Raw genomic sequence first — 42,869 nt, forward strand, 5'->3', positions numbered from 1 at the left:
ATCCCAGGCCAAGTTGCAGCTATTATAGGACAGTGAAGTTGACAGGCATGATTATTCGCATAATATGCCACCGGCTAAAATAGCAAATTGCTGGCCGAAACCCCTGATTATTTCGATAATCAGACCTAGCGTAACTATCTGATTATAAATCATAATTTTGATATTTTTACCATTGCCATAAAAAGTTAAATTTCACTTTTTGCTGTTTAATTTCTTAATCTGAATTAAAATTAAATCTAATAGCGCCTAACACGTTCGGTGATCAAGTTTATCTGCTATCCAAAATTTTATTAGGGATTGGCGTGACGTGCCTATTCTGTTAGCTTCTTTATCAAGCGACTCAATCATCCATTCAGGGAAATCCACATTGATTCGCTTAACATCTAATCCAGATCGTTTTGCGGCCTTTAGATCTAACATGTCAGTTATATCTTCGCCAGAATCAAATTTGTCGTCAAATTCAGATGCTTTCATAAAGCTCTACCTCCTCTTTTCTAGCCCGCCTGACAGAAATAATTCTTATGTTTTTATTGCGGTACGTTACCACAGCAGACCAATGTTTCTCGCCAATTAACCCAATAATCAGAAATCTTGGCTCATCAGTATTTTTGGCCGGTATTTCTAATCGCATTGGGTCACACCATAAAAGCTTAGCCTCTTCGAAATCGATGCCGTGTTTTATCTTATTAGTGTTATTTTTGTCGGTATCATATTCAAATATCATTCCATAATTATACCTTTTATATGGTAATTTTGCAACTAAATCATATTAATTTGTTCTAGCTCAGGGAAAATAAGATTTAAGAGATTAAACTTTAAGAGTTTGGTTATAACTTTATTTTGTCGATAAGTTTACATACCTAACCCCTCAAAATTTTTAATGTTGCTGCCTGTTCAGCAGTAAATTATTTGAATTAGCCCAACTTGCCAATCCTATCACAAAGAGAGGCTCAATCTAGCGCCCAGCTAATCATTTCACCGTTGCGCCACACTATCGTCATTCTGCGAATCAACCCAGTGTGAAACTTACTTACTTGCTTGCTCTATCATGCTTCCACCCCGCGCGCTACCATCTCATCAATGTAATTAACACCTGTCATCATTGCGCAATTGAATGTTTTCTTGTGTTCCCAGCCAGCTATCAACTCACCGCATGGTTTTTTTACATCAAGAATGTAATCGCCTTGCTTCATTTCGTAAATGGTTATGTCAAATCCTTTATATTCTTTGTCACTTACGTTTGTGTATCTCATGCTGAGGACTCCACACGATAAGAATTCCCTTTGAATTTAATCGTGCTACCATCTAGAAACGCATAAATTTCTTGGTTATTCTCTTGGATGTGCGATATCGCAGCCGATTGAACCATATTGAGAAACTGCTCATTTGCTTCTGATGGACAATCAAACTCACCATCATCAACCATCAAATCAAAATCATCAGAAATTTGCCACGCTATTGTACTTGCCATTCGTATTATCTCGTCTAGTTAAGTAACACCATTAAAAAACAGTATATGTACTGTAAAGAGAGGATTAGCCCATCTCAGAACCAATCCTGTTCTATTGGGAGATTATTCCCAAATAACCGTTTTCAAAAAGTCGTAATTCTCTTTGTATGCCTGAACCACATAATCTTGCTCGGCTGAGTCATCAAGCTGGTTCTCATAATATCTTATCAACTGCTCAACATGGTCACGAAATCCCAATGTATCGCGCGGGGCTAAATCTAGTCGGCACTCATATTCATTGCCATCATCAAACAGCACATTAACTTTAGTCTTGTAATATCCGCAATACTGCTCCATAGGTTGCATCTTACGGCCTTTGTGAATCGCAACAGCCTGAGCCTTACGCTCAAAATCTGCAAAAGGAATAAGCTCGTTATCTTTAAACTTGCTCGATTCACTCCAACGTACTTGTACCCATACCGGTTTGCTCATTCTAAATTCTCCTTTCTTATTCTAATCTAACTAGAAAGCTCACCACTAAATGTGAATTAATAATTGTTTGATCTGGTTAAGCTCAGAGGATAGGCGGATGTAATCTGCTTCAAGAGTTTTAAGATAAACCTGTTTTCTTTTAGAATGATTAAGAAAGGATTTGAAAGAATATAATAATTTTGATAGGTTATGCTTAGTCATTTTCACTCTCGTAAGTGTTGGTGATTAGTGATATTAGACTGTTTCAGCAGTTTAATATCACGACTTAACTACCCCTCTATAGTATCAATAATTCGCTAAAAATTCAATAATTTCCCTATGTTTTTATTCATTTTTTGGAATTATTTTATGATTAAATTCCATTAATTTAAAATTAAAACGGATAAAATAATCTCTATTTTTTGGGGCAGGTTCGAGTTGTATTTTAACTCAATGAATGAATTATTAAGCTTCAGCCAATTCAAGAGAAATCTTTTTAAACGCATTGTCCAGAGCAGTTAAATCAAATTTGTTCAGGCCATGTTTATAAGCAAGTTCACCTATATCAATTTTTTGTTTTTCCTGAAGCTTGCTTAATTTCTTTTTTGCATCAGCTATGATATTGACTAATTCTTTTTCTTTGTCCGAAGCTGTTTTTTTTATTTTTGGCATTAGTGAATCCTAGTAATTTAAAGTTATGTTCAATCGTATAAAACTGGAATAGTATATATAAAAATTGCGCTTTTAACATCCTTCTTATAGAAGGATAATGAAGAATTTTTCTATAACTGTTATTTTTATTCAATGGAAATATCACATTATTTTAACTATTTTTTAAAAAATTAATTTAAGTGTTTTGGATTATTAGGACAAATGAAATTAATCAAAACCACGCCATTGAAAGGCGCGCTTAAAACTCGCATAGATGACTGAGCTTAAATAAAATCCATGTTCAACTCACCAAAGCAGATTTAAAATCAAAACAAGCACATGCAGCCAATTTTATGCTGCATGATCTATGAAACATTCCACCTTAAGTTGATCACGTTTTTGTTCAGCAATCCATAAATCATTGAGCTTGCTGGTTTATCCAGTTTTCAGTAGAGGTGTTGAACGCGATACTCAATTCCTTTGGCAGTTTCAAATAATTCAATCACAAACGCGCCATTGAGAGACGCTTAGAAAAACCATAAATTCAAATCAAAAAGAAAAAATGAGATCTAAATACAAAATGAAATAGGATAGAAAATCAAAAGCAGCACACCCCTCGCAATGGTCATTGCCTAAAATATTTCCTTTATTATTCATACAGTTAACCATGATTTGGCATTTTGAATTTGATTAGCACCTCAATTGCTCATGGGTGTTGATACACTCTTATATATTAATCAATAAGTTAAAATAAATCAACACCTAATCCACACCTATTTATTGATATAAAAAAGCCTTTAAATAGCCAATAGACACCTATTCCACACCCACTATTAAATGGTACAATTCTATAAAACCATTGAAAACAGACGTGCGGAATGTGCATTATCAGTTAAATAGAGGAATTTATGCCCAAGGCTTATTGTTATCTAAATCAAAAAACAATCGACCAGCTCGAATCAATAAAAAAAGATGAAGGACATGATTCATCATCTCAAACCATGAAAGAAATGATTGAATTAGGGATTAAGGTTTATCTCCATAACAAAGACAATCCAGCGGTGAGTGAGGATGAAAAAAGACGCTTGGAAAAAGAAGAGGAATTGAATCGGCAACACACAACGCATCTTTTAAGATTGCTTGCGGTCAGTGCGGATATTTTTCGTTGCGTTTACGATAAAAACAAACTGCCAGAAGGATCAATCAATGCAGATGATCATATCGCGGCACTTAAGAAGAAAGTAGATAATTTTGTGGATGGCTATATTAATAACTAAGTCATTATAATGATTCTGCGAGTTAATAAAATAGCAACTGAACTGTTTAATAAGGGTTTCCATAGTGAAACCTTTAAGTGTTTTGTCACGCATTATTTAGTTTTTTAACAGCCTCATTTTTACTTGAAAACCTAAAATAAAAACTAAATGAAGAAATAATAATAGGATTGATAGTGCATAAAAAACTTCAATTTCACCACCATTTAAAAGCCCAATTTTTCTTGGTAAAAAGCTTAGCAAACTGTAAATTAGCATAATTGCTGATGCGAAAAATAAAGTGTATTTTGTATGGTTCTCATTGAGAAAAAGTCCTGATAAAGCGTAAATTAATGAAAATATAAATCCATATATGCTGATAAAAAGATTAAAAATGGCCAAAAAGCTCTAAGATCACTATTATCCAAATCCATCATTAAAGATAAAAATCATGCTAATAAAAATGATGTGGATATCAGGAATAAATCAGTTTTAAAAGCCTCTTTTTTCGTCATTTCAGAACTGCTCAACAAGAAGACTTTATTGTTTTTATATGACCAATAAATGAATGCCATCACCAAAGGAAACGTCATAAATACCCCTTCTAAAGGCACACTAAACTTATAGGTCTGATATTCCATGGTTAAGGTTCCTAATAGGTAACAGACAATAATTAGCCATGTGTATCTGTTGATTTTCTTTAAGCCTTTTATAATTTTTTTACAAAAAATCAACATAATAAAGAGAGCAAGAATAATGATAATAGGTACATCAATGGGCACCGTCATTAAGAGCCGATTAAATACCCCATTCATCATAAAAAATGTACCGATTAAAGCGAAAATAAATGCAGTAAAAATATGAACTGTATCGCGCATAATAAACCTCATTTGATGTCAATTTGATCGATTAGTTGCATGATGAACTCCATGAGAATAGCTATTATTAATAGATCCTGAATAACATCAATCAACTCTCTTTAAGACTAATAAATTTCCATTTCCTCACGTTGTAACGTTCTTATTTTTTCAATGGATTGATTTTTGTTTTCAGGTATTTCTATTTTTAATTGTCGTGAAATGTTCTCAAGACAATTCTTGATTTGGTCTTCATTCACATCGATTTTATTAGTGACTCCAAGTATTTTATCAATACTTACCGCTTTGTTTAATGTGTCAACAACCCCTTGTATTCCACTGGATTTATTCACATCATTAAAATCTTTTTCCCGTATTGGCATGGAAATTTCTACGGTCTTTCCATGCTTCTTTAATCGTTCAATAGTTAGAATAATTGCTTTGTCATCTTTAATAGGTTTGCCATCATTATCAAGACAAAGAACCACTTTATTCGTAAGTAACGCCATATCAATGTTAGGGAAGTTTTCCTTGCCAAGGGTGGCTATAACCCGTTCATTATGCACTGCATCTCGAACACTTAATCCTGTTACAACCCCTTCTGCAAGGTAGGTAACACTTTCTTTTCCATGGCCTTCGCTTAAGATAACCCCAGAGCCTGCTTTTGAACCATAAGATTTCTTATCTTTCATTTTCATTATTGGTTTATTTGCTGTTTCTTTATCCAGGTATATTGCTTCTACAGCGACTATCTTATTGTCTTTGTCCCGGGCAATATTTAATAATGCCGGTCTGTAGGTTACTGCTTCACTTTTATGGGTATAGACATGAGGATGAAAACGAATATTCTCCCCAGAAATATTGTGAATTTTTCTTATTTCTTTCAAATATTTTTCTGCAATCGTGCCCATTATAGGCTTTGATTCACGCGCCAATTGCAAACCATAATCTTGGGTCTTACTCTTTTGATTATCTATTTTTTCTTTAAACTCACCAGGCTTTTTACTCATCACTTTAATGCTTTCTTTTAAATCATCGCCTGTTACTTTTGCCGCATATTCAAGGCTTTCTTTAAAATTCAGATTCAATGTTTTTTGAATCAAATGAAGCATATTTCCTTTATCAAGGGTTTCAAAGTTATACCATGTCCCTCGTTTTTCCCCACTTAAACAAAAGCTTAAACTACCGTTTGTTCCGTAACGATATTCATTTTTTGAAGAAAGTGCTCTATTCGGTTCCCCGAGCAAGGACTCGATGACTAGTTCAGCATGATGCGATAAATTTTGGGCAATTACCTTTGCGTCATACTGGACTGCTTTTTCCTTTATTATGGGCGTGCTAGGTACAGTCTTTGGTATAACTGAGGGGTTTGTGACTGCCTTTGTTTTGATGTCTTTATTAAGGCGATTTAAAGCTTCCAAGGCTGAGGTTTTTTCTGGGGTAACACGCAGTTGTTTTTGCAATTTCTTATAGTTATCTGTGTAAATCATGGCATGCATTGAGCCACGCGTTGCCATGATGTAGAACGAACGCAAATGATTTACTTTAGCATTTCTTGTTTCGGCAACTCCTATGACAAAAGGAGATGAGGCTCCCTGAATAGAATAACTGGTGGCCGTATAACTATAGTCCCAATGAGAATCCTTCATCTCCTTTTTGTGTAACACATGAGTTGCTCCACTGCTGTCTTTTACTGTAAAAGATTCATCCTGTACATCAGTTACTTGCGCCCGTTCATTAGCAAAACGCCCTAAAAGCTTATCAGATTTTTTAAAATGAATTTTTTCACCAACAGAGATTTTTCCTGGCTTTGATTGAAATAATTCGATTTTCCAATCCTTATTTTCTTTTTCAGGTACAAATACAGTTTTATTTCCTTTGATATCATTTAAAACCACTACTTTAGCTGATTCATCCACAGAAACCACTTTGAAATATTGATCCCCCTTTTTTAAAAAATACTCCCCATCTTTTTTTAAACAGTCACGATAAGTTTCACAATAATAAAGCTCTGCGGTGGTGTAGTTCGTACTTAATAATCGAGGGAATGACTTATTTTCAGAGCCTAGAGAGGATTCTTCCATTAGAGCATCCCGTATAAGAGTGTTTGCAATCTCTCTTTTTTTGTTTTCATGAATAATAACAATGGTATTATCACGACAAGCAGGAGTACGGGATAAATAGTCCCCTACTGCCATTTCAATGGGGCTATTTTGCTTTAACTGCTGCAAAGGAGTCTCATTAGCCTCTTGTTTTGAAGGTACGAGTTGGTGCTCATCATCCTTTTTACCTGTTTCCATAACAGAGCATTTAATCTCATAATAAGGACTGTCCTCTTTATTTCGTTCAATGGAAACTAAGGGTAGCGCTGCTAATTGAGCTAAAGCCTTGTCGGTATCCCCGCCAATTAAGGTTTCAATGGCTTTTTTATAACCTACGACTTGCTGCCTTACCAGCTCATCCATAGTGGCCACGCGAATGCTGCCCTCCTGCATCAATATCTTACTTGGTTTTCCGCTCTCAATACTCTGATGTTGACTAATATCTCCCAGAAAAGCGCAACGGGCGCCCGAATCTTTAATTTTTTGGACTAAGCTTGCGCAGTCTCGATTGGATACCATCGATGATTCATCGAGAAGTAGCAGTGAATTATTGGTTAATGTAGGCTCTTGTTCTTGTTCAATAAGAAAACTTTTTAGGGTTTGTGCCTGAATACCTAATGCTTTCATTTCCTTCACCGCCTGATGTGTTGGGGCTACTGCAACAATATCAAAGCCACCAGGTACCATTGATTTTGCATGCTCAATGGTATCAATGGCCGTACGATTCATGGTTGTTTTACCCGTTCCTGCATAGCCCTGAATCATAATGAATTGATCGGCTGTAGTTGTGATTAACTCACAAGCTTCTTTTTGTCCTTTTGTAAGATTCGCCTGTTCTAATTGACTACGTGCCTCATCATTACTCATCAACGGATTAAGCGTGTTAATACCTGCCCTAACGGTATTAATAATCGATTCTTCAAAAGCCACCGCTTCTTTGGTGGTCAATAAATTCTGCTGTCCAGAAATTAAATCACCGCTTTTTATAACCTTATCTAACATACTATCCAATTCGTTAAAGCCTGACTTCCCAATAGCCTTGTGAAGTGCAACCTTAAGTACTTCTGCCCTTTCAAATGCTGCTTCTCGCTCTGAAAGATGGGCAATAGCAAATTGCAGCGCTTTTTCTGCATCACTTTTTATTGGTTTTTCAGCGGACAAAAGGTCTAAGGCTTTCTCAAGGGTTGTTAGCAGTTCATTTGTTGTGGCGTTATCAATAATGTGCGCGCCATGATTTGTTTTAGCAGCCTCTAAAGTTAAGGAAATTGCCGAAGCTTGAGAGGTAGTTTTCAGTGCATATCGATTGGCCTTATCCACATCATCGGTAATAATCATTAACTCTTCTTTACTTGATTCCGATAACAACGACAGGGTGTTTTGACGAAGAGCATAGGCCGGTAGAGTCACGAGCGTTTTTTCAACAGACTTAAAATCATTAGCATGCATGGTTTTGGCATATGCATAATTTAAAGGAAGATATTTTTCGGTGCTCGTGATTAGGTGAATGGTGCTTTTTCCATTTTTTATCTTAATCCCATTGCGAGTGAACGCAGATACTTCATACTGCGCACCCATTTTTAGACCCTCAAAAGAAAGGCTGCCTGTGGCTACTAATTTATCACCTATCCCCACAGATAATGGGGTTTGTTCGTAAACCTGCATGGATTGTGTGATGTTTTTAGCAGGCAGTTGGGATAGGAGTCCATGGTGGTTACGCACAACCAGCAGATTATCCTTCTCATTAACACTAATCACGGTGAATTTTTTAGACTCTGTGCGTGTGTTATGGATTAATACAAAATCTTTCTTGTAACTTTTAGCCAATTTTTTCTCACTATCGGTCAGAAATAGTCGGGTCAAGGTATTGATGTTTTTTTCATCCGATGAAATCTCACCCTGCTCTTTTAACCTTGATCGAATCGCATCATTAACCTCTTTTGCTTCCAGCTTCGATGCGGTTAATACCCGGGTATTCTGTCTCTGGTTCAATGGTAGGGCGCTATACATCTGCGCTGTTTTTAAAATACGTGAATGTTTTTCTCGCGCCTCGATAAGATTAATAGTGGTGGTGTGCAATGGTCTGTCTTCAACTTTAAATGTTTTTACCTGAGCTTTATCAAGAAGACCGGGTATGTCTGATTTAAATCCAGATAAGGATTGTGATTTTTCCAGAAGAATTACTTTGGCAGCCCTCCTATCTGCAATGGATAATAAGGTGTTCATCTCATCAGGAGAAAGGCGCTGTGACTCATCCACAATGAGTAACTCGCCCTCTTTTTTACTTTTAAAAAAAGGCAGCCTATGATCAGACTCATGACGGTAATTAAATCCTGCAACTGTTTCGCACAAATCCTGCTTTCCAATAGATAAAATCCATTGCCACAAAGAAGGCGCTGATTTGGTCATGTCCTGATTAATGCTTAGTGCAGAAAGAGTTGTAGGGCTAAGTACTCTAATTTTTTTTGATGTTTCTGCATAATCGATTAAAGTGCTTAAAAGCTCTCGTGATGTAGCACTTTCCTGTTTGATTCGCACAACCCCCTCTTTATGAAATAAGGCCTGGGTAACACCCCTTTGAATGGACTCATTATTTGTTAATTCACCTACTTTATTCGTATCGCGTACTATGGCATTTTTTTGTGGCCTAAAGGTTGAGATTTTTTTAATAAGTTCACGCTCTTTATTGATTAGTTTAGGCGTCGTAAAACAAGTATCTTCCGTATCAAGAGCAATAAGCTGTTGTGTGCTAAGCGCCTGTTCAATATGAGAAATCAGCGCATCAAAACCCTGCTCACCTAATGAAAAATGGAGGCTTGTCTGCAATAGCTCCTGATAAGTAAACTTAAGTTTTTTTTCTTCTAAGTGAGCAATAGCATCAAACACACCCATGCCAAACTCTTGACTCTTGAACTTAAGATCCTTTATCGAGTGTGCGGCTTGAGTTTGTTCTTTCAAAGTAGCTAAATAAGTCGATGGATTAACGCCTAAGGCTTCGCTTTCTTTGTTCCAGCGTTCACGCAATACCTCGGGGTCTGTCACTTCTTTTGCCTTGCGGGAATCTAGAGTGGCCCTGTCATAAGCTTTTAAGGAATCAGAGTGCATGCCTTTTATTTGTTCCTCAACTTGCGCGCGGCGTTTTGAAAATTGCGATAAGAGAGCCTTATCAAAATGTTTGATTTCAAATAAACCATGCGCATCACCCGTTTGCTCTATTTCCAACCCCATGTTTTTTAAACCAAGCGCAATTTCAGAGCGGTAAACAAGGCCTAAAAAGATTTGGTTATCCATAATCCATTCCATGGTGCCGTGATTGCGACTGATATCAGAAGCTAAAGCACGCCACTTGCCATCAAGACGCTCAGTAAGATTCATCAATAACGCATGGACATGAAGCAGGGGATCTTGTTCGCGCGAGGTATCATGAAGAATGGTTGCAAAACAAAGATTCCCTGTTTTTTCATACTCCATACCTTCTTTCCCTGACTTGCGTGCTTCAGCAGCTTCCTTTTCGATTAGTTTTAATACGGTTTTTACGGCATTTAAGTGCAAATCAACAAATTCTTTATGGCCACAGACCAACGCAAGATAAGACACCGATTTAGGTGCGGAGAAGGTCAAATCATAACCGCCACGCTTGTTGATTTCGCCATTGGCTGATTTCAAACCCTTAATCACATCACCGCTTGGTAATGTACCGCTGACAACGGCTTCAAGATCGAGCACGTTGACCTCTCCTGAAAGGTTTTGACGCGCAGCACTTAATCCAACCCATTCGGTAGTTAACTGATTCGTATAATAATAATTTTCTTTATCAAAATAATAGTCAGGCTTTTTAATTGGTTTAACTCGTAGGCTTAACATGATTTATTCCTCTCTCAAAAAATGGATTCCATATCGCACTCACGTTCAACACGCTTTTTATTGGTTGGTGCTTGAACATCTACACGACGGTCTGTTGAGTTATTGTCAGCAGACTCATTTTTAAGAGCGGCATTACAGGCAGGAAGAGACGGTATGGCACGAGGTAGAAAACCAGCGGCCTTTGCACTTCTTTTTTGATAATGAAGTTCCAATTTAGTAATAGGATATTGACCAGGTAAGCGCAGGTAACAGGTCAGAGGATCAAGTCCCATAATTTCAGGGTAAGTCACTAAAGGACGCGTAATACGGTTTTTTCCTAAGGAAATACCATCACGAATAGAGTTAGCGCCGTAGGAATAATTTTCTCGCGTGTCATCAATTTCTTCATTCCCGAGTTCTTTGCTCACGAGCTGCGCCATTTCATGGCTAGGGCTTGCAAAAAAAGCACGGGTATTGAGCAAGTCAAAAATTTCAGCCGCCCCACTACGCCCATAGACTTTTTCTAACTGGCTAAAACTTTGCATTCCCAGCAAGAAACAACCGCCAAATTTCCTGACTTCGGCAATGGTTTCACCCAAAAGAGGTAATTTGTGCAAGCTCGGTAGCTCATCACAAATAAACCAAATTCGTCTATTAGCATCTTCTGGCAAACTTAAAAGTGTTAGGGATGCCATAGCAATCCACATGGAAATCAAGGGCTTTAAGGATTTATGTTGTTCTCCATTGGATGAAATAAAGAGCCAACCTGCCAAATCCTTGTTTAAAAGATAATCACGAATCGAAAAGGGGGCATGGCTTGAGGCCTCAAGACCACTTAACGATTGCATCGATTTGAGATAGGTTGTAATGACAGACCGAATGGATATAGCTGTTTTTTCTATTTTGTTACTGACTAAAGTCGCTGCAGCCGTGCCTACAAGATACGGTTCTAACTCGCTAAACTCACCCGTTACCAGCAACCGTATTAGCTTGTCTAAGGAGCGTTCGTTGTCTTCGCGCATTTTACTTGCGACTGATGCAAAGACAGTGCGCGCTGCATTAACCCAAAACGGATCGGTTTCACCATGCATTGGAATTAAGCTTTCCGCCATATTTTCGAGTAATTCATCTTTTGGTGCTTCCCGCCACAAATCCCAGTTAGCACAACGCGCATCAAAGGGATTTAGTAAGACATCATGGCTTTCCTGAAAATAGGCTTCAGTAAACGTGCACCCCTTATCATAGACAATCACCCTATCGCCACGCGCACGTAAACAATCCATCAATTTCATAATGAACTGACTTTTTCCCATCCCGACCGTGCCATGCACTAATACATGCTGTACTTCTGCCCCTTGCAAAAGGGGGAATCCATCAAGAGTTAAATCAGATGCTTTCTTTTCTTTAATAATTTGTTTTTTAAGCGTCTCAGCGGGCACTAAACTTGCCCCGCGAATAAATTGATTTTGCGTTTGCGCTTTTCCGCGATAAATAAAATAACGGCTTACTAAAAGTGCCACAATTAATGACAAAGGAAAGGCCCATAGAACTGACTGTAAAAACAAAGTCAGTAAGCGTTCGGAAGTTGCAGCAAAATAGTGATTGTGAAGTATCTGTTCAACGGTTTGTGATGCATATCCCCCTTTAACAGGGATAGAGAACACATGAGACTTCCCTGCTAAGTGATAAAAATGAGCGCCGTGATAAGCCAAAGCCTGACTTATCATTCCATGCGGTGCAGAAACCCAAGTTACTAGAACAGATAATACTGCCCAAATGAATAGATACACTTGAAAGAGTGCTTTGTTAATCTGAAACCACATGCGCAGATTATGAAATGAAATCTGGCCGCCTCGGGTATAATGTTTGTAATTCGATTCGTTGCTCATTTTTAAACCTCTTATTCTTAATTTGGGCAAAGCAGCGGCTTCCACTGCTTCTTTTTGTGGTTAAAATTTAATCTTTTTGATTGGTTTTATTTATTTTGAGAAAAGTCAGCTATAGGCTTTTTTTCCCTATCAAAATAGTTTTTTACAAGAGTAAACAGCGTGCTGATTCCAATGCGATTAAGTTCCATCTCAACAAGAATACTGGTTACTATACCGCTAATAAAAAAAGCGCCAAATGCCAGAAATAACGCAGCGCTAGGAAATAAAAAAAGTGAAGGAATAAGAATAACAGCGGCATAGATGCGATAGGCTATAGTTCCAGCCAGTCTGATTTGCTTTACTATTAAATCCCCAGTTTTAAGATGGCCTTTTAATTGATGATTGATTAAAACGTAGTGATTTAAAGAACTGTATATAAAAAGAAACGCAAAAGCACATAGACCCAGAGCCATCAGCGGCATCCAAATAAAGAGGTAAAGCAGTTCATGAGCGGAGAAACTCATCAATTCCCGCCAATAAAAAGGGCAAGGAAGTATAAATCCTAGAATAATTGTCCCGTATAATTTTAAAAAAACACGCAAAAACAAACGACTGTTCGCCTTGTAATACGCGTCAGCAGGCATGATGTCTACATCCAGTGTTTTTAGTGTCTCAATATCTTTAGTGATGGCCTCTTTTAATTCCTGTGTATTCATTTCCTTAGTCCTCATGGATAAGCTCCTTTTTTTGGGCTGATTTATCATGATGATCGACCCATTGAGTAAAATAAGCAGGAACTACCAAATTGGTTTGCCCTAGTTTTTTTCCTGCCGCCACATCATTGTTAGTTGTATTCACTGCTTGTTGGTATTGACTCTTAAGGCGCCCTCCTCCAGCCGTTGTCTCCTTCACTGTCAAATCCAGTTGATGATTGATAGCTTGCTGCATGCTTTGGGCAGAGGCTGCATTTACCCCTAAACCCATTGTTCTACCCTGATCCTGCAATCCATCACTAGTTTTGTAGAAGCTCGCACTCATTTCCGCTTCTTTAGTGCTTAATGGGGCTGCGGCCTTCTGATAAATGGTATCAATGGCGGCGTTTTTCCCTGCATTCCCGTAGCGAGCAATTAAATCATCCCGTTTTTCACTAATAAATTCACTGCCAAGGGTTTGTAATTGTTGCAACGAAGCTAAATCCCCGGGATGTGAATACAACTCATCACGCGCTGATTCGCCCACACGGCTGGCAACAAAGCCTGCGAAGGCCTGATTGAGATCGGTCGTCATTTGCTCTGAGTTTGATTCCACATAACTTTTAGCCGTGCTGATACGAGAGGCTTTCGACATGGAGGCATCGTAATTATGACTTGCGGTTTGCGCATCGCGCAAATCAGCGCCCAACTGATTTGAAAGATTCGCCCCTTCGGAGTGACTGTTATCAAAATGATGCGTTTTTGCAAAATGGCTGACGTAATTAAGCGCCTGATTAAAGTCAGCGGCTTCCTTAGCCGACGCACTACTCTCTGTTCCTTCATGGAAACGATCACTTGAGGTTGAGGAACGCTCTATTTTTGCATGACCATCAACACCACCACTTACCCCAAACGCATATTTTCCAAGGCTTCCCAGCATACTTCGATCACTTGAAACACCTGCTTGAGCATTTAATCCGGCGGAAGTCATTCGAGCGAGTGCATCTTCCTGCGTTATGCCTTCGCGTTTTGCTACTTCCGAGGCGATATGAGTCATCGTGGAGAGTGCCTGGTTGTATTGTCCTGATTCACTTTCTGACACACCATCGCCCAAACGCAAATCCTGTGCTTGCATTTTTGATAACTGCACGGCACTATGGGCAAAATTTGACAAGGAGGTTTGGTAATGTTGACTTTCGTTAGCAGCCGCCTGCTTCGATGCTTCAAACGCTTGATTTAAAGAACCACTCAGCGCTTTCGCATCGGACAGGTGCAAAGGCCCTCGTGATATCGCAGGATTACTATCAAAAACGGCATCGCCACTGCCCGTGATGGTCTTTAAAACTCCGGTTCCCATTTGTTCGGTATGCATGCCGTGGAGATCTGTCCAATTCGAATCGTGTTTGTTTGCTGATAAATTATTTGCACTGGTATTATCATAATTCATATTCCAGCCGCTGTAAGAGGCCATTGAAACATTACCTTGTGCGGCAGATTGTGCTTCACTCACGGATAGGGATTGAGCCATGCCACCAAAATGTTGGGATGACGTACTTAAAATACTGCCAAGACCCTTAGTAATATAATAGGCAAGAACGGGCACACTTGTCGCTAAGGCGCCCGCGGTATAAGCAAAATTGCTGTGTAAGGTAGCCAGCGAATCAATATTAGAAAAGGTAACCCCTCCCGTTTTTTGACCAAATAGCGTGATTGTGGCACTGGAGGCCATCGAGACAAACCAATGAAAGATGATAAACATCGGAGGCCATGACCAAAGATAGACTTGTGATTGTAAATAGAGGAAATAGACGTTGTTCATCGTCGGAAAAAAAGAAATTAAGACGACTAAGGGAAAAATACAAAGCGTTAGCATCCACATGACTGTCATGTAATAAGGCAGACGAAAGCCTGCCAGCCAAAAACTATTGGCTTCGGCTATGTGCATTTTTTGGGTACTGTTCGTGTTGGTGTAATTCATGAGGGCAGCATCTGCTCCTGCAAAAGCAAAGGCATCGTTTGCCGCATCACGGGTCGCATTGATTAAAATATTTTGAGTAAGCGTTTCGGCCGCATCGGTGGTTATATTCATGTAATAGGTATGCGCTGCTTGTAATCTATCCTTGAAAGACAGTTCAGCAACTTTTGGTTCTGCACCCGGTTTGGGACGGGTTGAAGAACTCCCTGTCGTGACTAACTGATTTAAACGCTCCAATTCACGCTTTGCGGCAATCGGAAGTCGCTTCTTCAAATTGGTTGCAGCATCTCCACAGCTTAAATTAGTTCCATCCTGCAAAATTACTCGATAAATAGGCGAGGGGTTCTCAAAGTAGGTTTTGCTCAAATTGTCGCTATTAACCAGTTTCTTAGCAGATAGTTGATGGCTTGCAAGCACTTTAGCCGCAAATACACATTGACGAATATAGGCTGACATGTCGGCAGCCAAATCAGGGGACATGGAAAGGCGAGTTTGGGTCGCAGCAAGCCAGGTTCTTGCCCCAAAAATCAGGCCGGTTTTGTTGTATTCCAGCCCGTCTGGCATGTGAAACGCATCAGAAAAGCCTGTGGTTATTCCATAGCCCATGCCGCTAATAAGCGATGCAGGCAAGGCAACACCTAAAGGAACATTATCAACCGTTAAGGCCTCCCCTGCCCCTTCTGCTGTTTGCATGTCAATAATGGCCACGGGTGCGCGAAGCCCTAGAAGACAATAGGTCACTAAAAAAGTGGTCAGAATAAACCGTGTCAACGATTCTAGCTTTTTACCTCGCACGTACTGATAGCCCACCATAGCGACTGATAGAATCATGATGATGTCACAGGCGGTGGCAAAGGTTGATGAGTCTAGTAAAAGCGCCATTCCATCAAGCAATTCCTTTAAAAAAATTCCGTTTTGTGGCGTGTATATCAATAAAGGACTCATTGCGCGCCTCCTGTATAAGCCTGCCTTAATAGGGGATTAAGTGCATTAAGGGCTTGTTTTACATTGTTTTGCACCAATTGATTGGTTGTAAGGGCTGCGTTAAAACGCGCTCGAGTGTCGCTATTAAAGTGGTCTACAAATCGTTGTGCGCTTGCTAAATTCTTAAAAAGCTTCTCTTCATTAATGCTACCTAAATCTTTACCTGCAAGGGATGCGCGAATCACTTCAAGCGAATTAGCCAAATATTGGGCAAGCAAATCAGTCGCTACACTTTGTGCCAGTTCATAGCTACTTTGAATGCCGATATTTTGTTGGGCGCTCGCTGAAATTAATTGAAAAACGGAAGGCTGAGTCAACTCAATTAATCCTTTTTGCTCAAGGCTAAGGGCTGTTCCTGACTTTATGTTGTCATAAATTCCTTGCAGTAAGGTCTTCACCTGAAACACTAAGGCATCTTTGCTATCGATTGTTTGATGGCCCGCGACATTAATCCCTACACATTTAATAGGTATGCCGCCGTCAGTGCACTTATAGCTTGGCAATTGGCCGCCATAAAGTAATGCTTTGACAAAATCTTGATTCGTAGCCAAGGAGGGATAGATTTGGACACTGCCTTTGGCATCAAAAACCAACGTGCCTGAAATTGACATGTAGACCTCAGAAAGATTGGTGTCATTCTTAATAAATTCATTCAGTTGTAATGAATCCCACACCACATTAGTGTTTAATAAAACACGGTCTTTATATTCGGGATTGGTTTTTGCCGCTTCTAAGTGTTTTTCCATCTCACCACCCGTCGAGCATTTTTGCCGTGCTTCAGCCCAATCATGGAACATCCCAGTATGACTGCCGATGTCTTCACACAACTTTTGATGCGCGGCTCGATTTTTTGGCCAAACCGCCGCGGCCAGGTTTTCACCCATTTCACAGGAGTTAAAATTGGTGCTGTTAATGTCATTCGCGAGTTTCTGCATGTATTGCATGGAATGAGCAATTTCAGGTAATTCTATCTCTAGGGCCAAATTAAGCGCATAACCTGCTCCAGAGCTTAAGACTGATTGCATGAATTTCACAATCTGGTCAGCTTTTATAAAAGAGGCGCCACCCGCAAAAATATCAATTCCCCCACAGCCTGAGCGAAACCCTGGCACATCAACGTGCGCTAGTTGAATGCTCCTAACCTGATTTCTTGCATAGACTGAGCCTAGGGAGGCAAAACCTGCTGCTTGAGATTCATAGGATGACGCACCCGTCACATTGCTTGCATAACCTAGATTATTGAAAAAATGAGTGAGATCGCTACTTGCTGTGGCATTGAGGGAGTTACATAAAACGAGAGGTAATACGACCGTTAACCATTTAATCATGAAACTTCTCCTCAATATGCCGCATTAATTCGTGAACTCGGCGTGCTAACTGATAAGGGGAAGCTTCACCAAATAAGACAGCATAGGCCTCCAAGGTATGGCGGTTTACTAAAAATAAGGCAGGCACTGACGGTTTATAACCGCCGGCAACATAAAAGGTTTGAAAAAGTTCAGGGGTTAATGGTGTGGTGTCAAAGCTGTCTAAAGACTCATTATCAAGGCTAAATGCGCGAACCTTGATATGAAAACTGTCTGAAAAGTCCTTCAGAACAGGTGAAAATTTCTGACAATGCGGGCAGGTGCTGCGATAAATATAAGCAAAATAATAGTTAGAGGATAAGTTTTTTCTTTCGCGCTCATCCTTTTTAGCAGCAGGCCTTAGCGTTTGTTTTTTCAAAATCAGCGCATTGAGCTCATCCACCGCCACATTGGCTTGTAAGGGTTGTGTCAGAAAGAAGAGCATTAAAAATAAAGTGCGTAGCATCATGCTTCAAATCCCTCATAACTGAATCGTTTATAATGAGTCGCCACATCCAATAAGCGTTCCTTTAACGCGGTTATGGAGACAAAGCCATAAGATAAGGGCGACATCGTTTGTGTTTTTAAATCAACGAGAAAAAGGGCTGGCATGTAGCGAGATTTCAAATTCATGTTCTTTTGGATAAGCTTAAGGGGCACGCTTTTTGGATTTGGTAGACCTTGGATGGGTTGACCATCGGTTGTAACCGAAATCATTGAAAAGTGGGTTTGATTAACAAAGGGCACAAGGTGTGCTACAAATTTTTGTGAAATCGAACTGTTGCCTTTGTAAAAAAGAATGAAGCCATAGCGCTTAGCTCCTTCCTGTATAACCCGCTCCATTAAAAGATTCATTGAGTCGTTTTGAATCGCCACCGCCGTGTTGTCGGTAGGAAAATTTAAGGTGTTATCAAGCTCAGGATGTGACATCAGTACCTGTTGCCAGTATTGCACAAATTTCTGGTTGTTTTTGGCATAGTACTGCTGTGCTTTCATATACTCATAGGTTGCATCCAATGAGGGTGCAATTAAGGCGCTTGCAAGCTTGTTTAAGGTTGCCTTTCGTACCGCCATGAGTTTTTCATAGGGCGTTAGCGTTGGAGTGTTATTTAGTTTTGGCAGTGGTTTAGTTAATTCTTTTGGCTCCTCGGTGTACCAATGAAAACCATGCGCCGGCACCTTCATTAAATCTGCGAAGGCCGGCATTGTCATTAAAATCAAAAGGCAGGCAACTAGTTTCATCATTGACCTGCCTTTTGTTGGATGCGTCGCGTCATCTCTGAAAGGGATGCCGCAGCATCAGGGCTATCGAGTTTAAAATCACTGACAATGCCTGCCTCTTTCATAGCGTGTCCAAAAGGATAGGGGTAGACCGGACTCACAAAATCAATGCGACCCATATCCAATTGTTCTAATTCAGCGACACTAAGACCTGCGCAGGTTGTGTGCTCTGCATCACCCAATGCTTTTGCATTAAGTTGCTTTAAGCGCCCTTCTTCCTGAATAAGTCGTGCCATTTTGCTATCAAAGACACAATAGCTGCGCTTATGTTCCGTGCAGACGCCTAAGACTTTTTCACTGCAGTATTTACCCACGTAATGCGCTAAATAATTAAGCTTCGCTTTGCCTAAGGCTTTGTCTTCTTCGCGGCATAAATCAAGATGAATTTTGTCAGCCCAGCCTTTATGCGAACAGCAATCAATGAGATTCGCAATCCAGATTTTGCATTGAACGGGATGGCCTGCAAAAAGAGACGCTTGCGTTTTAGAAAATTCTCGACCGGCTTCTGCTGCTGTTGCCAAAGGGGCTATCGCTTTGCCAAAGTCCTCATTTTGGGAAGGTGTGGTATCCACACAGTTACCATCAGCACAAAAAACATCTTTTAAGCAAACAGCAGCCTTATGACAAACGTTTTCCTCGCAACGGTAAACTTGGCTGTAGAGCGCACAGCCTATAGCATCCGTTCTTTCACAGTGAGAGCTTAGCTGAAAACACCCTTTTTCTTTTTGCAAGCGGCATTCATCCACCGCGGGACTTGAGCAAGAGTAAATATGCTCTATCTCCCAACAATCGCGCAAAAGGGGAACTCCATCAATTATTTTTGTCGAATTGGCATCAAGACATTGTTGATTTTTTAGTTGGCACAAGCTGCCTTTGTCCTCAAGGCTTACACAGCCATTGTCCCAAGTCTCAGTTCTTACGTAGGGTTTCGAGTGCGCGTCAATGGTTAAAGCTACCTGCACAGGATACGCTCTGCTAAAGTGTTTGGTGATATTGAGTATCATAAGACCATTGTTCAGACAGCTTGGAAGTTCAACCACGCTAATCCATGAGACACTGTCTTGATTATTTAAAATCGCATGAACGGTTGCAGTCATTGATTCGCAAGGCTTAGTGAAGCGAATCGGATTAGTGAGATAACCTCCCGCTGTATTCGTCATAACACCCGTTACTAAATTAACGGTCACAAAGCCTGACCACTTTTGAGGGACCACAAAATAAAAATCAGCGCGTTGGTTAATTGTTTCAGCGGCCATGGTTACTTTTCGTTTTTTAAGACAACGCTCATCAGGCAACTGCCTTGAGCGATAACAAATTTCATCATGTGCTTTGACTTCGCAAATTTCTTTCGCGTCGGTACAAAGCCCATGAGTCATGGCATAACTGTCTTTTTCAATCAGTTGGGACTGCTTGATTGCTTCACTGTTTTTATTAATTTCAAAGGTTGTTTTGCCAAAATTATCACTCACCGTTTTGCCGCCAACATCATTCTTTAAAGCTTGAGTAGCCGCTGTGCTCAAATCAATTTTTTCATGCTCTGTCCCTAAATAAAAATGGGCTTCAGGAGGCGTGCTGCTATAGTCTTTGAACGTGGTTTCGGGATGAAATTGATTAATAGCATCACGCATTTGAGAGCTTAATGATTTTGCATAGTCCTTTGATTGTTGAAAATCGTAAGGCGTGCTATTAGCAAACACAGTCAATGAAAATCCCAGGCTTAACACCAGCACCCAATTGATTCTAGTCATGTCCACGCTCCAGAATAGTTCGTGCACGATCTGCTACCACATCCCCTTTTTTAGCAATCAGTTCTAAGGCCTTTCTTAAGCTTGCATTGCCATACACCACATCAAACGGTTGATTGTCACAATCACTCGCTATCGCGCACGTTTTTGGGGGCTCTGTTACCACAAGGGCTGGCACTGATTTAATTTGAAACTGAGCAAACCAGACGGGATCAATCGACACCCCTTTAAAATTAAACTGTTGTTTTTTTGCCTCCGTATGAAGTCGCTTGAAGGTTTCAATGGTTTTTTTAAAATCCCCCTCCACAAGACCATTAATAACGACAGGAATATTAAAAAGAGCGGCTTCATCAGCCAGTGCAAATAAAAGCGAGTCCGGCATTGAAAACGATACAAACAATACAGCACCGTCTGCCGCTTGAGGTTTTTGCATGCCTTGTAAACCACTTTTAGCATTTTGCATCAAGTTATCGATAAGACTCTTGTGTTCCGATTGCGTACGGATAGAGGTCGCTTTCAAGGTTTCAATTTGAGTCGTTGACGTAAGCGCTAATGCATCAAGCCCTTCAGTTTCGTAGGTTCTAATGGTGTCATTGGTATTGGCAAGGCTAGTCACTGCCCAGCAAACCAAACTTACAAACATAATTTTATTCAGCATGTTGGCCATCCTTAAACACTCCCCTTTAAAGAAAACAACAATTTTTCTTTCGCCAGATTAAAAACCCAAAATTATCGCCCTCACCCGGTTTCATATGCCCTGTTTCCCAGGTAATAACAGAACGCCCAAAGGGCTGACATTGCTTTGCATCCGGCAGGGTATTAACCAATTGATAGCGATAACGGCTTTTAGGCAAAATAGCCGACCTATAAGTTTTACAAATCGCAGGGGAATTTTTGCCTACCGAATCGGCAATAGCACCGATGCGATGCAATTTAAAATCAGTTCGCTCTGCAAGAAGGGCTGCTGCTGAAATGGGGCTTGATTGATTCGCCACAAAGCCTGTTAAAGGATAGGTTGAGCCTTGAGCACCTTGGCACCAAAAAAGAGAATCGATAGCAGTTGCTGCCAAAGCACTCGTTGCATCCAGCGCGCAAGCCTGCCTTGCAGGGGGACTGCTAAACAGCGTGGCTTCAGGATTTAAGACAAATGCAAACTCCGAGTCATTCCAAGTGGGGTCAAGCTCTGAAGGAAAGAGGATGTCAAAGTCTTGGTCTTCCATACAACCAATGGATGTTAAAATTTGCAACCAATACATGAGTGGGTATTTATACCAATGCACGTAATAAAAAGCCCCTCGCCCGTCAGTTTCAGGCATTTGAGAACCGCCTAAACCTTGGTCTTTAATATTCAATTGCACGCCTAAATTCACCATACAATAAGGCTTTCTTGTCACATCAACTAAGGCAAAGGGTTCCCAAAAGCCAAGGGTAATGCCAAACAACTGTCCTTTCTGCGGGCATGAGCACAAGGGGCTTTTTGGGTTTTTTGTGTCGGGGTAGCGACTTTTAACCACTTTTGATGCCCCAATAGTCAGTGGAAATAGGCAATTCCAGCACACATCCTTGATAGGATTAACAAAGTGACCTTTACATGGGGAAGCATATAGAGGCAGCAGTGCTAGGCACCACAGGAGCAGAGCGACCAGACCTTTATTCATCATTCACTCCAATCTCGACAACTTTCCAATAAAGCCCATCCTGGCTGACCACCGAGGGCACGTGTTTAATATGAAGTTGACTGGTGATTCGTCCTTCTAAATCAAAATAGATTCGCCCAAAGTGCTCAGAGGCTTGTCGGATATCGCCGCTTATCAAAATAAATTTGACGTAGTGATAATCGTTATAATGTTTCTTTACCCAGGCCATCTGGTTTGCATCATCGGCATTGAAAAAAATCAGTGTTTTAGAAAATTGAAGGTGATTAAAGGGGTTAATTGCTGTCCCCTTTTTAGCAATGAGGGTTCCATCGGGCAAGGCTACATCGTGGGATACCAAAACAGTTGGATCAATACGAAATGTTTTAGGCGTTTTTGTAGGCGCAAGAGTTAAGGGCTTAGGTCTGATAATGTGTTCTGCCACTCGCTGTTCAATAAGACGTTGATGCTTTAAAAGTGCACCGCTTTCTTGCATCTCAGTTAAGCGCTTCATGATTAGCTCTCTTAAATCGGCTTCAATCACCGGAAATACTTGACCATAGTGGCCTAAATCCTTGGAATGACTTACAGGAAGAAGCAGGAACAGACCGATAAAGAAGAAGCCAAGTCCCGTTATTAGGTTAAGCTTCATGCTTCATCCTTGTAATAGTCTCAGCGACTACCTTATCAGTCACATCAAGACTGTTATTACTTGCCAAAACAGTGGCACTCATCACGGTCACTCGATGGGTCTGCCCATAGGCTTTTATTACCTGAGGTAACAGGGCAGAAAACTGCTTCATGAGCTTTGATTGCGCGTCTTTTGAAAGCTTGGAATGCGCAAGCATCAGTGAAGGCTTTTGAATGGCACGAGTCAGGTCTACCACGACAAGCGCCGTGGGTTTTTGCCCTATATTCAAACCAAGAGCGAACACCAGCACAAATCCAACCGCGCCTACTATAACCCCTTGTTTTATAGTCATCCGATTAAGCAGCATGAGCTTCTCCATAATGTTCATGAGCCACCAGGGACACCGCATCAAGAAAGTCTAAGCCCTGTGTTACATAATTAAGGACGGCTTGATAATCATCGCCATCAGAAGACAGAAGCACACGGGTAAAGGGGTCGACAAACAAACGATGAAAAGAGGAAATGCCATTGGCTCGCAGCAGCACTTGCGAGAATCCTGCTTCTTTGGCTTTAGGAAAGGATTTAAGGATGCTCATCTCATAGTCAGAAAACGTGTCGTGCTTTTTTTGATGCTCTGAAAGTGGTGATTCTTCCTGTAAAAAAATAAGCTTTAGAGCAGAGTTCTCCCACGCTGCACGGGCTTCTGAAAATTCAAAATAATCCTCAATTCCTTGCGTTACCGTTACAAACGAGGCTTTGTGCCGACGTCCTGTACGAAATCCTTTAGTGATGAAGTTGGCAGCAATCGCATCCCCTGTAAAAAAAGACCATGCCTCATCAATGATGCACATCTTTTGTTTGTCTCTATCTGAATTAAAGATCCTGCGTTGAAATTGAGACATCACTGATAAAAGAACCGGCGCACGAATGCTTTTGTTGTCTTCAATTTCCTTCAAATCCACAACAATGATGCGAGCATGTGGCGATAATTGAGACGGCTCATTAAACGCTTTGCCGTGTTCTGCATCCGACCAATAACGCTGTAAATTTTTGGATAGTATCCGTGCTGTAGGATAGGTTTCGCGATCCGCGTCATATAAGGCTAATAATTCGTGAGATACATTATCAATAAGAGTCTTGTTCTGATACTTATCAAAAGACCTCAGTATGGCCTCTCGTAACGTACCTCTATCATCATCTGTAGCACCACTAGTCGGACAGGTAAATAACTCAAACAACGCAATAAGATCATCAATCTCACGTAAAATATCGGTGACATGAGTAAACGGATTCATTGCTAAATTACGGTATTCGAGATAAGTCCCGCCAAGTGCCTCACACAATTTTTTATAGCTTCCGCCTACATCAATGATGAATATATCCCCACCATTAAAGAGCACATTAAGCATCAGCATTTGAATAAAAAAACTCTTGCCACCACCCGAAGTACCCGTCACTGCCATATTGTAATTCGTTCCAAATACCCCTGAAAAAGGATCGATGCATGCGAACTGATCGCGCATGGTAGGAAGTAAAATGCCACGGCCAACGCCCGACCAATCAGCAAGAAGCGGCATGTATTGGGTTGCGTTCCAGGAGGAGATAGGCCACATCATAGTAGGCAAAGAGAAGTCTTTAACCAGATTTCCGGTGAAAAAAAACGGCATGGACACTAAAAAATAAGGCCATTGCATACGTTTGCACTGTGCTAGTTTAATACCGTTGAATGCAAACGCTGTACGTGTTGCCTCTACATCCCGCTCTTTTTCATGCAATCTTGAAAAAAGTACCACGTTATATAGCATTTTAACGGATCGGGTCTTTTGTGCTGATAAATCATCACGGAAGGTACGCCACACACGCGCTTGAGTTTCAGTTCCTGCCACATTCACTGCATAATCACTTTTTAATTTCTTATCCAGGTCGCGGGTTTTACGATTAGCACGACCCTGCGCCTTACCCTGTTCTTCTACAAGATAAGTCACAGACACTATATGATTGCAGGGGATGCTTTTATCCGGGTGGAAAATATTGCTCGTATTATTAATGTTCTCCCACAAATGATACTCGCCTGGCAACCTGTCGATGGTCAGCACTGACACCGCAGTTTCATAAGCGCATCCCTTATCATTCACACCACGAATCAATACCCCATCGTTTTTAATCTCTGCATCAAAGTCATGGGAAAGTGCCTGTTCTTTAAGTAACTTGGTTTTGTCATAGGGAATAAGCTTGGGCACAATCGCATCTGGGCAGTTTGCCAGATAGAAATTAAGCAAATGTAAAAAATCAATGGGATCCCCTCGTTTATACCCAATTTTAGCCGCAGTTAGAGAGGCTTCAAACGACACGCGAAACTGACCAAAACAGGCTTTTAAATCACTCTCTGATTCCTCATTGACTTTATCAATCACAATAAAGCACTCAGTATTCGTCAAGCGTGGTGTACTTATCGTATTGGTTTTAAAGCCATGAATGGCAGCATGCTGATAAAATGCTTTGAGGTTATCCCCTAAAAGGCCTAAATTTTTAAACTCACGCCTTTCAAATTGACGGGTAAATGCCTCAATCTCATGCCCCACCTGGTTGTGTTTGACGCAAATCAACTGCAAGGTAAAGTCATGTGAGACCTTTGATTGAAGCAGGGTATCCAGTTGCTCTGCGATTTGTTCATTCGCACCAGTTAAAGGAATGATTCGATAGATTAATCCGGCATTGTATTCATTAAAAAACAACTTAGACTCCTCATCAAAATACTGATAAGGCAATAGATGCTCGGTAAATGAAGGGTAGTGATGCTCGTCAGGATTAAGATCTACTGATTTATGTTTATCTCCATCCTCATCATTCAAACACTCTTTAAGCAGCTCGCGGGTGCCTTGAACCCAGTCTATGACTTTCGCAAACATTTAGTTCTCCTGTGAAATCACTTCAATCAACGCCCTACTTATACCCAGAATAAAGAACACGATTATTGGCTTGCTGCACAAATTGGCCATCAGGGGTGTAGCGTTTTTCTTGCACCATGCGATTGACCGCCTCCATGCTTTGGCACCCTCCCCTATCCGCAAAAGGACAGCGGGCATCCTCATTGTCCAATAGGGATTTTGAGCAGGCGCATAATTGTGATAAGAGCAACATCAGGGTGAGTAATGCCTTAAACTTAATCATGTAGGGGCTCCTCATTTTGTACGGTTGAGAACAAAGGGGCTGTGGGCTGTCCTTGCTGACTTAAGAATGCATTCTCCTTGCGCGCTGTTTGCATTAGAGGTTCTTGTCCGTTGGTTTTGAATAAGGAGCCCGCTTCTTCTCTTGGTTCAGGGCGGGTTCCATCAGCGCGACTGATGATTGTTGTCACAGTGGCCTCGTTTTCGGCTCTTCCTTCATTAATTGATTTCCCTGATTCATAAACCTGATGTTCTTTGTCAATCCAAAATCCCTTGGTAAATAAAACAGAAACACGGCGTCCGGCTCTTGCCACCACCAAGGGGTGATAAATATCAGCAATACGCATCACGTAATCTGAAATACGGTTGGCAGGATTACTGAGCGCGCCACCGGCTGCTGATTGCGCCAATGTGGAAGCTTGCCCGTAAGTCGTGATAGTACCTGCCCCTGGATTGATTGTTTGCGCGGTATTTAAATTCTTTAAGCCATCACCAAAGCCGGCTAAAATACCTGCGGCAGCCGAATAGCCAAGCAAAGGCTTGGTTTTTAAAATGGATGTTCCACGCAAATCCTGCATAGCATCTAAATCAAAGACCGAGCCGTAGGCTTTTTGTTCAAAATTGATATCCTTTCCTGCGCATGACAGGGTTTCTACATGCAAAACAACCGAACTTCCTGATAAATCCCCATAGGTGGACACAAGGGCAAAACAGCCTTCCAGGCGCGAATGCTGATCATTAGGCATAATGCCAGCACTAGTTAATCGAATCATGGCCGTGCCCATGTTTTTTGAGCCATTAATTCCAGCATCCCCTAAAATTCCAGTCAGTAATACGCCCTCCACAAAAGTGCCTGCCCAGACGTAATTTCTAGAGGTTCGCGCTTCAATATTCTTTTTTCTGCGATTGTTAAATTGCACGGTTTCAAGTCCGGATTTCGCCAGTAGTTCACGCTCGATTTGCTGCCTTTGCTTTTGTTTCGCTTGGATTTCTTCTCGGGTTGGTGGGCTTACAGTAACAAGACTAGCTTGACGCGTAGAAAGGAGAGCGATTTGTAATTGTTCGTTGGTTTTTTTATTCGCATCTTCAAGTTGTACGAGCTTTTCTTGCATCGCGGCAACCAACGCTTTGGTGTCTGAATCAGGTTCTGGTGTAGTGGCTTGCGTTTGCTTTTTTTCATGGGTTGAGACGAGCTCTTTTAAGTCATCAATTTGATGCTGCTGTTGCTCAAGTAAGGCTTCGTCACTGGCTTGATTGAATTGACTATCAAACACGCCATCAAAGTGGGCTTCTTCTTGCACAGGACGCTTTGTATAGTCTGTTTTAGAGTAGCAATAAAATCCATAGGAAACCCCAGCGACCAGCAATAAAACTGCAGCATGCTTAAGCTGTTCTTTTTTTGCCAATTTATTGGCATTTTTGGGCTTTAAAGACCGCCATTTTTTTATTTTTTCAAACATCAGCTATTCCTTTGAGAATCAGCACTAGGCTTTGTCTTGATTGCTGTATAAGCCATATAAATAGGCGACTTTTTTGGGCAAAAGGGTTTCGTCACTGAGCGACAACCTCTTTGCAAACCGATGAGAAAATAAATCGGTTGTCAGTGCTATTTCATGCTTGGACTTATTCTCCAATCGATAGACATAACCTGTTAAACCGCCACCTTGATATTGTTTTTCAAGGGTTACTTTGATGTCTTTTTTAATGTAAAAAGGGCTTGGAATGATGTTTTTTTCATTAAAACCCTTCGGCGTTTCTCCGGCTTTTAAAGCAGCGATTGCTTCATCCACTTCGGTTAGATCAGGCGTATTTGACTTAACGTAGTTCAATTTGGTTGGCGCTTTAGCCACCAGTCGCAGTGTTTTTCCAATGGCTCCTCCCGGAGTCAAGGTCAAGGACAGGTGATGGCCTTTGTTGGTGGTAAGAAAAAGAGTGATGGGCACTTCAAAATTGGGTTTTAAATACACAGAGCTCTCCGTGCTTTCAGTCTTATCCATCTCGCTTTTATCAACGGTAAGAGAGCCTTCTGGGTAATTTAATTGAGTGATGGTTTCACCCTCAACAAACACTCGGTTAAAGTTAAGGTTCGATAAGGAGAGATTAAATTGCTCTCCTTCTTCAAACGCGATTACTGAGGGCGGGGCACCTGAAAAAACCAGGTTTGAACTTAAGATACCTAACCCAAAAAGGGCATTTTTAGCGTTAAAGAAACTTAAATTAGGCATGAGATATCTCCTGAATGGATGCTAAGTTTAAGAGCCCCTCACTATAGGAAAACTGTAGGCGATAGATTTTGTGTTGAGCCTTTAATTGAAGCCCATGGCTCGTACGATATAAAAGCCCTTCGATTTGCCCTTGATTTTTATTGACATCAACCGACACCCTTTCACTATAAAAAACCGAACTTATATTTTTTTCATGTACAGTTTTGCGTTCTGCATCTAACAGTTTGGTAAAGGATTCCTGATAATTCGCAGGAATCAGATGCGACAGCATGGTGTAACGTGTATCAATCGTTTCGGGGTTGTAGGTCAGGCGTAAATCAGCGACTTTTTGCGTCATTTCCTTTAAGTACTGAGGCGAATAGGCTTTGTCCCCGAGGCTAAATTCAGCCCCCGTACACATCGGTAGCCAATGAACTTGACGGTGTAACAGGGTATAAAAATTTAAAGCGCTGAGAACGATAACTGCCAACGTGGAAGAAAGCGCCCAAATCAGGGTCAACTTAAATAAGAGCCTATTTTTTGCAATTGCATTATCACGAAAAGACGTATTCATCATTTCACCTGATATAAATTCGGTTGGCAGAGTCGGGTAATGCACGAAATAACAGGCAAGTTAACTCATGGGGAAGCGACCAATAGATAATGGCGAATAGGCTACGCAGTGGTAAGCCACCGTACTTAACATGCATCGTGATACTTAAGGCAGCGCCTATCATAAATAACTGATAAGCAAGGCCTGTGAGAAGTCCGATTCCTGTGAGTAAAAAGATAGGTAGCCCTGTGGTAATGGGAATACCTGCTATTTTTGGCTCATCAAAGAGCATGAAGGTTTGATAGCTTCTTGCCATTATTTCAGCGCCCAGTGGGTGAACACCATTAAGACAGGAACACCTGCAAGGACTGCAATATTTTTGGTTTTGATGTAAGCGTAAGCGCCTGCTAATCCTTCGGCTAAGAGAAGAAAGTAAGGAACATCAGAATTAGCACCAAAAGTGGCTCCTACCTCAGCCTTTAATCCTGCTAAGCGATTCTCTGCTGCAAAACAATCGGGCATTAGACAAATTAGGGCTAATCCAATCATTAAAAACGGAAGTAATTGGCGGGCATAAAGATACCCTTTAACGCTTAAATCATTTAAAACTGCAGTGCTTTTCATTACATTCTCCTTTTTTGGTTAAAGAAATCCCCTGAGCCCTAATTTGTGCTCATTTTTTATTCTTTTTAATTAATTAATAACTTGTAGCGAATTACACTAAGAGCTACCCATCCATGGCTCCTCTTCCTAGTATAAAATTAAGTGCCATAATCAACTGATTCATTATTAAAAAATCCCTGTAATTCTTTTAACCAAACCTTGTTCTAGTGTAGGTCTTGCATCCCCAAACTTTAAATTTGCCTTATCTGTATTATTGAAATCTTGATCTACTCCACTCATCTTAGCTCCTCAATATTTAAAGCCTTTGTGTGTAATATCGAAAACACTAGGACGCACTACCTCTTTAACAACCTGTTGGTTTCACGTATTTCTTCAATTAACAGGTCCAATTTTTTTTCAATATTTGCCGATTGATTTAAAAGAGCTGCAAATTGCAAAGCCTTAAACTCCGTTGGTTTTTGAAAGCTTAAAGCTCTTATATAAGGCGGCATCGCCTCATCAATCTGCTGTATGAAATGCAAAGCGGGTTTTCCAATCGCATCCTGATTGAGTTTTAAGGGTGCTGCATTCGCTAGCGCTGCAGAGACTAGACCTAGTGCTAGAATGATAGTTTTCATTGCTCATCCTTTTTGTTTAACTTCAATGACATCTCAAGCTCATCAAGTTGCGTTTCTATAGTAATGAGCTTGGCTAAAAGAGGCTTCACCTGAGAGGCAAAATTGGAGCAGTAAGGCCGATACATGCTAATCGCCTTCAATTCATATTCCCCATAGTTAAGTGAGGTTGATGCCTGCTTGTATTTCCCTTTTGTAATTCGAATGCTTGCTGATTCGAGGTAAGATGCAGCAACCATCACATCACCAGCGCACGCATCCTGGGATTTACTTTCCGCTAACTGATATAGCGCTCTTGCCATGTGGTCACACTCTGAACTTAAATAATGAGAGTCCTGCGTTAAGGCGTTCGCTGAGAAAGCAAGCAATGAACCCGCTGCTAACATAAGACATTTTTTATTATTTTTGATCATGTTCTTTCCTTTAATTATCAATTAAACAATCTTTTTTCTTTAACCAATTAATGATTTTTACAGCCATAGACCGTTATCAATTTTTCATTATCGACCATTGAAATAGCTCTATTATTCTCATAAATTTGGTTGTAAATTTCTTGGCGATGTACAGGCATGTCTCGCGGGGCTTCAATGGCGAATTTGACCTGGTTTCCTTTAATGCCTTCGATTGTTAATTTGATATCATGACCAATCATAATTGACTCACCTCTACGTCTCGTTAAAATCAACATCGCTACTCTTCCTTCTCTTAAATTTTTTTTATTTACTCAATAGGATTTAAATCCAATTGAATGACGCTATTTTCACTACATTCAATACCAAACCTTACTAAGTCTTCATGCATGCCACAGAGCATGATTTCAATTTCTTGATTGATAATTAGACTTTGGCCAATGCGCCTATCAATCTCCGTAACCACCTTTGTCGGAGCGCCTTTTTTGTTTTCAATTTGCTTATCCCCTCCTTTCTTATTTGTCACGAAAAAACCACCTCTCATTGTTGTTTTTCAGTAGTATCTCAATAAAAAAACTTGCACATAATCCCCAAATTTGGGGATTGTTTTTTAATTTTATTTGTGATAATGATTTTTATTTTTTGGTGACGATATAATTAGAAGATACTCGAAAATTGATCCAAGTTTCTCGAATAGAACTGGCATTAAAGGAGATAGAAAAGAAAGCAGAAAAGAGAAAGATAAATACCCGCTATTAGTACGGTTGTTGATTTATGGAAACAGGATTTATTTTACCGATAATGCCGCGTTGAATTGACTCAAACATCGCTTGAATTAAATTGTCACAATTTAATGAAGTTCGAATGCGTTTTAAGTATTGTTCAACGGTGTGAGGGCTAATATTGAGTTCTTTCGCTATCACTTTGGTCTTTTTACCTTGGGCTGCTAAGAGTAAACATAACTGCTCTCGCTGTGAGAATGTAATCGTATCAAGATATTCCTGACGTATAACAGCATCTCTAAGCCTCTTATTACTTAAAATGAATGAAAAGCGATAGTCAGGATTATTATCAATGATCACATCCATCATCGAATCGACAAACTGAATGCAAAAGAGTTCAAATTTATCCCCATCCTTTTCTCGCCAATGAAAGAACGCACTGGTCGAGTCCACTCTAAGGCCTTCAAATACAAAAGAACATTCATTATGAAGTCTTTCTATCGCAATAACAGTTAATGGGGAGTCGGTACAGACGCCCTCTTTCACAGGACTAGCCAATTCGAAGGTACTTCGATCACTAAATAAAAGACGCATCTTAAAGCCTGTTATTCCATAGTTGGCCAAAGGCTTAACCAGCGTGGCAATTCTTTCTTGAATAACGAGATTCATTGAAATTCCTTTTTTGTTTAATGCTAATGTACAGTGAAAGACGATTTTTCTGGTTGCAGCTTAAATAAAAGAAAAGCATAGGCCCTTGAAGCCTCTTTTGCCCTAGCATCTAGCGATTCCTCTTCAAGCACACGATGAGCTGAATCAAGTTTTACAGCACACTGTAGTAAACTCATTAGTTCAAAAGGACTAAAATGCTTTATGGAGAGGCGATTAATCATAATTTGACTCCTAGTCGATAGTTGATTTGATTAAGGTGATAACAATCAATTTATTCATTTTCAGTCCAGTTATAGGTGTAAAGCTTCGCTTTCATGCAATCGTTTCTCAATCCGGCTGATTTTCTCCTTAGCCCTTTGGATAATGGACTCAAAGCAATTACTCCCCTCTTTTTCAAATTGTTGTAAGGATTTGAAATGTTTCATTTCGGCATAAGTTGCTTGTAATTCTGATTTAAGTTCTTCAAACGCAGACTCATTCCCTCGCTGTTCATTAATCACCATCCCAGCAGGGGTTTGCCATTCACCGCGAGAAATGACTAAGCGAATTGCGTTAAGTTTTCGGTGAAAATCTTGCCCGCATGCGGTAAAGTGCTTGGGATTTAGCAAGCAATAACGAATCTCTTGAGCAAGCACATCTGCATTTGCCAAATTGAATGATTTCACCAACGCGTTAATTCGAGATTCCTGATTTAGGGTTAGTAGGTGCCCTATTACAGCATCCTCAGGTACTACATGATTCACGGCATGGTTTTCTTGTTCGAAGGTGGCATTAGAAGCTGAATAATTGAAGTGAGAAATAACAGCAGCAGCTTCGTTAGTGGGAATTAGTTCTTGGGTATGTTCTATTGCTGCTGTTATTAATTTATTATTTTTATTATTTATATAATTATTATTATTTACTATTGCAGATGCCTTTCCAGGCGACGAACATTCCGGCGCCTGGAAATCCGTCTCCGTGTTGTCAGGCGACAGATCATCAGGCTTGGGAGGTTCATTGTCTGATTTTTGGGGTAATTCATGCACCACATAATCTAACGACTTATACTCCCCACTTTCTGGTTTGCGTATCCATTCTGTGGTGATATAGCCTGCGTTTTTTAATTCTTTGAGCAACCCTCGCACTGAATCACGACCATTGCTTGCTTTTTCAACCAGTTTTTCAACTCTTATATGGCAGTCATCAGGCAATCCCATCAAATAGGAATGCAAGCCTTTAGCGGCCCAAGATAAATCCGGCTGGTTTAAACAAGTTTTATCTACAATAAGAAAATTTCCTTTTTTATTGATGCGAAGTACAGTCATGGCGGACATCCGTATTATTAATGTGAGAATTGAGCGAAATGTTCATATGATCCTCCAGCGTGGAATTGTAGGAATTTTTTTGCGCAGCTCTTTGGCAAGATTCTTTGTAAAATACTTTTCGTTTCTTCTAAAAGCCGAAATAAAAATGTAAGTCTTTGAATAATGATGAGAATTGTTTTCCGATTTCAATTTAATTCCTTAAGAAAGTAATTTTAAGTCATCATGAGGATTCAGATTTCTCTATAAATTTTATATTACAAATTAATGGTTAATTTTTCAAATCTTTTTTTACCACAAAAGTAAATTTAAAATACTTTAAGTTAACCCATGTTAAGTGGTCGCATGTTTTTTAAACATTCATATGGTAAATTTCATGCAAGATTTATTAACCAATTTGGTTTATTATAAAGTCGCATTCTATCTAATTGATGATATTTAATATGAGCAATTCTTCAATAGACAACGCCTCATCTTCAGAGGCTCGAGGTAAAAGAATAAGATTTATTCGAGAGCATCTATTGTCTTTTACGAGAGAAGAGTTTTGTGAAGATTCCACCATTACACCTCAATCCCTAAAGGGATGGGAGTTAGCGTGGGGAGGCGGATTAACACCTCAAGGCGCTATAAAAATTGTTAATCGTAGTAAAGGGTTAAATATTTATTGCTCAGAGTCATGGCTGATGCATGGAATCGGAAGAGATGCAACTCGAATTACCAAAGATTTAAATATACAAGAGGGAGAGGAAAGCCACATTGCTAAAGAATTATTATTATTCAGAGAAATACCAAACTCAATTGATACAGTGATAAAAGATGATTGCATGACACCCTTGTTCTATCCTGGAAATTATGTGGGTGGTATAATAATTAATAATCTAGAAAATGCCATAGGTAAAGAGTGTATTATTATTGCTGACAATGACGAAATATTCGTGAGGATTTTAAAATATGGCACGGAGCCAGCTCGCTATGACTTGATCTGTCTAAATCAAAACACCACTCTAGTGAAAAAAGAAATAAAGAATACTGGCGTTAAATTGGTTGCGCCAATTATATGGATTCGCAGAATATTTCGAGAATACTAACCGCGGATACTTTAAGACAAATATCTAAAGTCAAATCTGATACCAGCATCTCTGGAAAGCAATTAATTAATTTTAGGAAAAATATGTACCAACTATTACCTGCAGAAGAAAAGCATTTAGATCAAATAGTTCCACTTATGGCTAGTACCGGATACTGGGAAGCAGGACTAAGACGTAATACTCTTAATTTAACCACACATCAATTTATTCGCGAATATATTGCTAAGCCAAATTTACCTTTCACGACAGTTCTTACACCTAAAGATAAGAAAAACAAAGCATTGGGAATATTAACTTGTGGTTCGAAAGATGAATTAGAATCAAGCAGTGTTGATTATGGTGAGCATATACCTACCGAGGTTAAGCATCTATTCAAAAATTTATTTACTTTTGAGATAAGCAATAGTTATCACATTGCTTTCCTTGCATTAAACAAAAGTTGTCGAGGAGAGGGGCTTGGAATAAAGCTTATGGCGTTGGCTGAGAAAAAATGGAAAGAATCCCAGATGGACACTCTATCCTTGTATACTTTTAGCTGTCAAACTAGTGCGATAAAATTATATCTGAAAGCAGGCATGATGGTTGCTAAAGCCATAAATGTTGAAGAAAAAGTTCCTTGTCCTTGTGTTTTATACTTCGAAAAAAATCTGCGCACAGAAAGCTTGCATAATTTTTTTGAATCCCCCGCTTATCAAAATATAACTTTTTAACTAATGATAAAAAAGCTGTCATGGAGCAATATATTAATTACCCTTAGTTTATTACTATGGTCGGGTTTTTTTGTTTTACAATTTGTTAAATTTCAAGATGCAAATAAAATTAGTTATTTTGCAGCCAATATTGAGTTTATTTTACATGGCTTTACTCTATTTTTATTTGCACTGATTTACAAAAAAACCTATTTACCCAACAAGAAAATATTGTCTTGGCTATTGGTAAGCCTAATTGGCCTTTTTTTGAACGACATAATTTTTTACTATGTAATTTATTTACAAAACAATTATATTGCTCGGCTTTCTTCCTTAGATTTTTTATTAGATATGTCACCTTTTTTTATTTGGGTGACGGCAATAATTATTTTTTTCTACAAAATATTGAGAATCACCTTTGAATTAAAATATTTTTATAAAATTTTATCAGTTTTTATGATTTTAAATGCCACAGTAATTTTTGTATGTTTTTCCTCTATTAATTATGCGACTTACACTATCACATGGCAGAACGTACTCCAATTTTTTGGATATATTGCCGAATCCTTTGTTTTCGAACTAGCTATTTTATGTTTAATATTCTCTAAAAACAGAGGATTGTCATGGATTGCCACAGGTTTCGCCATCCTGATATCGGGCGATTTTTTCCTTACGTACACCCATTTAACACAAACAGATAATACACTTGGGATCCATGGGGAATTATTCTGGTTTTTGGGTATGTTGTTTATTTTGATTGGCATTTATGATTTCAAACATAACGAATCCAAAGCAATTGATTGGCTCAAAGAGGCACATTCAATTAAACATATTTTTGCGTTTTGGACATTTCGAGTATCATTATTAAGCACACTGCCAGCTATTATTTTAGCTTATTATTTTCTACCTATTAGTAAAGAATTATTTTTACTTTTGCCTCCCATACTAATTCTATATTCTATTGTACTTGTTAGTTTATCCCTCTTAAACGGTCACCAGTTAGAGATTCCATTTAAACAGCTTGAGACTAATATCGATGCATTAATGCTGAAACAAGATAAAAGTCAGGTAAATGGTCATTTTTCGATAAATGAATTTATTTTTTTACAAAAATTTATTAATCAAGCGGCGATAACTATAGAAGAAAAAGATAAAGCTAAACAAACTTTGCTTTACTTATCATCTCAAGTTGCGCACGATATTCGGTCACCTCTCGCAGCCATAAACACAGCTATTTCTGATGTAAGCTCAATTCCTGAAAAAAAACGTATTATGATTAGGAGTGCAGCTAAAAGAATTAATGATATAGCTAATAATTTACTCTTAACGTCAAAAAATAATGTTTTGCCTTCACAGGAAAACATGGAGAATGAATTTCCTGAATTAATATTTGTTGTTTTAGACAATATCGTCGCAGAAAAACGATATGAATATTATGGTACAAACATACAGATTAATTTAGTAGGAAATGATTCCTCATTTAATTGTTTCTCAAATGTACATCTAGCTTCTTTTAAATGTGTACTTTCTAATTTAATTAATAATGGAATTGAAGCTCTTGATTCTGAGGGTTTTATTACAATTTACTTAAATTGTAATAAAACCCATGTTGAGATTATTATTGAAGACAATGGCTGCGGAATTCCTTCACATATTTTGCCCAAAATAACTCAGCCAGGTTTTAGTTTCAATAAAAAAACCGGGGCAGGTTTTGGTTTGGCACACGCAAATCAATATTTAAATCAATTAAAAGGGACAATGAATATTGATTCGCAGGAGAATATAGGCACAAAAATTACAGTTAGACTCAATCGCTCCCAGCCCCCTATATGGTTCTGCGATCAAATTAAAATAAAGCATAATATAAATATTGTAATATTGGATGATGAACCATCTATTCATGATTCCTGGGAGGATAGATTCGAATCTTTTCCTACCGTCAATATAATCCATTGCTATAGCGTCACAGAACTATTGAAAAATAATATTTCCAAAGTGAATCAATTGTATTTGATTGATTACGAGCTAGGCACTTATGATCAAAGTGGTTTGGATGTTATTGAAGAGTTAAATTTAACTGATAAAGCGATTTTAGTAACAAGCTGTTTTGAAGATATTAACATTCGAAAACGCTGCGAAGTTATTGGAGTCCAAATTATTCCAAAAGCTTATGTGCCCTATACTAAAATAATGCCTTTTTCAAACAACGAACCTCAAAGTAATTTTGTTTTTATTGATGACGATGAAATGATGCGAACCACTTGGAGATTCGCGGCTGAGGATGCTAAACAAACAATATCAACATATTCTTCCTTTGCTGATTTCATTAATGAAATAGATAGTTATAGCAAAAACACTGTTATTTATATTGATTCAGATTTAGGAAATAACGTTAAAGGGGAGGAATGTGCAAAATATTTATTTGATAAGGGCTTTACCAAAGTTCATCTTTCCACTGGCCACTCAAAAGATCAATTTAAAGATATGCCTTGGATAAAAACTATTGTTAGTAAAGAGCCGCCTTTTATAATATCTGGGTGAATATAGAGTATGAACACGAATGAAAAAAATAAATTAAAGCATGATCTTTTGAATGCAATTGTTATCATAAATAGCATGACGAAATCCGCATCAAATTTTTTTAATCAGGCTTCTATATCTAAGGATGGCAATGTTCTTAATCAAGAACAGAAAGATAAATTTTTATATGCCATGAGCACAATACGCGCTCAAACCGAAAAAATAGAGAATTACTTTCAAATTCTGCTAAACCAATAACTCTTCGATACCACGTCTCTCTTTGATATAGGAGGAGTAAGAGGTTACCTTTCCCCAATCTATTGCATCTGTTGAATAATTTTGAGTAATACTGTAATAATAACTATCATCTAGTTTTCTTGCGTCAAATAAATATTTGAGCCAATCATCTATAGGTTTTTTATATTCTTTTTCCGTTAATAGAAAAAGAATCTGTTCCTTATTAGTAACTGAAGTCCTGGTTGGTGCAGGTAAATCATACCCATCTAATAAATCTATTTGATCTTTCAATTCATCCTTATGTCTTATAATAAGCCAGGTATCTTTAGCATCTTTATCAAGAAAAAGAATACTTCCTGAATTATCAACTAGATAATACTCAATTGCCTGCGCTTGTACAGCGACCTGGGCAAATAATTTTTGGTAGGGAACATTATCAGATAAAATATTAACTAGGCTTGCATGCCCATTGACTATGCTCTTTGATAACTCTTTAAAATAACGCTGGGTAAGATCGTGTACCGCTAATGCAAGCTCTGAATGCAAATTTTTGTTTGTTTTGAGTATAAATTTATCAATAAGACCGTTATTGAATGCTTCAATAACAGTATCTTTATCTGCTTCAGCAGTTAACATAATTTTATAACTTTTATTCCCTTTAATTTTTTTGCATAACTCTATTCCATTAATTATTGGCATTTCATAATCTACAACTAACACAGGTGTATGTTCAAATCTTCCTTTATCATAAATTAATTCCAATGTTTTGCTGATATCAAAGCCTAGAATTCTATAATCTCTAGCGTCTACATTATCATCAATAATTGGTTTATATAGCGAACGGGTAGTGTCTTCGCTATATTTATTAATTATCTCCAATGCTTTATCTGGACTTGTTAGTGTAAGTAAATTAAATTTTTCATCAAACTCTAACTTTATTGCATCTAAAAACTCTTGGTTGTCATCTAAAAAAATTATTTTAGTTGGATGATAAAAGCATGTTGGATCTTTATCGACAATATTCATCTAGTGATTCCTGTATTTTATAAAAATAATTATTTAGTTTTATTTATAGTCGCCTTGTTAAATCAAAATCCAATTATAAAATATATCACTATCCTCTTCTTTGATCATAATTTTTTTACAATCTTAGAAAGCCTCAATAAGAGCATAATATAAACATGCTTATATTAATATTCTTATAGCAACCCTGCAATCGCTTGGGGGCCTCTCGCGAGCACTCCGCTATCTATTTGCTAGCACAATACTATCTATTTGCTATCATTATGCAATGTATTTGCTATCATTATGCAATGTATTTGCTAGCATTATGCAATGTATTTGCTAGCACAATGCTGTCTATTTGCTATCATTATGCAATGTATTTGCTAGCGCCCTACTATCTATTTGCTAGCGCCCTACTATCTATTTGCTAGCGCCCTACTATCTATTTGCTAGCGCCCTACTATCTATTTACTAGCGCCCTACTATCTATTTACTAGCGCCCTACTATCTATTTGCTAGCGCCCTACTATCTATTTGCTAGCGCCCTACTATCTATTTGCTAGCGTCCTACTATCTATTTGCTAGCGTCCTACTATCTATTTGCTAGCACAATGATGTCTATTTGCTAGTGTCCTACTGTCTATTTGCTAGCACAATGATGTCTATTTGCTAGTGTCCTACTGTCTATTTGCTAGCACCCTACTATCTATTTGCTAGCACAATGATATCTATTTGCTAGCACAATGATATCTATTTGCTAGCACAATGATATCTATTTGCTAGCACATTATTATTATTACCGAAGAATAGATTGCTTAACTTCCTAATTTGTAAGCTGCTGCAAAACAAGTACTTAATTAAATAAATTTATAAATTACAATTATGAGAATTTGTTTCACTTAAAATAATATTTATCAGTTTTTACAATCTCAAACACAGTAAATGCCCTTCAAAATATATTGCAATTTGCTAGCATAATGATAGCATTAAGCAATCAATTTGATATCATTTCATAATAATAATATTGGAGATATATATGATAATTTTAATTGGAGGAGAAAAAGGCGGCACAGGTAAAACGACTTTGGCAACAAATATAGCTGCTACCTTTGCCATAAAAGGGGATGATATTCTTTTAGTGGACACGGATCCACAAAAGACAGCCAGTTTTTGGTCTTTAACAAGAGATGAAAAAAATATTCTTCCACGTGTAACAACAATTCAAAAATTTGACAACGTTAAACAAGAAATATTGGCTTTAAAAAATAAATTTGACCATATAATTATAGATGCAGGTGGAAGAGACTCCTTGGAATTACGAACAGCTCTTCTTGTTGCTGACAAAGCCTTTTTTCCTCTTAGAGCATCTCAATTTGATCTTTGGACACTGGCAAAAATTAACAATCATGTTAGTGATGCTAAAGCAATAAATGAAAACCTTCGCGCTTTTGTTCTAATTAACCAATCCTCTCCAAATCCTTCTGTCAAAGAAAGTGATGAGGCATCAGTGTACCTTGAAGATTTTGAGGAGCTATCAGCACTCAAAACTAAGATTGCGGAAAGAATTGCTTATAGAAAAGCTGCAATTCAAGGATCTTGTGTGCAGGAACTTGATCCTGAAGATAAAAAAGCGACAGCAGAAATTCTTTCTTTTTATGAGGAAATTTTATATGTCTAATAAATCATCTTTTTCTCGTCCCCCCTTGTCACTAGAAGAGAAACAGAAAAAAGAAAAGGAATTCTTAAGTTTTGATAAAACCAAAAATGAGCAAGCCACTCCTTTAATAAAAAGAGAAAAAGAGCCTGTAAAAAGTATATTTATAAGAGCACCTGCAAGCTTTTTAATAGACATCCATGAAATTGTAAGTTTAACTGGTTTATCAATGAATGCTGTTTGTTTGGAACTTCTCAGGCCCGCCATAAAAAGAAAACTAAAAGAATTAAAAGAAGATTTATAATTTCTAAAAATAGCAATTTGCTAGCAAATTGCTAGCATCAAAACATTCTTTCGTTAGCAATTTGATATCATTTCGCTAGCAAATTGCTATCAAATCAATATCATAATGCTTGCAACCCCACCAATTCGAAGTCTTGACACCATCTACCTACTATGTTTTTCTTAGCAACATAATAGAAACTAAAGTCTCAGTCTTAATTTATAAAAGGCTAATAGAAATGAAATAAAAAATGATTTGAGGAAAGTTATGAGAGGTCGGCAAACCCCTCATAACCAAAATACTTTGTGAACGGAGCTAAACATAAAAGTTTCAGGAATTAGTGGTGGTTCCTTAAAACTTCATAAGTTAATGCAATTTTCATTTTAGCTTTGTTCCCTAAAAAAAACAATAAAGATAAGGATATTATCTATGGGGAACCTTTGTTCAATTTTTCACTCAAGATTTAAACATCTTATTAGAGTGATTCCATCAGCTCGAAAAGCGCAGTTGATGGATTATATTTTACTTGGTTGGCAAACCAGCACTTACAAATTAAAGGGCTCCGATAAGAAATGGTTCATGAAACCTTATTCCGAAATTATCAAAGACACCGGCATTCCTGAAAGTACACTTCAGCGCTATATCAGAGAATTAACTGAGGCAGGTTTTATTGAGCGAAGACAAGCACTTTACAGCCGCACTAAAGAAGAGGGTGCCTTTGAGGTTAAAAAAGGAAACTACATCCATATTACCGAGCAATTACTTGTCTTACTAAAACCGGAAGCCTCATCCGAAGAAGATGTATCCAATCAAACGAAAGATGATAACAACAACATTGAGAAATCGTTCCAGGAAAATCATATAGCACAGGATAAATCTCCTCAAACTAAAAGTGATGGCAATCAAAATGAGGGGATCGATTCAATCAAAATAAGGGGATCATATATAAGAGATCTTTATGGTTCTTCTCTTATTAATACTATTACGTTTGATAAAACCTTTTCTGTGGATAAACCAACCCTTCATCGATTGACCCAATCTTTTGACTCAGTCCAACAATTTCTATCTCAAGAAGTGAAAGAAGAAGTTCCTGATTCCATCAAACAACTGGTTGCGGGGACTTTTTTCAATTTAATCTTTAAACATCGAAAGCAACTATCTTCTCCCCAACAACTGGCCGCTGAATACTTATTTGCTTTATTGAACGTTGATTTTTATCTACCTAAGGTATCTTGTTTTAAACATCGAAATAACATTTTCTCAAAAATGATTCGCGATAACTCTTGGCGAACGCCTAAAGGGTTTTACAAGCATTTTTATTTAGGTCAATCGTTTAAAGACAAAGAAGAATTACGTGAAAAACGATGGCAACGAGAAAAAGAAAAGGAAATGAGTCAAGAGACCTATGCTTTTGCTGATATTAACGATGAACGAATTCAACGATTGGAAGCTCAAATGACAGAAAAAAGCGCTTTAATCAATGAACTGACGAAAAGTATTTATCAGCACTCAGATGAAGAAGTAATCAATGAAATTAGAGAGCGTATTCAATTGCATCGAAGAGAGCTTGATACTTTATGGGCTGAACAACTTCGCGTTGAACAAGAGATTGAAGCAGAAGAAAAGCGCTGTGCTTAGAAGAGGGTAGGGCGAGCGCGCCTATTTAAAATTGTTAGCTATTAACTGGTGAGAAGAGGGTGGTCATGCGTGGATATTTCATGCCATCCTTTTCTTGCATTAGGCAGACATTGCCTCATCGATTACGGGCAAAACTAAAGCGCGTCGTTTGAGGTGGTTTTATCCACAATTTCTGTGGATAAACCTGTCGATAGTGCTTTATAAGTTTAACTCCTTGAATCTAAAGTGCTAATTTAATTTTCAACCAAAAAGATTAAAAATGACCTGACAATGCCTGCTATTTTATTCTATTATTGATTTATGTACACCAATCATAGAATAAAAAATCATGGTGCGAGGCGGTTTACGACCGGGTGCTGGACGACCAAAAGGGCGGGGCAAATATGGAGAACAAACCAAAGCGCTACGCATTCCTCTTTCACGTATAAACGACGTGCTGCACTTTATTACGCATCCAAGTTTAACCTCTTATCAAATTCCGTTGTATTCAAGTACTGTAAGAGCAGGCTTTCCGTCTCCTGCTGATGATTACATCGAAGACTTTCTCGATTTAAACCACTATTTAATTAATCATCCTGCAGCGACCTTCATGGTAAGGGCCTCAGGAGACTCCATGACTGATGTGGGGATTCAATCGGGGGATTTGCTGGTAGTTGATAGAAGCATCAACGTGACTCATGGCAAGATAGTGATTGCTGCTATTAATGGAGA

44 protein-coding genes are annotated in these 42,869 nt (G+C 38.7%); 9 read left to right on the forward strand and 35 right to left on the reverse strand.

What is annotated here, in order from left to right; all coding sequences use genetic code 11:
* Positions 1 to 246: 246 nt before the first annotated feature.
* From brnA to Ldro_RS06350, 6 genes are all read right to left on the reverse strand, one after another.
* The gene (brnA, locus tag Ldro_RS06325; protein ID WP_058495557.1) at positions 247 to 474 is read right to left on the reverse strand and encodes a type II toxin-antitoxin system BrnA family antitoxin; all 228 of its coding nucleotides are present in this window, start codon (positions 472 to 474) and stop codon (positions 247 to 249) included.
* Positions 461 to 724, reverse strand: a complete 264-nt coding sequence (locus Ldro_RS06330) for a BrnT family toxin (protein ID WP_058495558.1) — start codon at positions 722 to 724, stop codon at positions 461 to 463. Before Ldro_RS06330 ends, brnA begins: the two co-directional genes overlap by 14 nt.
* A 322-nt stretch (positions 725 to 1,046) precedes the next feature.
* Positions 1,047 to 1,253: a hypothetical protein gene (locus Ldro_RS06335; protein ID WP_058495559.1), complete on the reverse strand. Its 207-nt coding sequence runs from the start codon at positions 1,251 to 1,253 to the stop codon at positions 1,047 to 1,049.
* On the reverse strand, positions 1,250 to 1,471 hold the full coding sequence (locus Ldro_RS06340; RefSeq protein ID WP_058495560.1) for a hypothetical protein: 222 nt from the start codon (positions 1,469 to 1,471) through the stop codon (positions 1,250 to 1,252). Before Ldro_RS06340 ends, Ldro_RS06335 begins: the two co-directional genes overlap by 4 nt.
* Positions 1,472 to 1,573: 102 nt before the next feature.
* Positions 1,574 to 1,942, reverse strand: a complete 369-nt coding sequence (locus Ldro_RS06345; protein WP_058495561.1) for an LPD25 domain-containing protein — start codon at positions 1,940 to 1,942, stop codon at positions 1,574 to 1,576.
* 444 nt (positions 1,943 to 2,386) lie between these two features.
* Positions 2,387 to 2,593 (reverse strand): hypothetical protein, encoded by a 207-nt coding sequence (locus Ldro_RS06350; protein ID WP_058495562.1) that lies wholly within the window; start codon positions 2,591 to 2,593, stop codon positions 2,387 to 2,389.
* Between the two features lie 887 nt (positions 2,594 to 3,480).
* On the opposite strand from Ldro_RS06350, the gene Ldro_RS06355 reads away from it, so the two are divergent.
* On the forward strand, positions 3,481 to 3,849 hold the full coding sequence (locus tag Ldro_RS06355; RefSeq protein WP_058495563.1) for a hypothetical protein: 369 nt from the start codon (positions 3,481 to 3,483) through the stop codon (positions 3,847 to 3,849).
* Between the two features lie 425 nt (positions 3,850 to 4,274).
* Here Ldro_RS06355 and Ldro_RS06365 read toward each other — a convergent pair whose 3' ends face one another.
* The 28 genes from Ldro_RS06365 to Ldro_RS06495 form a co-directional block, all read right to left on the reverse strand.
* Entirely contained in the window at positions 4,275 to 4,703 is a 429-nt protein-coding gene (locus Ldro_RS06365; RefSeq protein WP_058495565.1) for a hypothetical protein, read from the reverse strand.
* Positions 4,704 to 4,810: 107 nt separating this feature from the next.
* Complete coding sequence (gene traI, locus Ldro_RS06370; RefSeq protein WP_058495566.1) at positions 4,811 to 10,645, reverse strand: conjugative transfer relaxase/helicase TraI; 5,835 nt, start codon at positions 10,643 to 10,645, stop codon at positions 4,811 to 4,813.
* 14 nt (positions 10,646 to 10,659) lie between these two features.
* Positions 10,660 to 12,513 (reverse strand): type IV conjugative transfer system coupling protein TraD, encoded by a 1,854-nt coding sequence (traD, locus tag Ldro_RS06375; protein ID WP_058496082.1) that lies wholly within the window; start codon positions 12,511 to 12,513, stop codon positions 10,660 to 10,662.
* Between the two features lie 86 nt (positions 12,514 to 12,599).
* Complete coding sequence (locus Ldro_RS06380; RefSeq protein ID WP_058495567.1) at positions 12,600 to 13,223, reverse strand: hypothetical protein; 624 nt, start codon at positions 13,221 to 13,223, stop codon at positions 12,600 to 12,602.
* A complete protein-coding gene (locus Ldro_RS06385) occupies positions 13,213 to 16,104 on the reverse strand; it encodes a conjugal transfer protein TraG N-terminal domain-containing protein (protein ID WP_058495568.1) in 2,892 nt (963 codons plus the stop codon). Before Ldro_RS06385 ends, Ldro_RS06380 begins: the two co-directional genes overlap by 11 nt.
* Positions 16,101 to 17,471: a conjugal transfer protein TraH gene (locus Ldro_RS06390; protein WP_058495569.1), complete on the reverse strand. Its 1,371-nt coding sequence runs from the start codon at positions 17,469 to 17,471 to the stop codon at positions 16,101 to 16,103. Before Ldro_RS06390 ends, Ldro_RS06385 begins: the two co-directional genes overlap by 4 nt.
* On the reverse strand, positions 17,464 to 17,958 hold the full coding sequence (gene trbB / locus Ldro_RS06395) for a type-F conjugative transfer system pilin assembly thiol-disulfide isomerase TrbB (RefSeq protein WP_058495570.1): 495 nt from the start codon (positions 17,956 to 17,958) through the stop codon (positions 17,464 to 17,466). The genes Ldro_RS06390 and trbB overlap by 8 nt, the downstream gene beginning before the upstream one ends.
* Entirely contained in the window at positions 17,955 to 18,734 is a 780-nt protein-coding gene (gene traF / locus Ldro_RS06400) for a type-F conjugative transfer system pilin assembly protein TraF (protein ID WP_238583981.1), read from the reverse strand. Before traF ends, trbB begins: the two co-directional genes overlap by 4 nt.
* Complete coding sequence (traN, locus tag Ldro_RS06405; protein WP_058495571.1) at positions 18,731 to 20,518, reverse strand: type-F conjugative transfer system mating-pair stabilization protein TraN; 1,788 nt, start codon at positions 20,516 to 20,518, stop codon at positions 18,731 to 18,733. Before traN ends, traF begins: the two co-directional genes overlap by 4 nt.
* Positions 20,511 to 21,173, reverse strand: a complete 663-nt coding sequence (trbC, locus tag Ldro_RS06410; RefSeq protein ID WP_058495572.1) for a type-F conjugative transfer system pilin assembly protein TrbC — start codon at positions 21,171 to 21,173, stop codon at positions 20,511 to 20,513. The genes traN and trbC overlap by 8 nt, the downstream gene beginning before the upstream one ends.
* A gap of 25 nt (positions 21,174 to 21,198) precedes the next feature.
* Positions 21,199 to 22,176 carry a conjugal transfer pilus assembly protein TraU gene (gene traU, locus Ldro_RS06415; protein WP_058495573.1) on the reverse strand — a complete coding sequence of 326 codons (978 nt, stop codon included), beginning with the start codon at positions 22,174 to 22,176 and terminating at the stop codon, positions 21,199 to 21,201.
* The gene (traW, locus tag Ldro_RS06420; protein ID WP_058495574.1) at positions 22,166 to 22,801 is read right to left on the reverse strand and encodes a type-F conjugative transfer system protein TraW; all 636 of its coding nucleotides are present in this window, start codon (positions 22,799 to 22,801) and stop codon (positions 22,166 to 22,168) included. Before traW ends, traU begins: the two co-directional genes overlap by 11 nt.
* A complete protein-coding gene (locus tag Ldro_RS06425) occupies positions 22,791 to 23,147 on the reverse strand; it encodes a TrbI F-type domain-containing protein (protein ID WP_058495575.1) in 357 nt (118 codons plus the stop codon). Before Ldro_RS06425 ends, traW begins: the two co-directional genes overlap by 11 nt.
* Positions 23,137 to 25,689: a type IV secretion system protein TraC gene (gene traC, locus Ldro_RS06430; protein ID WP_058495576.1), complete on the reverse strand. Its 2,553-nt coding sequence runs from the start codon at positions 25,687 to 25,689 to the stop codon at positions 23,137 to 23,139. Before traC ends, Ldro_RS06425 begins: the two co-directional genes overlap by 11 nt.
* 34 nt (positions 25,690 to 25,723) lie before the next feature.
* Positions 25,724 to 25,951 (reverse strand): hypothetical protein, encoded by a 228-nt coding sequence (locus tag Ldro_RS06435; protein WP_058495577.1) that lies wholly within the window; start codon positions 25,949 to 25,951, stop codon positions 25,724 to 25,726.
* Positions 25,944 to 27,407, reverse strand: a complete 1,464-nt coding sequence (locus Ldro_RS06440) for a TraB/VirB10 family protein (protein WP_058495578.1) — start codon at positions 27,405 to 27,407, stop codon at positions 25,944 to 25,946. Before Ldro_RS06440 ends, Ldro_RS06435 begins: the two co-directional genes overlap by 8 nt.
* A gap of 24 nt (positions 27,408 to 27,431) precedes the next feature.
* Positions 27,432 to 28,172 (reverse strand): type-F conjugative transfer system secretin TraK, encoded by a 741-nt coding sequence (gene traK, locus Ldro_RS06445; protein ID WP_058495579.1) that lies wholly within the window; start codon positions 28,170 to 28,172, stop codon positions 27,432 to 27,434.
* Entirely contained in the window at positions 28,165 to 28,728 is a 564-nt protein-coding gene (locus Ldro_RS06450) for a TraE/TraK family type IV conjugative transfer system protein (protein ID WP_058495580.1), read from the reverse strand. Before Ldro_RS06450 ends, traK begins: the two co-directional genes overlap by 8 nt.
* A gap of 1 nt (position 28,729) precedes the next feature.
* Complete coding sequence (gene traL, locus Ldro_RS06455; protein ID WP_058495581.1) at positions 28,730 to 29,020, reverse strand: type IV conjugative transfer system protein TraL; 291 nt, start codon at positions 29,018 to 29,020, stop codon at positions 28,730 to 28,732.
* Positions 29,020 to 29,328 (reverse strand): type IV conjugative transfer system pilin TraA, encoded by a 309-nt coding sequence (locus Ldro_RS06460; protein WP_058495582.1) that lies wholly within the window; start codon positions 29,326 to 29,328, stop codon positions 29,020 to 29,022. The genes traL and Ldro_RS06460 overlap by 1 nt, the downstream gene beginning before the upstream one ends.
* Positions 29,329 to 29,493: 165 nt before the next feature.
* A complete protein-coding gene (locus Ldro_RS16280; protein ID WP_238583982.1) occupies positions 29,494 to 29,607 on the reverse strand; it encodes a complement resistance protein TraT in 114 nt (37 codons plus the stop codon).
* A gap of 56 nt (positions 29,608 to 29,663) precedes the next feature.
* Entirely contained in the window at positions 29,664 to 29,945 is a 282-nt protein-coding gene (locus tag Ldro_RS06465) for a hypothetical protein (RefSeq protein ID WP_058495583.1), read from the reverse strand.
* Positions 29,942 to 30,355, reverse strand: coding sequence for a hypothetical protein (locus Ldro_RS06470; RefSeq protein ID WP_058495584.1), 414 nt, complete (start codon positions 30,353 to 30,355; stop codon positions 29,942 to 29,944). The genes Ldro_RS06465 and Ldro_RS06470 overlap by 4 nt, the downstream gene beginning before the upstream one ends.
* Positions 30,356 to 30,402: 47 nt before the next feature.
* Positions 30,403 to 30,630: a carbon storage regulator CsrA gene (gene csrA / locus Ldro_RS06475; protein WP_058495585.1), complete on the reverse strand. Its 228-nt coding sequence runs from the start codon at positions 30,628 to 30,630 to the stop codon at positions 30,403 to 30,405.
* Positions 30,631 to 30,662: 32 nt separating this feature from the next.
* Positions 30,663 to 30,878, reverse strand: coding sequence for a carbon storage regulator (locus tag Ldro_RS06480; protein WP_162263970.1), 216 nt, complete (start codon positions 30,876 to 30,878; stop codon positions 30,663 to 30,665).
* A gap of 229 nt (positions 30,879 to 31,107) precedes the next feature.
* On the reverse strand, positions 31,108 to 31,743 hold the full coding sequence (locus Ldro_RS06485; protein WP_058495587.1) for a helix-turn-helix transcriptional regulator: 636 nt from the start codon (positions 31,741 to 31,743) through the stop codon (positions 31,108 to 31,110).
* A 23-nt stretch (positions 31,744 to 31,766) separates the two neighbouring features.
* Entirely contained in the window at positions 31,767 to 31,964 is a 198-nt protein-coding gene (locus Ldro_RS06490) for a hypothetical protein (RefSeq protein WP_058495588.1), read from the reverse strand.
* 69 nt (positions 31,965 to 32,033) lie between these two features.
* Entirely contained in the window at positions 32,034 to 33,047 is a 1,014-nt protein-coding gene (locus tag Ldro_RS06495) for a hypothetical protein (RefSeq protein WP_058495589.1), read from the reverse strand.
* A gap of 440 nt (positions 33,048 to 33,487) precedes the next feature.
* On the opposite strand from Ldro_RS06495, the gene Ldro_RS06500 reads away from it, so the two are divergent.
* From Ldro_RS06500 to Ldro_RS06515, 4 genes are all read left to right on the forward strand, one after another.
* Positions 33,488 to 34,132, forward strand: coding sequence for a hypothetical protein (locus tag Ldro_RS06500; RefSeq protein ID WP_058495590.1), 645 nt, complete (start codon positions 33,488 to 33,490; stop codon positions 34,130 to 34,132).
* An 83-nt stretch (positions 34,133 to 34,215) separates the two neighbouring features.
* Positions 34,216 to 34,842, forward strand: a complete 627-nt coding sequence (locus Ldro_RS06505) for a GNAT family N-acetyltransferase (RefSeq protein WP_058495591.1) — start codon at positions 34,216 to 34,218, stop codon at positions 34,840 to 34,842.
* A gap of 3 nt (positions 34,843 to 34,845) precedes the next feature.
* Entirely contained in the window at positions 34,846 to 37,362 is a 2,517-nt protein-coding gene (locus tag Ldro_RS06510; RefSeq protein ID WP_058495592.1) for a sensor histidine kinase, read from the forward strand.
* A gap of 9 nt (positions 37,363 to 37,371) precedes the next feature.
* Positions 37,372 to 37,599 carry a hypothetical protein gene (locus Ldro_RS06515; protein ID WP_058495593.1) on the forward strand — a complete coding sequence of 76 codons (228 nt, stop codon included), beginning with the start codon at positions 37,372 to 37,374 and terminating at the stop codon, positions 37,597 to 37,599.
* Here the strand turns inward: Ldro_RS06515 and Ldro_RS06520 are convergent.
* The gene (locus tag Ldro_RS06520) at positions 37,588 to 38,604 is read right to left on the reverse strand and encodes a response regulator (protein WP_058495594.1); all 1,017 of its coding nucleotides are present in this window, start codon (positions 38,602 to 38,604) and stop codon (positions 37,588 to 37,590) included. The genes Ldro_RS06515 and Ldro_RS06520 overlap by 12 nt on opposite strands.
* A 1,015-nt stretch (positions 38,605 to 39,619) precedes the next feature.
* Here Ldro_RS06520 and Ldro_RS06525 point away from each other — a divergent pair.
* The 4 genes from Ldro_RS06525 to Ldro_RS06540 all read left to right on the forward strand — a co-directional run.
* Positions 39,620 to 40,261 carry an AAA family ATPase gene (locus Ldro_RS06525; RefSeq protein WP_058495595.1) on the forward strand — a complete coding sequence of 214 codons (642 nt, stop codon included), beginning with the start codon at positions 39,620 to 39,622 and terminating at the stop codon, positions 40,259 to 40,261.
* A complete protein-coding gene (locus Ldro_RS06530) occupies positions 40,254 to 40,541 on the forward strand; it encodes a hypothetical protein (RefSeq protein ID WP_058495596.1) in 288 nt (95 codons plus the stop codon). Before Ldro_RS06525 ends, Ldro_RS06530 begins: the two co-directional genes overlap by 8 nt.
* 408 nt (positions 40,542 to 40,949) lie before the next feature.
* Positions 40,950 to 42,158 (forward strand): Lrp/AsnC family transcriptional regulator, encoded by a 1,209-nt coding sequence (locus Ldro_RS06535; protein WP_058495597.1) that lies wholly within the window; start codon positions 40,950 to 40,952, stop codon positions 42,156 to 42,158.
* Positions 42,159 to 42,486: 328 nt separating this feature from the next.
* A partial coding sequence (locus tag Ldro_RS06540) for a LexA family protein (RefSeq protein WP_058496084.1) occupies positions 42,487 to 42,869 on the forward strand: 383 nt, incomplete at its 3' end.

Origin of the sequence: Legionella drozanskii LLAP-1 (genome assembly GCF_001467585.1) — a bacterium.
Taxonomy (GTDB): domain Bacteria; phylum Pseudomonadota; class Gammaproteobacteria; order Legionellales; family Legionellaceae; genus Tatlockia; species Tatlockia drozanskii.

Bases quoted from the DNA above. Each gene is read 5' to 3' on its own strand.
- Ldro_RS06495 (WP_058495589.1), bottom strand. From the start codon at position 33,047: ATGACTGTACTTCGCATCAATAAAAAAGGAAATTTTCTTATTGTAGAT.
- Ldro_RS06485 (WP_058495587.1), bottom strand. From the start codon at position 31,743: ATGAATCTCGTTATTCAAGAAAGAATTGCCACGCTGGTTAAGCCTTTG.
- traK (WP_058495579.1), bottom strand. From the start codon at position 28,172: ATGCCTAATTTAAGTTTCTTTAACGCTAAAAATGCCCTTTTTGGGTTA.
- brnA (WP_058495557.1), bottom strand. From the start codon at position 474: ATGAAAGCATCTGAATTTGACGACAAATTTGATTCTGGCGAAGATATA.
- Ldro_RS06515 (WP_058495593.1), top strand. From the start codon at position 37,372: ATGAACACGAATGAAAAAAATAAATTAAAGCATGATCTTTTGAATGCA.
- Ldro_RS06535 (WP_058495597.1), top strand. From the start codon at position 40,950: ATGGGGAACCTTTGTTCAATTTTTCACTCAAGATTTAAACATCTTATT.
- Ldro_RS06440 (WP_058495578.1), bottom strand. From the start codon at position 27,407: ATGTTTGAAAAAATAAAAAAATGGCGGTCTTTAAAGCCCAAAAATGCC.
- Ldro_RS06470 (WP_058495584.1), bottom strand. From the start codon at position 30,355: ATGATCAAAAATAATAAAAAATGTCTTATGTTAGCAGCGGGTTCATTG.
- trbC (WP_058495572.1), bottom strand. From the start codon at position 21,173: ATGCTGAATAAAATTATGTTTGTAAGTTTGGTTTGCTGGGCAGTGACT.
- Ldro_RS06490 (WP_058495588.1), bottom strand. From the start codon at position 31,964: ATGATTAATCGCCTCTCCATAAAGCATTTTAGTCCTTTTGAACTAATG.
- Ldro_RS06355 (WP_058495563.1), top strand. From the start codon at position 3,481: ATGCCCAAGGCTTATTGTTATCTAAATCAAAAAACAATCGACCAGCTC.
- Ldro_RS06525 (WP_058495595.1), top strand. From the start codon at position 39,620: ATGATAATTTTAATTGGAGGAGAAAAAGGCGGCACAGGTAAAACGACT.
- Ldro_RS06345 (WP_058495561.1), bottom strand. From the start codon at position 1,942: ATGAGCAAACCGGTATGGGTACAAGTACGTTGGAGTGAATCGAGCAAG.
- Ldro_RS16280 (WP_238583982.1), bottom strand. From the start codon at position 29,607: ATGAGTGGAGTAGATCAAGATTTCAATAATACAGATAAGGCAAATTTA.
- traL (WP_058495581.1), bottom strand. From the start codon at position 29,020: ATGGCAAGAAGCTATCAAACCTTCATGCTCTTTGATGAGCCAAAAATA.
- Ldro_RS06520 (WP_058495594.1), bottom strand. From the start codon at position 38,604: ATGAATATTGTCGATAAAGATCCAACATGCTTTTATCATCCAACTAAA.
- Ldro_RS06460 (WP_058495582.1), bottom strand. From the start codon at position 29,328: ATGAAAAGCACTGCAGTTTTAAATGATTTAAGCGTTAAAGGGTATCTT.
- traN (WP_058495571.1), bottom strand. From the start codon at position 20,518: ATGACTAGAATCAATTGGGTGCTGGTGTTAAGCCTGGGATTTTCATTG.
- Ldro_RS06465 (WP_058495583.1), bottom strand. From the start codon at position 29,945: ATGAAAACTATCATTCTAGCACTAGGTCTAGTCTCTGCAGCGCTAGCG.
- Ldro_RS06390 (WP_058495569.1), bottom strand. From the start codon at position 17,471: ATGATTAAATGGTTAACGGTCGTATTACCTCTCGTTTTATGTAACTCC.
- traI (WP_058495566.1), bottom strand. From the start codon at position 10,645: ATGTTAAGCCTACGAGTTAAACCAATTAAAAAGCCTGACTATTATTTT.
- Ldro_RS06365 (WP_058495565.1), bottom strand. From the start codon at position 4,703: ATGCGCGATACAGTTCATATTTTTACTGCATTTATTTTCGCTTTAATC.
- csrA (WP_058495585.1), bottom strand. From the start codon at position 30,630: ATGTTGATTTTAACGAGACGTAGAGGTGAGTCAATTATGATTGGTCAT.
- Ldro_RS06350 (WP_058495562.1), bottom strand. From the start codon at position 2,593: ATGCCAAAAATAAAAAAAACAGCTTCGGACAAAGAAAAAGAATTAGTC.
- Ldro_RS06510 (WP_058495592.1), top strand. From the start codon at position 34,846: ATGATAAAAAAGCTGTCATGGAGCAATATATTAATTACCCTTAGTTTA.
- traW (WP_058495574.1), bottom strand. From the start codon at position 22,801: ATGAAGCTTAACCTAATAACGGGACTTGGCTTCTTCTTTATCGGTCTG.
- traF (WP_238583981.1), bottom strand. From the start codon at position 18,734: ATGATGAAACTAGTTGCCTGCCTTTTGATTTTAATGACAATGCCGGCC.
- Ldro_RS06330 (WP_058495558.1), bottom strand. From the start codon at position 724: ATGATATTTGAATATGATACCGACAAAAATAACACTAATAAGATAAAA.
- Ldro_RS06380 (WP_058495567.1), bottom strand. From the start codon at position 13,223: ATGAGGACTAAGGAAATGAATACACAGGAATTAAAAGAGGCCATCACT.
- trbB (WP_058495570.1), bottom strand. From the start codon at position 17,958: ATGATGCTACGCACTTTATTTTTAATGCTCTTCTTTCTGACACAACCC.
- Ldro_RS06530 (WP_058495596.1), top strand. From the start codon at position 40,254: ATGTCTAATAAATCATCTTTTTCTCGTCCCCCCTTGTCACTAGAAGAG.
- Ldro_RS06335 (WP_058495559.1), bottom strand. From the start codon at position 1,253: ATGAGATACACAAACGTAAGTGACAAAGAATATAAAGGATTTGACATA.
- Ldro_RS06385 (WP_058495568.1), bottom strand. From the start codon at position 16,104: ATGAGTCCTTTATTGATATACACGCCACAAAACGGAATTTTTTTAAAG.
- traD (WP_058496082.1), bottom strand. From the start codon at position 12,513: ATGAGCAACGAATCGAATTACAAACATTATACCCGAGGCGGCCAGATT.
- Ldro_RS06505 (WP_058495591.1), top strand. From the start codon at position 34,216: ATGTACCAACTATTACCTGCAGAAGAAAAGCATTTAGATCAAATAGTT.
- traC (WP_058495576.1), bottom strand. From the start codon at position 25,689: ATGTTTGCGAAAGTCATAGACTGGGTTCAAGGCACCCGCGAGCTGCTT.
- Ldro_RS06500 (WP_058495590.1), top strand. From the start codon at position 33,488: ATGAGCAATTCTTCAATAGACAACGCCTCATCTTCAGAGGCTCGAGGT.
- Ldro_RS06450 (WP_058495580.1), bottom strand. From the start codon at position 28,728: ATGATGAATACGTCTTTTCGTGATAATGCAATTGCAAAAAATAGGCTC.
- Ldro_RS06435 (WP_058495577.1), bottom strand. From the start codon at position 25,951: ATGATTAAGTTTAAGGCATTACTCACCCTGATGTTGCTCTTATCACAA.
- Ldro_RS06340 (WP_058495560.1), bottom strand. From the start codon at position 1,471: ATGGCAAGTACAATAGCGTGGCAAATTTCTGATGATTTTGATTTGATG.
- Ldro_RS06425 (WP_058495575.1), bottom strand. From the start codon at position 23,147: ATGCTGCTTAATCGGATGACTATAAAACAAGGGGTTATAGTAGGCGCG.
- traU (WP_058495573.1), bottom strand. From the start codon at position 22,176: ATGATGAATAAAGGTCTGGTCGCTCTGCTCCTGTGGTGCCTAGCACTG.